Genomic DNA, 55,398 nt, shown 5'->3' with positions numbered 1-55,398 from the left:
TCACCCAGTACCTGCGGCCCTCGGTGCGTCATCATCCGGTGGAGCGCTGGGTGCGGCCCGAGGAGTTCGTCGAGCACGAGCAGTTCGCCAACGAACTCGGGTTCGCCGGGGTGCTGGCCGGGCCGCTGGTGCGGTCGTCGTACCGGGCCGGCCGGCTGTACGCACAGGTGGTCAATTCCCGGTCCACCGGAGCCGCGGCGACGGGCACATCCGACTCCGTATCCTGAGGGCATGGCGAAATCCCGCAATCCCGCGGCCGTGAAGGCTGCCAAGGCCGAAGCGAAGGCGGCGCGCAAGGAGGCCTCCCGGCAGCGCCGCACCCAGCTGTGGCAGGCGTTCCAGATCCAGCGCAAAGAGGACAAACGGCTGCTGCCCTACATGATCGGCGCGTTCGTGCTGATCGTCGCCGCCTCGGTGGCGCTGGGGTTGACCGCAGGCGGGTTCAGCACTTACATGATGATCCCGCTGGGCGTCGTGCTCGGCGCGCTGGTGGCGTTCATCATCTTCGGGCGGCGCGCGCAGAAGTCGGTCTACCGCAAGGCCGAGGGACAAACCGGGGCGGCGGCATGGGCGCTGGAGAACCTGCGCGGCAAGTGGCGCGTCACCCCGGGCGTCGCGGCCACCGGCCACTTCGACGCGGTGCACCGGGTGATCGGGCGACCGGGCGTGATCTTCGTCGGCGAGGGCTCCCCGACCCGGGTCAAGCCGCTGCTGGCCCAGGAGAAGAAGCGCACCGCCCGGCTGGTCGGCGACATCCCCATCTACGACATCGTCATCGGCAAGGGCGAGGACGAGGTCACGCTGGCCAAGCTCGAACGCCACCTCAACAAGCTGCCCGCCAACATCACCGTCAAGCAGATGGACTCGCTGGAGTCCCGGCTGGCCGCGCTGGGCACCAAGGTCGGGCCCGCCGCGATGCCCAAGGGTCCACTGCCCGCCCAGGCCAAGATGCGCGGCGTACAGCGCACCGTCCGGCGACGCTGACCCCGGGTCGCCGGCCAGATGTGTACAGCATGTGAATGGGCGCCGGCGTTCTCGGCCATCACCACCCGCCGCACCGTTTTGCGCACCGCGGGCGTGGTTCTCGCCGCAACGGCGCTGAGCGCCTGCACGCCACGCTCGGGCGCTCCGGCGCAGACCGCGGACTTCGTGTTCCGCAACGGGGCGATCTACACCGTGGCAGGCCCGGAACCGTGGGCCCAGGCCGTCGCCGTACGCGGCAACACCATCGTCCATGTCGGCGACGAGGACGGTGCGACGGCGCTCGTCGGCCCGAACACCCGGGTGATCGACCTGGGTGGCCGGATGTTGATGCCGGGCTTCGTCGAGGGCCACATCCACCCGTTCCTCGGCGCCTTCCTCACCTCGGGGGTCGACCTGCAGGTGCCGACGGGGGCCGACGCGCTGGCCGCCATCGAGTCCTACGCCAACGAGCACCCCACCGGTCCGGTGCGCGGATTCGGTTGGCGGGTGGACATGTTCGGCCCCGACGGCCCGACCCGCACCGATTTGGACCGTGTTCTGCCCGACCGTCCGGGCTTTTTCTTCGCGATCGACGGGCACAGCCTGTGGGCCAACAGCAAGGCGCTCGAGATGGCCGGTGTCAACCGCGACACCGAGGACCCGGTTCCCGGGTTCAGCTATTACGTCAGGGACGGCAACGGTGATCCGACCGGATACGTGCTGGAGGTCAACGCGGCGCTCAGCCTCGTCGACGCCATCGAGCCGATCTCGGCCGAAACCATGGGACGGCTGCTGGAGGAATGGTTGCCGAAAGCCTCCGCCGCGGGCATCACGTCGGTCTTCGACGCAGGCGTGCCACCCATCGGCGCCGATCAGGGCGCGTTGATCGGGCTGTACACCGACGTCGAACAGCGTGACCAGTTGCCGTTCCGCGTGGTGGCCTCCTACAGCGTGAAGTCGCCGCCGACCGCCGACGTCGTAGAGAAGATCACCGACATCAGGGACCGGTTCTCGACCGATCTGGTGCGCGCCGACATCGTCAAGATCGTCGGCGACGGCACCCAGGGCGGATACACGGCCTGGCTCATCGAGCCGTATGCGGACAAGCCGGACTCCACGGGCGGTTCGCCGTTCACCGAGGAGCAGTGGCATCAACTCATCGGTGAGGTCGACGCCGCGGGTTTCGACGTGCACGTGCATGCCTGCGGTGAGCGCACGGCGCGCGTCGCCCTGGATGCCATCGAGCGCGCCGCGGCCGTCAACCCACCGCGCGACCGCAGGCACGCCATCGCCCACCTGGTCTACGTCGAGGACCCCGACAGCCGGCGGTTCGGTGAACTCGGCGTCGTCGCCCAGTTTTCTGCGAACTGGATGTCCCCCGACCCCGACACCATGCAGAACATGGTGGCCCGCTACGGCCCGCCACGAGCCGACCTGCTCTACCGGCCCCAGGACGTGCTGAGGTCCGGCGGCCGCATCTCGTTGGGCACCGACTGGCCCGCGGCCGGATACTTCTCCACCTACAAGCCCTTGGATGCGATCCAGACCGGGGTCACCCGCCAGTTGATCGGCGAACAGGGTGATGCCGTGCTGGCACCCGCCGACCAGCGGCTGTCGGTCGCCGAGGCTCTGCACGCCAACACGTTGGGGGCGGCCTACCAGCTCCGGATGGACGACAAGGTGGGGTCACTGGAGGTCGGCAAGCTCGCGGACATGATCGTGCTCGACAGGAACCTGCTGGAGATCGAGCCGGGCGACATCTCGCAGGCCAAGGTGAGCATGACGATGATGAACGGTCAGATCCGCCACGAGGCCTGACGCCCAGTTTCGTCGAACGTGAGCTTGTGTTCGAGATCCAGCCAATTTTTCGAACAGAACTTCACGTTGGGCGGAACCGGCCGGGCTGTCGCGGCGTCCAATTGGCATGCAACCCTTCCTCGGCACCGAGGCGCTATCGGCGGGTGTGGTCACCCGGTACCAGCTCGCGACGCGGTACGACGCGCTCTTTCGCAACGTCTACGTGCCAAAGGACCACCCGGTGACGGCGCTGGACAAGGCGATCGGCGCCTGCCTGTGGTCGGGCCGGCGCGCGACGGCCGCTGGGCTTTCCGCGGCCGCGCTTCACGGGTCTCGCTGGATCGATGCGAGGCTGCCCGCCGAACTCAACCAATCCAGCAGACATAAGACGACCGGCATCCTGCTGCACAGCGACACCCTTCGCAACGACGAAGTCTGTGTCCTCAACGGTGTGCCCGCGACGACCGCCGCCCGCACCGCCTTCGACCTCGGTCGTCGTGGCCGGATCGAGACAGCCGTGCTCCGGATCGACGCGTTGATGCAGGCAACGGGCCTGAAGGCAGAAGCCGTCGGCGCCCTCGTCGAGTGCCACCGCGGCGCCCGCGGGCTCGTCAACCTGCGCAAAGCCCTCGAGCTTTCCGATCCGGGCGCAGAATCACCGCAGGAGACCCGCACCCGACTTGTACTGACCGCAGCGGGCCTGCGGCCCACGCACACCCAGATCGACGTCTACGACGGATACGACCACGTGGGGCGTATCGACATGGGGTATCTGAAGTGGAAGGTCGGCGTCGAGTACGACGGACTCCAACACTGGACCGACCCGCGGGTGCGCAATCGTGACATCGAACGCCCGTCTCGCGTACCCGCGCTGCGCTGCGGGCGGCAGGTGCGAACTAGCGGCGTACGACGGCGGTGTTGGTGAAGCGGTCCTGGTAACCGCGGAAATCGCCGTCGGTGAACAACGCCGGGACGATGAAGAACACCAACAGCCCGCGCACGGTGGCCCGCCCGAGGCCGACATGCATCCGGTTGTCGATCGACGCCACGCGCAACCCCAGGGCCAACTGGCCGGGGGTGAAGCCGAACAACCGGACCGAGATGATGCCGAGCACCACCCACACCGCCGCGATCGACGTCGACCCCAGCGGGGTGTACAGAAAGTCGTCCCTGCTGACCAGCCCGATGCCCACGGCAAGCCCCACCAGCCCGTAGGCGATGAACCAGTCGATGAGCAGCGCACCGATGCGCCTGCCGAACCGCGCGATCGACCCGGGGCCGGTCTCGGGCAGCCCGAGCCGCTGCCCGGGATAGTCGCTGGGTCCTAGATCACTGCTTGGTCCCGACAGCCAGGACCCCATTGCGCGGGCCATAGTGACAGGATATGTGGGAGGCCCTCCCGGGCCATCGGCCGCCAGCAGCAAGCCACCGAGGCGACATTGCGTAACTTCGGCGCAACATACGGTTGACGACCGTGCAACATCGTGTCCTTAGCGTCAACGCGCGGGTTACCGAATATAAGGAGAGAACTCAGTGGCAGAAAAGACCGCCGACGACATTCTCAAGCTGATCAAGGACGAAGACGTACAGTACGTCGACATTCGGTTCTGTGATCTGCCCGGCGTCGTTCAGCACTTCTCGATCCCGGCTACGGCCTTCACCCAGGATGTCTTCGAAGACGGCCTGGCCTTCGACGGCTCGTCGGTCCGCGGATTCCAGTCGATCCACGAATCCGACATGATGCTGCTGCCGGATCCGGAGACCGCGCGCATCGATCCTTTCCGCGCCGCGAAGACCCTGAACCTGAACTTCTTCGTGCACGATCCGTTCACCCGCGAGGCCTACTCCCGTGACCCGCGCAACGTGGCCCGCAAGGCGGAGAACTACTTGACCAGCACCGGCATCGCCGACACCGCCTATTTCGGCGCGGAGGCCGAGTTCTACATCTTCGACTCGGTCACGTTCGACTCGCAGATGAACGGCACGTTCTACGAGATCGACTCCGAGGCCGGATGGTGGAACACCGGCGAGCCGGTGGAGTCCAACGGCAGCGCCAACCGCGGCTACAAGGTGCGCCCGAAGGGCGGCTACTTCCCGGTCGCACCGTATGACCACTTCGTCGACCTGCGCGACGAGATGTGCACGAACCTGCAGAACGCCGGGTTCATCCTGGAGCGCGGCCACCATGAGGTCGGCACCGCCGGCCAGGCCGAGATCAACTACAAGTTCAACACGATGCTGCACGCGGCCGACGACCTGCTGCTGTTCAAGTACATCATCAAGAACACCGCCTGGCAGGCCGGCAAGACGGTGACGTTCATGCCCAAGCCGCTGTTCGGTGACAACGGCTCCGGTATGCACGCGCACCAGTCCCTGTGGAAGGACGGTCAGCCGTTGTTCCACGACGAGTCGGGCTACGCGGGCCTGTCCGACACCGCACGGCACTACATCGGCGGCATCTTGCACCACGCGCCGTCCCTGCTGGCGTTCACCAACCCGACGGTAAACTCCTACAAGCGGCTGGTTCCCGGCTACGAGGCCCCGATCAACCTGGTGTACAGCCAGCGCAACCGCAGCGCGTGTGTGCGCATCCCGATCACCGGCAACAACCCCAAGGCCAAGCGTCTGGAGTTCCGCTGCCCGGACAGCTCGGGCAACCCGTACCTGGCGTTCGCGGCGATGCTGATGGCCGGCCTCGACGGCGTCAAGAAGAAGATGGAGCCGCAGGCGCCGATCGACAAGGACCTCTACGAGCTGCCCCCGGACGAGGCGGCCAGCATCCCGCAGGCCCCCACGTCGCTGTCGGCGGTCATCGACAATCTCGAGGCAGACCACGAATACCTCACGGAGGGCGGGGTTTTCACCGAGGACCTGATCGAGACCTGGATCTCCTACAAGCGGGAGAACGAGATCATGCCGGTGCAGATCCGTCCGCACCCCTACGAGATCGCGTTGTACTACGACGTGTGATCACCGCTGACCAGTTCGGGCCGGGCGACTTCGACGCGCCCGGCCCGAGTTGGCGTTAGGGTCGGCCCATGACGACCCTGACCACTCGCCTCAACACGTACTCGCCGGCGGCGCTGACCGCCTTCCGCGTCATCTTCGGTCTGCTGTTCGCCATCCACGGCTCGTCCAAGCTGTTCGGCTGGCCGCTGGGCCCGTCGATCCCGGTCGGCAGCTGGCCGATGTGGTGGGCCGGGCTGATCGAACTGGTCACCGGCCTTGCGATCACCGTCGGACTGTTCACCCGCATCGCGGCGTTCATCGCCTCCGGCGAGATGGCCGTGGCGTACTTCTGGCAGCACTGGCCGCCGCTGGAAGGTGAGCCGCAGAGTTTCTGGCCGCTGGCCAACGGTGGCGAGGCGACGCTGTTGTTCTGCTTCGGTTTCCTGCTGTTGGCCACCATCGGCGCCGGGGCTTACTCGTTCGACGGCAGACGCCGCCCAGTTCCCACCGCCACCACCACGACCGCGGCGCCGCGCGCCGGCCTGCTCAGCCGGTTGCGCCGTCGCTAGTCCAGCGCGAGGTCCTTGCGGAACTTGCGCATGCCGTCGATCTTCTCGGCCAACGACGCTTGCGGCCCGCTGTAGAACATCCACGGCATCGTGATGATCCCGGTGATCCCGCCGGCCTGCGCCCGGTCGTAGTGCTCGGGGGTGAACGCATCGGTGAGCGGGGTCAGCACGGTGAAGTCGTCCATCGACAAGCCTTGCGCGGCACGCAGTTCGCGTAGCTTCTCGACGCGTTCGAGCGCGCGCTCGGTGGTGATCAGGTCGCCGATCCAGCCGTCGTGGCGCGCGGCGCGGCGCAGCGCGATGTCGGACAGCCCGCCGACGTAGATCGGGATGTGCGGCGGTGTCGGCTCCATCTCCAGGCGCGGGGCCTGATAGAACTCGCCGTCGAATTCGGTCCAGCCCGGCTTCCAGAGTTCCTTCATCAGCTCGAGCATCTCGTCGGTGCGCTTACCGCGGCGATCGAACCGCTGGCCCATCAGCGTGAACTCTTCCTCGCACCAGCCGACGCCGATACCGAGTTCCAGCCGCCCACCCGCCAGATAGGCAGCTGTCCCAATGGATTTCGCCGCCGAGTATGGATCGCGCATCGCAGGCAGATACACCGTGGTGACGAACCGCAGCCGGGTGGTCAACAACGCGATCGCGCCGATCATCACCCACGGATCGGGCCAGTCGGTGAACGCCTCCCAACGACGCTTGCCGTCCTTGGTGTACGGGTAGGGGGTCTCGAGAGTCTCGAGGTTCACCACATGGTCGGGAATGCCCATCCCGTCATAGCCGAGATCGTCTGCGGCCTTGGCGACTTCGACAGCCTCACCGGTGTCCAGGAAGGCGGTGCTGACATAAAACCTCATCCTGCATCCCTGGCCCACGCGGGCACGATGAAGACGCCTTCGGCCTCCACGGTGACGCCGTCGGCGTCGCTGAGGTAGCCGCGGGCATAGGTTTTGGCGCCCTCGCTGCGGTCGATGTAGGCCTCCGCGCGCAGCGGTCCCAGCGGGGTGCCGCGCAGATAGCGCAGCGTGATGGTGCCGGTGAACTTGGGTTCGAGCAGTCCGTCGGTGGCCGCTTCGCCGAGGATGTGGTCGAGCACCAACGCGCAGATTCCGCCGTGCACCCAGCCCGGCGGGCCCTCGTAGGCCGGGCCCAGCGTGAACTCACTCCAGCACCGCCCGTCGTCCTCGTACCGGACCTCCATCGGCGGAGCGATCGCATTACGAAGTCCGACAGCGGGGTTGGCCCACGGCAGCGGTCGACCCGTGCCCTCGTGCACCAACGTGGTGACGGTGCGCTGTTTGCGTTCGAGCATCTCGGTGACCGCGTCGATCGCCGCCTGCGCTTGTCGCACGGCGTCCTGGTCGACGTCGGTGTGCACGCCCGCAGAGACCAGCCTGCGTATTGAATCGGCCAGCGGGCCGTACAGCGAGCGCAGCCGGTCATACTCGTCCGCGGTCACCACGTCGTATCGGAAATCCATGCTCATCGGCGCTGCCTATCCATCAAAGACCTTTCGTACCACCGCTTTTGCCCGGCGGGTCACCCGCAGGTAGTTGTCGAGGAACTCTCCGCCGTCGTCGCTGTCCCAGCCTGCGGCCACCGCGACGGCGTTCAATTGTCTGCCGGGGCCCGGCAGCTGGTCGGTCGGCTTGCCGCGCACCAGCACCAGCGCGTTGCGGGCGCGAGTGGCCGTCAACCACGCCTGCCGCAGCAGGTCGACATCGCCCTCGGCGATCAGCTCGGCCGCGCCGATGGCGTTGAGCGCCTCCAGCGTCGACGTGGTGTGCAGCGCGGGAACCTCGTGCGCGTGTCGCAGCTGCAGAAGCTGCACCGTCCACTCGATGTCGGCCAGCCCGCCGCGGCCCAGCTTGGTGTGGGTGTTGGGGTCCGCGCCGCGCGGCAACCGCTCGGCGTCCACGCGCGCCTTGATCCGGCGGACCTCGCGGACGTCCTCGGTCGACATCCCGCCGGGCCGGTAGCGGATCTTGTCGACCATCAGCAGGAACCGCTCCCCCAGGTCCAGATCGCCTGCGACCCGATGCGCCCGCAGCAGCGCCTGCACCTCCCACGGCTGCACCCACTGGCTGTAGTACGCCTGGTAGGACGCGAGCGTGCGCACCAGCGCCCCGTTACGGCCCTCGGGGCGCAGGCTGGCGTCCACCTCCAGGGGCGGGTCGGAGCTGGGTGACCCCAGCAACGCGCGCAACTGTTCGGCGACGGTGGTCGCCCAGCGCACGGCGGCGGGCTCGTCGAACCCTTCTTCGACCTCGCATACGAACATCACGTCGGCATCGGAGCCGTAGCCCAATTCGGCACCGCCCAACCGGCCCATCCCGATCACCGCGATACGGGCCGGCACAGCGCCGTCGCGGGTGTTCGCCCGGATCACCGTGCCCAGCGCGGACTCCAGCACGGCGACCCACACCGACGTCAGCGCCGCGCATACGTCGGTCACCTCGAGCATGCCGAGTAGATCCGCCGATGCGATTCTGGCCAGTTCGCGGCGGCGCAGCGTACGTGCGGCGGCGATAGCCCGCTGCGGGTCGGGATGCCTTCCGGCAGAGGCGATCAGCGCGCGGGCCACCCCGTCGGGGTCGACGTCGCACAGCTTGGGTCCGTTCGGGCCGTCGGCGTACTGCTGGATGACCTCGGGCGCGCGCATCAGCAGTTCGGGGATGTAGGCCGACGTGCCCAGCACCTTCATCAGCCGCTTGGCGACGGCGCCCTCGTCGCGCAGCGTCGACAGATACCACCGCTGGTCGACGAGGGCCTCGCTGATCCGCCGGTACGCCAGCAGCCCGCCGTCGGGGTCCGGGGTGTCGGAAAGCCAGTCCAGCAGCGTCGGCAGCAGCACGCGCTGCACCTGGCTGCGCCGGTTGCTGCCTGCAGTCAGCGCTGCCAGGTGCGCCAATGCACTCTGCGGTCCTTCGTAACCCAGTGCCGCGAGCTGACGTTCGGCGGCCGCAGGAGTCATCCCCTCCGAAATACCAAGTGCGGCTTGACCGACCGACTCCAGCAGCGGTTGGTAGAACAGCTTGGCGTGCAACCGGGACACCCGCATGCTCTGGCGTTTGAGCTCTTCGCGCAGCACCCCCAACGCGTCGTGTCGGCCGTCGGGGCGGACGTGCGCGGCCCGCGCCAACCAGCGCAGCGACTCGTCGTCGTCCTCGTCGGGCAGCATGTGGGTGCGCTTGAGCCGCTGCAGCTGCAGCCGGTGCTCGAGCAGCCGGAGGAACTCGTATGACGCGGTGAGGTTGGCGGTGTCGTCACGGCCGACGTATCCGGCCGCCCCCAGCGCCGCCAGGGCGTCGACGGTCGAGGCCACCCGCAGCGACTCGTCGTTGCGGCCGTGTACCAGCTGCAGCAGCTGCACGGCGAACTCGACGTCACGCAGTCCCCCGGTGCCGAGCTTGATCTCGCGGCTGCGCACCCCGGCGGGCACCAGCTCCTCGACGCGTCGGCGCATGGCCTGCACTTCGGATACGAAATCCTCGCGCTCGCAGGCGGTCCACACCATCGGCATCAGCGCGTCGACGTAGGCCTGGCCCAGCTCGGGGTCGCCCGCGGCGGGTCTGGCCTTCATCAGCGCCTGGAACTCCCAGGTCTTGGCCCAGCGCTGGTAGTAGGCGACATGGGAGTCCAGCGTGCGCACCAACTGGCCGTGCTTACCCTCCGGGCGCAGTGCCGCGTCGACCTCGAAGAAGGCGTCGCCGGCGAACCGCATCATCTCGCCGGCCACCCGGGTCGCGGCCGCGAGATCGTCCTCGGCGTTGGCGGCCACGAAGATCACGTCGACGTCGCTGACGTAGTTGAGTTCGCGCGCACCGCATTTGCCCATCGCGATCACCGCGAGCCGCGGCGCCTCGTCGGGCTGCAGACCGGCCGAGGCGATGCCCACCGTCAACGCGGCGCCCAACGCGGCGTCGGCCAGGTCCGACAGGTGCGCTGCGACCGTCGTGAACGGGAGGACGGGTTCGTTCTCCACGGTGGACGCCAGGTCCAGCCCGGCCAGCACCATCAGCCGGTCCCGGTACAGGGTGCGCAGCGGATGCAGCGCAGCCGTTGCATCCGTTAGCTTTTCGGCCAGCGATCCGAACTGGTGGCGCACTTGCTCGGCCGTCGGCAACGTCACGTCGCCGGCCAGCAGCCGCCAGGAGTCCGGGTGGGCGACGAGGTGCTCGCCGAGCGCAAGCGACGACCCGAGGATGCTGAACAGCCGGCCGCGCAGGGCACGGTCGGACAACAGCTGCTCGTCGAGTTCCGCCCAGCCGACCCGCACCGCGTCGGCCAGCCGCACCATGGCCTTCAGCGCCGTGTCGGCGTCGGGTGCGCGCGACAGCGACCACAGCAGGTCGGTGTGCGCGTCGGTGTTCCAGCCCAGGCGATCCAGATCGGCCGGCGCGGACGGTTCGACCAGTCCTAGCCGGCCGACGCTGGGCAGCTTCGGACGCTGCGTCGCTGGTTTGGCCACGGCTTGACGTTAGCGCAAACGCTTTGAGCCGCTACAGGGACAGATACGACTTCAGCTCGTAGGGCGTGACGTGGCTGCGGTAGTTCTCCCACTCGGCGTGCTTGTTGCGCAGGAAGTAGTCGAAGACATGCTCGCCCAACGCTTCTGCGACCAGTTCGGAGTTCTCCATCTCGGTCAACGCCATCCCCAGGCTGGACGGCAGCTCCTTGTAGCCCATTGCGCTGCGTTCCTCGGACGTGAGGTTCCAGACGTTGTCCTCGGCCTCCGGGCCCAGCACGTAGTCCTTTTCGATACCGCGCAGGCCCGCGGCCAGCAGCACGGCGAAGGTCAGATACGGGTTGCACGCCGAGTCGGGGCTGCGCACCTCGACGCGGCGCGACGACGCCTTGCGCGGGGTGTACATCGGTACCCGAACCAGCGCCGAGCGGTTGGCCGCACCCCACGACGCCGCCGTCGGGGCTTCCCCGCCGTGCACCAGCCGCTTGTAGGAGTTCACCCACTGGTTGGTGACGGCGCTGATCTCGTTGGCGTGCTCGAGGATGCCTGCGATGAAGGACTTGGCGACGTTGGACAGCTGCAGCGGATCCTCGGGGCTGTGGAACGCGTTGGTGTCGCCCTCGAACAGGCTCATGTGGGTGTGCATGGCCGACCCGGGGTGTTCGGCGAACGGTTTGGGCATGAAGGTGGCGCGCACCCCCTCGCCCAGCGCGATTTCCTTGACGACGTAGCGGAACGTCATGACGTTGTCGGCCATCGACAACGCGTCGGCGTAGCGCAGGTCGATCTCCTGCTGGCCGGGCGCGCCTTCGTGGTGGCTGAACTCCACCGAGATGCCGACCTGCTCGAGCGCGTCGATGGCGTGGCGGCGGAAGTTGGGGGCGGCGTCGTGTACGGCCTGGTCGAAGTAGCCGCCGTTGTCGGCGGGCACAGGCGGGCTTCCGTCGTCCTCCCCCGGCTTGAGCAAGAAGAACTCGATCTCGGGATGCACGTAGCAGGAGAACCCCAGGTCACTGGCCTTGGACAGCTGCCTGCGCAGCACGTGGCGCGAATCCGCCCACGACGGGGAGCCGTCGGGCATGGTGATGTCGCAGAACATCCGCGCCGAATGGTGCTCGCCGGAGCTGGAGGTCCACGGCAGCACCTGGAATGTCGACGGGTCGGGCCGGGCGACCATGTCGGCCTCCGACGCGCGGGCGAAGCCCTCGATCGCCGAACCGTCGAAGCCGATGCCCTCCTCGAAGGCCCCTTCGAGTTCGGCGGGCGCGATCGCGACCGATTTGAGGTATCCGAGCACGTCGGTGAACCACAGCCGGACGAAGCGGATATCGCGTTCTTCCAGCGTGCGCAGCACGAATTCCTTCTGCCGATCCATGTCCGCAGCGTAGGTCCGAGCTGTTAACTCTGTGTTACACGCGGTTGATCACCAGATGCGACGCAGTTGCGCGCCGGTGCGGCGGTGTCGCAGCTGGGCGGCCCGCTGCGCCGCCGAGAGCACCGGGGTGCCTGCCGGGAGGTGGTCGAGCACGTCGTCGACCGGCACCTTCGTCACCGTCATCTCGGGGAAGTCGTCGGCCTTGTAGAAGCGCGCCTGCAGGATGCCCCACGGCCAGTCGGCCTTGTCCAGCCAGTTGTGCACGCCGGGGTCACGCTTGGCGACGACACCGCGGAACCAGCCGTCGGGGTCGAGCCGGGCCTGCACGTCGTTCAGGCTGGACTGCCGGTTCACCCAGTCCACGGTCGAGAACCGATCGTCGGCCACCAAGATCTGCCAGTAGTAGCAGTTCGCCGGGACCGGGAACTCGACGATGAGCGCCTCGTCGTCGGCGATCTGATGGATGCCGTCGTAATAGGCCTGCTTGGTGGCCAGGCCGCCGCCCTGCTGGATCCACTGCGAGCGCAGCAGCACGTTGAAGCCGTGGTGCTCGCGGTAGTACCGCACCAGCTCCATGTCGAAGTCGATCATCCCTTTGATCCAGTCGCCGAGTTCGGCGAACCGGCGCGCGATCTCCGCGGGCGTCATGTCCGCGCCGCCGTCGTCGAGGCGGTTGATCGCGACCTGGGCGTCGACCTCGGTGTTCCAGTCGCCGGCGCACTTGCGCATCAGGAGCTTGCCTGCCTCGGGGTTGAGCGGCCACCAATCCCCGGCATGGTCCTCGGGGCGTTCGGCGGACAGCACGACGCGGAAGGAGCCGTCCTCGCCGATCGTCAGATCGTCGAAGTCGTGGGTGATGGCGTCGAACTTCATCTGCCGCTCCACGCCCTTGAGGCTTCTCATCATCCCGGGCGCCGACTGGGTGACCTCGACGAAGCGCACCGTGCCGCGGCGGCCGACGAGTTCGTACACGCCGGTCCCGTCGACCTCGGCGCTCAGGTAGACGTAGTCCGGGTTGGGGCCGCCCTGGTTGCAGGCGTAGTTCCACAGCGGCATGAACACCGGGCGCCGCGAGTCGGTGTAGACATGGCACAGGTAACCGCACGCCAGGATCGACAAGGCCAGCTTGTTCATGTCCTGCACCTCGGCGTCGGTGGCCCCGTCGGGGCGCCAGGTGGCCAGGAGATGGTCGGCGACGCCCTTGAGCGCGTCCATCTGGTCGTCCCAGGTCGGTAGTGCGCTCATCGTGTCAGCCCCCCGCCGTCTCCGCGGCCACGTCGAAGCGGCGGATGTAGAAGTCGTAGTCGGATCTGATCTGCTCGACCGAGAGGCCGAATTGCTCTGCGGTGTAGCGGTGCGTCCCTTTCGCGCCGACGGCGTTGGCGTCCTGCCACGCGAAGATCTCCTCGGCGACATCGGGTTTCAGCTCCAGCCCGAGCCAGTCATAGACGCGTTCGACGGTGCCTCTGGGATCTGCGGCCAACTCGGTGTGGTGCACGTCGAAAAAGCGATCCTCACCGATGCGGGCCCGGTCGGCGATCGCGGACTCCATGCCCTCGCGCAGGTGCACGCTGACCTCGCGGCCCAGTGCGTGCAGGTCCCGTTCACCGTGCGCGGGCGGGAAGATCGTCGACACCAGGCTGGTGTAGGAGGGTACGACCTTGGCCGGGTCACGGTGCGTCATCACGAACCGCACGTCCGGATACGCTTCGGCCAGCGCACTCAGGTGGAACTTGTGGTGCGGCGCCTTGAACAGCCAACGCCGCGGCGGGCACCGTGACCCGAGCAGCTTGACCACCCGACGGTGGTAGGCGTAGGTATCGGTGAGATCGGCTCGCCGCCACCAGGTTCGGTAGCTTGGCACCGGCAGCGTCATCTGCTGGCCGTGAAAGGCCATCCCGAGGATCTCGGTGTCCTCCATGGTGGCGTCGACCTCGAAGATGTGCATGGCGGCCTGGGCGACCGGACGTTCCTCGTGCATGCGGAGAAACGCCTGCCTGCGCGGGTCGGCTGTTTCGGCGCCGGCAATCGGCGGCGGCACGGGCTGGTACTGCTCCCACCCGCGCAGGCAACGGAATTGCGGGTCGAGCGACAGCATGTCGGCCAGCGCGGTGGTCCCGGTGCGCGGCAGTCCGTTGATGTCGACCGGGCCTTCCACGACGACGTCGTCGACCTCGGGGTGGGCGCGATAGTGGGCCTCGACCTCGAGCCGGTTGACCAGCCGGCGGTGCAGGTCGCCGATGACCGCGGTGTCGGTACCGGGATCCAGGTCGCCGTCGCGCTCGAGGCTGTCGAGCAGGACCGCCAACCCCTCCCTGAAGTCGCCGGGCCCGAAATCGGTGTGTCCGCACTCTGCGACGGCTTCGTCCAGGAGCCGTTGCGGGCTGGGATAGCGCTTGGCCGTCATCGTGTGATGCGGTCGGGGTAGTGGTGAGCGGCCATGGCGCGGAACCCTTCTCGCCAGTCCACGGTGCACGGCCCGGTGATCGACACGCGTCTGGTGTGGTCGCCGACCGAGCCGACGGAGGCCCCGGGCACGGGTTGTACGTCTATCCGCGGCTCGACCCCGAGAAGTTCGCCGAAGTACGCACACCACTGCTGGACGCTGACCGGGGTGTCGCCGGCGAAGTTGACGATGGTGGCGGGGGTGGCGGCCGCGTGCAGCAGCGCCGGGATCTGGGCGTTGATGTCGTGGTAGGAAATCGGGCTGTACGGCAGCGGGTCCCAGCGGGCCACGACGGGGCGGCCCTCGGCGATGGCCTGCAGATGCCACAGCGCAAGCCCGCCCCGGTCCCCGTACGCGCTGCCCATCCGGGCGATCGTGGTCGGAATACCGAACTCGCGGGCGCAGTATCTGGCGACGGCCTCCTCGGCGATCTTGACGATGGAATACGGTTGCGGGCTGGGCAATCCGGCGTCGCCGATGGGATCGTCCTCGCGGAACGGATGCCAGGGATCGGGATGCGGTCTGTAGACGGTGACCGTCGACATCACCAGTGCCGCTTTGACGCCGCGACAGTGCGACAGCAGCAGCCCGGTCCCTTCGGCGTTGACCCGCAGACCACGCTCGTAGTCTTCGCCGAAGTCGGCGGCGATGTGCAGAAGATAGGTGAAATCCGCTGGCAGGTCGGAGAAGTCCGCGTCCCCGAGATCGATGCTGCGGGTGGTGACGCCGAGGGCCTCGACCTCCTCGCGCGCGGACGGATCGGAGAACCGGGCGATCCCCCACACCTCGTTGTCCCGGGCCAGGCTCTCGACGATGCCGTAGGCGATGCGCCCGGCCGGTCCGGTGACCAGAACCCGTTCCCCGCTCAGCATTGCGTGGCCGTGCCATGATCGTGCCCATGGACCTGTTTGAGCAGCCGTGGCCCGAGGGTGACTTTCGGTTCTTTCAGCTCGGCCACGTCGTCGACGACGTGCTGGTCGCGGCCGCCGGGTGGGCGCGCACGTTCGGGGTCGGACCGTTCCACGTGTTGCCCGTCGTCGAGCAGCAAGCCGATTACGGCGGTGAGATCCGCAGCGTCCGAATCCAAGTGGCGGTCGCGCAGGCCGGTCCGGTGCAGGTCGAGTTGATCCAGCAACACTGCGACACCCCGAGCATCTACTCCGAGTGGAGCCGGCGCGGAACGAGTTCTTTTCACCAGATCGCCACGATGACAACGGATTATGACGCCAAGACCGCGCATTTCACGTCGCTCGGCTATCCGCCTGCCGCGCAGAGCGTGGGTGGCGGCTTCCGGGTGGCCTATATCGACACCGTTGCCGATTTCGGGTTCTACACCGAGGTCGTCGAGGCCCCACCGGCTTTTCTCGACCAGTTGCGCGCCATCTCGGACACCTGCGCGAGTTGGGACGGCAGCGACCCGGTACGGATCATGACCCGTGACGGCTATCGACTGCCCGATTCCCGTGGCCACGCCGAAACTCTAAAGTCTTAGAGACACCGCTGGCAAGCATCTGGCAAGATCCACCCCGTGACGGCTGCCGGCGAAAGCGACCTGACGGGTCCACTGCGCGGGACCGCGCTGGAGAAGTCGGTGCTCGCGTCCCTCGACACACTCGAACATGCATTGAACCTGAAAGCGTTGGGCAACAATCGGTTTCAGGCGAGCAACGAACGCGACCGGTTCGGCCGGATCTTCGGTGGCCAGTTGCTGGCCCAAGCCGTATACGCCGCTTCGCGTACCGTCGACGCACACCTGCCGCACTCCCTGCACGCCTACTTCGTGCAGACCGGCACGTCTGACACACCGGTCGACATCAGCGTTGACAAGATCCGCGACGGTCGGTCGATGGCGACCCGGCAGGTCGTCATCGCGCAAGGTGACCGCACCCTGCTCACCGCGCTGGTGTCGTTCCACACCAACCCGACCGAACCCGAACTGGGCCACCAGCGGCCGGAGGTCCCGGCGCCCGAGGAGATGCCGCTGCTGCAGCACTGGGTGCACCGCGTCCCCCCGCAGCTGAGGACCAACGCGCAGAACTGGATCGACGTGCCGCCTGCACTGGAGATGCGCATCGCGGAGCCGACGAACTTCCTCGGCGGCCGGCAAACGCCGGGATCTCGGTCGCACTGGATGCGGCTGCCCCGTCCGGTCGCCGACGAACCCGCACTGCACACCGCGATGCTCGCCTATGCCAGCGATTACCTGCTGCTGGACATGGCGTTACGCAATCATCCGCAACCCACCGACTACGCCTCGATCGCCGCCGTCAGCCTCGACCACTCCCTCTGGCTGCACCGTCCCGTCCGCTTCGACCAGTGGCACCTCTACACGCAGGACGCGGTGGCGATCACCGGTCATCGTGCGCTGATTCGCGGGACCATCCGCGATGCGGCGGGCCACACGGTGGCCAGCACGTCGCAGGAAGTGCTGATCCGGCCGATCCCCGGGCGCATGCCCGACTGAGATGGCAACGCGGCGAACACCGGACGGCAGGCAGCGGCGTCGCGAACTGTGCGACGCGGGCATCCGGTTGCTCGCCGAGCATGGCGCCAAGGGGCTGAGCCATCCGCGGGTCGACCGCCAGGCCGGGGTGCCCGACGGGAGCGCCTCCTACTACTTCCGGACCCGCGCGGCCCTGATTCACGCCGTCGCCGAGCGGGTCGCCGAGCTCGACCTGGCCGATCTGCGGTCGGTCACCGAGGCCAGCGAAACCGAAGCCGACACCTCTCAACGGGATGCCGTCACGAAACTGGCTGCGGTCGTGATGAAGTCGCTGACCGGCGACGGGCTCATCCGCACCCGCGCGCGGATCGAGCTGCTGTTGCAGGCCGGTCGCGACCCGGCGATCTCCGATGTCTTCCGGGCCAGTTCGCAGACCTATCTGCGGTTGCACCGCGAGCTCGCCGAGCGGTCACAGCCGGCGAACGCCGACCCGTCGGCCGTCGACGACCGGGCACTGCTCACCGTGATGTTCATCAGCGGGCTGATGCTCAGCGCCGCGGGAAGCAGCCAACCGGTCATCACGCGGGATCGCCTGGAGCTGCTGCTCACTCAGATCGCCGACAGCGGTTCCTGAGGGGTCAGCACCGCAGCCCGTCGGGCGGCACGGCCAACTCGACGAGGAAGTTCACCACGGCGGTGTCCACGCAGGCGTCACCGTTGAAAACCACGGTGTGCTGGGTGCCCTCGAAGGTGATCAGCGAGGCCTGCATCTGGCGGGCCAGATCGACGCCGGCGGCATACGGCGTGGCCGGGTCGCCGGTGGTCGACACCACCACCACCTTGCCGGCCCCGGGTGAGGACGCGGGCCGCGGTGACGAGGTCGGCGGCGCCGGCCACATCGCGCACACGTCGCGCGGTGCGAACCCGGTGAAGCCGCCGTAGGAGATGAACGGCGCCACCTGACGGACCTGGGCGTCCGCCGCCACCCACGACGCGGTGTCGGTCGGGTACGGCGCGTCGACGCAACGGATGGCCAGAAACGCGTCCTGCTGGTTGGCGTAGTGCCCGGACTTGTCGCGGCGCTGGTAGTCGTCGGCCAGCAGCAGCAGGTCGCCGGCGTCGGTGCCGCGCGCCAGGCCCAGCAGCCCGCTGGTCAGGTACTTCCAGTAGCGCTGGGAGTAGAGCGCGTTGACCGTTCCGGTGATCGCGTCGGCGTAGCTCAGCCCCCGCGGATCGGAGGTGTAGGCCGGTCGCTGCACCAACGGGTCGACCAACTGGCGGTAGCGGGCGACGAACTGCGTCGGATCGGTGCCCAGCGGGCAACCCGTCGACTTCGCGCAGTCCGCCGCATAGTCCCCGAAAGCCCGCTGGAAACCGGCCATTTGGCGCATCCTGGCGGCGATGGGAGCCAATCCGGGGTTGATCGCGCCGTCGAGCACCATGGCCCGCACCCGGACACCGAAGAGGTCGGCGTACGCCGCGCCGAGTTGGGTGCCGTAGGAGAAGCCCAGATAGTTGATCTGGTCCTCGCCGAGCGCAGCGCGCACGACGTCCATATCGCGGGCCGCCGACGCGGTGCCGACGTTGGCCAGGAACTCCAAACCCATCTTGTCGACACACATCCGGGCGAAGTGCGCGTACACCTGCTCGATATGCGCGACGCCTGCCGGACTGTAGTCGGCCAACGGTTCGCGGCGGTAGGCGTCGAACTCGGCGTCGGTGCGGCAGCGCAACTGCGGGGTGGAATGCCCGACACCGCGCGGGTCGAAGCCCACCAGGTCGAAGCGACGGCCGATTTCGGTGTCGGCCAGCGCGGCGCCCATGCCCGCGACGGTGTTCACCGCCGAAGCGCCGGGGCCGCCGGGATTGACCATCAGCACCCCGATCCGGTCACCGCTGGCGGGCACCCGGATCACCGCCAATTCGGCTTGGGCGGTTTGTGGATCGGCGGCGTCGCTCCAGTCGACGGGCACCGCGACCGTGGCGCACTGCGCGGTGGGAATCCTGGCAGGGTCGGTGATCCACTGTTGGCAACCGCCCCAGACCGGCGGCGTGCCGTACCGCGCGGCGGTCTGCCCGTCAGGTGCGGCCGAGGCACTCGGCAGGGCCGTCGGCACGGCAAACGTCATCGCCAACACGACGATGCACAACAGCCGTCCCACCCGCCACATGGCAGCCATCGTGGCACGCGCGGGGGGCGCCGCCGGCACCCGCTATCCAACGGTGACCGGGATGTGATCTGGCGTCGCGCTGGGGTCAGCGGCAGCGGGTGCCCACCGGGGGCACCGTCACGTCGATCAGGTAGCGCGCCGCGATGTCGTCGACGCACTGATTGCCCTGGAACACCACGGTGTGCTGGGTGCCCTCGTAGGTGAGCAGGGTGCCGCCGAGCTGTTTGGCCAACTCTTCGCCGGCCTGATACGGCGTGGCCGGATCATTGGTCGTCGACACCACCAGCACCGGCGGCAGCCCGTCGACCGAGATCTCGTGGGGTTCGCTTGTCGGCGGCACCGGCCAGAACGCGCAGGTGCTCAACGGCGCGTGGCCGGTGAATTCGCCGTAGCTCAAGAACGGCGCCGCCTCGCGGACCCGCCTGTCCTCCTCGACGACCTTGGCGCGGTCGGTCACCGCGGGTTTGTCGACACAGTTGACCGCCACCCGCGCGTCGGTCGAGTTGTTGTAGTGCCCGTTCTGGTCGCGGCCCATGTAGAGATCGGCCAGCGCCAGCATGGTGTCGCCTGTGCCGTCCTTGAGTTCGCTCAGCGCCTGGGTGAGATGGCGCCACAGGTTCGGCGAGTACAGCGGCAGGATCGTGCCGACGATCGCGTCGGAGTAGCTCAGCCCGCGCGGGTCCCTGGTTTTCGCCGGCTTGTCCACCAGCGGGTCGACCAGGCTGTGGAACACGTCGTTGGCCTTGGCGGGGTCCTCGCCGAGCGGGCAGTCCGGTTGGGTGCGCGCGCAGTCGGCGGCGAAGTCGTTGAACGCGGTCTGGAAGGCCGCCGCCTGTCGGACGTTGGCCTCGACCGGGTCGGCGTTGGGGTCGACGGCGCCGTCGAGGATCATCGCCCGGACCTTGTCGGGATAGTTCTCGGCGTACGTCGAGCCGATCCGGGTGCCGTAGGAGTAGCCCAGATAGGTCAGCTTCTCGTCGCCGACGGCCTGGCGGATCGCGTCGAGGTCCTTGGCCACGTTGGCGGTCCCGATGTTGGCCAGGAACTCCTCGCCCATCTTGTCCACGCAGCGCTGGACGAACTCCTTGGTCTCCTCCTCGATCTCGGCGACGCCCTTTTCGGAGTAGTCGACCTGCGGTTCAGCGCGCAACCGGTCGTTGTCGGCGTCGGAGTTGCACCACAGCGCCGGGGTGGAGTTCGCGACCCCGCGGGGGTCGAACCCGACGACGTCGAAGCGCTCACGCACCGAATCCGGCAGCGACGGGGCAACGCTGGCGGCGGCCTCCACGCCGGACTCCCCTGGCCCGCCGGGGTTGATGATCAGCGAGCCGATCTTGTCGCCGGTCGCCGGAAAGCGGATCAGCGCGATGCGGGCGACGTCACCGTCGGGGTTGTCGTAGTCGACCGGAACCGACAGCAGCCCGCATTCGGCGCCTTTGGGGACACGCGACTCCGCGCCGCCCTCCAGCTGGCACGGTGCCCACTGCACCGGGGTACCGGGCCGGGGCACCGCGATGACGGCGCGCCCGTCGACCGTCGTGCTGCAGCCGGCGACGAGCAGCAGCGTTGCGGTCGCGAGGACCCCGATCCTGAGGTTCATGGCTCCACATGCTGCCATGACCCCGAAGATGTGCTGGCAGGGCGGTTATCGGGTGGCGGCGAGCAACTCGTCGAGCGCGGCCTGGAAATCGTCGGCCATATCCCACAGATCGGGCAGCAATTCGGGGCACGACACGATCCCGACGTCGAGCTTTCCGTTCAGCGACATCACGGTGATGTTCAACCCGGAGCCGTGGAAGATCGGCCCCAGCGGATACATGGCCTTGGCCTCACATCCCAGGTAGTACAGCGGCACCTGGGGGCCGGGCACGTTGGAGATGACGAGGTTGTGCACCGGCCTGGCCCCGCTCAACCGGCTCGCGGCGTACACCCGCATCGCGGCCCCGAACACCGCAGGCGCGGCGAACTGTGTCCAGTCCTGCAGCAGCGTCGCCCCGATTGCCGAACTATGCTGTTTGGCAACCGAATTGGCTTCGGAGATGGATTTCAGCCGTTCGGCCGGGTCCTTGATGTGGGTCTCCAACCGAGAGAACATGCCCGACACCTGGTTGCGGCCCGGCCGGTCGGATTTTTCGTGTACCGACACCGGAACCATCGCCACCAGCGAGTGCTCCGGCAGCGCGCCGCGGTCGTCGAGGAACTTGCGAAGCACACCGGAGACCAGCGCCATCACCACGTCGTTGACCTTCACCCCGAAGTGGTTCTTGACCGTCTTGATGTCCTCGAGGTCGAGCTCGGCGAACGCGATGTTGCGGTGCGCGGTGACGTTGGCGTTGAACACGGTCTGCGGGGCCGAAAACGGTGTCGCCATGGTGAGCCCGGAGCGCGCGCGGCGCACGGTGTCCACCACCGAGGTCACGGTGCCCGGCAACGCGTTGACGAGCTTGAGCGGTCGGGTGGCGAACTTGAGCGCGCCGCTGACCGCGATCTCGAGCGAGCTGGCGTCGCCGGAGCCGTCGACCGGATCGGGCGGGGGCGCGTCGGGTTCGGTGCTGCACAGCTGCGACATCATGCTGGCGCCGGTGACCCCGTCGACCCCGGCGTGGTGCACCTTGGTCATCACCACCAGGCGTCCGCCCTCGTAGGGGTTGGTGCCGTCGATGTTCTCGATCACCCACTTCTCCCACAGCGGACGGCTGCGGTCGAGCGGCAATGATGCGATGTGCCCGCAGATTTCGGCGAGCTCCCGGCTGCCCCCTGGCCCGGGCAGCCCGATGCGGTGCAGGTGATGGTCGACGACGAAATCCCGGTCTTCGACCCACACCGGATGGTCGAGGTTGAAGCGGCTGTCGGCCAGCTTCTCGCGGAACTGCGGCATCGCCTTGATCCGCTCGTTCAACGACGCGCGGAACCGGTCGAACGAGTACCCGCCGGGCATGGTCGACGTGTCGAGTTCCAGGATCGAGCACACATGCAGTGGCTGGGTGGCGGTTTCAAGGTATAGAAAGCTGGCGTCGAGTCCACTGAGCCGCTGCATTCCGCCGATGGTAGGCGGGTCGGGCGCGGGTGTGAGGAAATCCACTCAACCCGTCTTTTAACTTTCCGCGGCGCAGTGGCAGACTGACGGGGTCAGACGAACCCGGGGACCGTTTTCGGCCTCGAGGATTCGACCCGACCACCCATTAGGGGACAACGATGTCTGAGCAGACCGTGTACGGCGCTGCCTCCGCACCGCGGACCAAAACACGCATCCACCACCTTGCGAAGTGGAAGGCCGAGGGCCACAAGTGGGCCATGCTGACGGCCTACGACTACTCCACCGCAGCCATATTCGACGACGCAGGCATCCCGGTGCTGCTGGTCGGCGATTCGGCAGCCAACGTGGTCTACGGCTACGACACCACCGTGCCGGTGACCATCGACGAACTCATCCCGCTGGTGCGCGGTGTGGTGCGCGGCGCACCGCACGCTTTGGTGGTCGCCGACCTGCCGTTCGGCAGCTATGAGGAAAGCCCGGCACGTGCCCTGGCGACCGCCACCCGGTTCCTCAAAGAGACCGGGGCGCACGCGGTCAAGCTCGAAGGCGGCGAGCGCGTCGCCGATCAGATCGCCACGATCAGTGCCGCAGGCATCCCGGTGATGGCGCACATCGGCTTCACCCCGCAGAGCGTGAACGGGCTGGGCGGCTTCCGTGTCCAGGGCCGCGGCGACGGCGCCGAGCAGACCATCCACGATGCGATCGCGGTGCAGGAGGCCGGCGCGTTCAGCGTCGTCATGGAGATGGTGCCCGCCGAACTGGCCACCCAGATCACCGGCAAGCTGACCATCCCCACCATCGGGATCGGCGCCGGACCCAATTGCGACGCCCAGGTGCTGGTCTGGCAGGACATGGCCGGGCTCACCAACGGCAAAACGGCCAAATTTGTCAAGCGTTTCGGCGATGTGGGTGCCGAATTACGCCGTGCTGCAACGCAGTACGCCGATGAGGTCGCCAGCGGGGTGTTCCCCGCCGACGAGCACTCGTTCTAGGCGAACTCAGCTTTCCGTTTGGCGAGGAACGCGTCGACGCCTTCGCGGCCGTCGGCGGAGTTGGCGCGCTGGGCGATCAGCCGGCTCTCGTGTTCCATCTGCTCTTCCAGCCCGTTCTTGAAGGTGCCCAGCAGTAGCTGCTTGACGCCACCGTTGGATCCCGCGCAGCTGGCCGCCATTTGGTCCGCGAGTTGCGCGGTCCGGTCGGCCAGCTCGGCGTCGGCGACGACCTCGGTGACCAGCCCCCACTGCGACGCCTCCTGCGCCGGAAGGGTGCGGTTGGTCAGCATGAGTTCCTTGGCCTTGGTGACGCCGATCAGCCGCGGCAGGAAGTAGGACGCACTGCCGTCGGGGCTGAGCCCGACCCGGGTGTAGGCCATCGTGAACGACGCGGACTCGGCGGCCAGCACCAGGTCGCCGGTGACGGCGAGGGAGAAGCCGGCCCCCGCCGCGGTGCCGTTGACCGACGTGATCAGCACGGCGTTCATCCGCGCGAAGCTCGAGATGGCACGGTGCAGATCATCGGCGACGCCCTTGACGTGCTGACCGCGGTCAGGTGCCGTGGCGAAGTCCTTCAGATCGCCTCCGGCGCAGAAGAACCGTCCCGACCCGGTGATGACGACGACTTTGGTCGCGTCGGTGTCACATTGTTTTGCCGCGTCGGCCAGCTCGCGAGTCATGGTGGCGTTCATGCCGTTTGCCGCGTCGGGCCGGTTCAACGTGATCTGCGCGATGGCCCCGGACCGCTCGAACTTGATGGTGTCGTATTCGCTCACCCCTGGACCTTAACCGGCTACCGGACCCAACTTGCCTTCCAGGTATTCGGCCCGGCACGCACGGCGGGCCAGCTTGCCGCTGGTGGTCCGTGGGATAGTGCCCGCGGCAACCAGTTTCACGTCGGCGACGGGGAGCGCGTGATGGCGCGACACGGCGGCGCGGATCGCATCGGCCACCGGCTGCGGATCGGCCTTGCCTGCGCCGGGGGCACGCTCGGCCACGATCACCAGCCGTTCGCCGTTGCCGTCGGGGATCCCGAACGCGACGACGAAGCCGGCGCGCACCGCGGGCGAGACCCCGGCCGCAGTCGCCTCCAGGTCCTGCGGATAGTGGTTGCGGCCGTCGACGATGATCATGTCCTTGATCCGCCCGACGATGTAGAGCCCGCCGTCGTGGTACATGCCCAGGTCACCGGTGCGCAGCCAGTATCCGCCCGAGGGCGCGCCCTCGGCGTGGCTGTCGACGTCCAGCCGCGACTGCAGCTTGTTCTGGAAGACCGCCTCGGTCTGGTCGGCGCGGCCCCAGTAGCCCCGCCCGATGTTGGCGCCGTGCAGCCAGATCTCACCGACCTGGCCGTCGGGCAGTTCGGTGCCCGTGTTCGGGTCGACGATGACGGCCCACTGGCTGCGGGCCACCCGGCCGCACGACACCTGGGGCACCGCGTTTTCGGCGTCGGGTGGCACCTCGACGGCACGTCCGGCGCCCAGCTGCTCGCGGTCGAGGTAGACCGCCTTGGGTTCGGCGTCGGGTGCGATCGTGGAGACGAACAGGGTGGCCTCGGCCATCCCGTAGGACGGCTTGATCGTGGTCGGCGGCAGACCGTAGGGGCCGAAGGCCTCGTTGAACTTGTCGATCGAGCCGATGCTGACCGGCTCGGAGCCGTTGATCAGCCCGCCGACGTTGCTCAGGTCGAGATGTTCGCCCTTGGGCGGCAGGCCGCGCTGCGCGGCGAGCTCGAACGCGAAATTCGGTGCGGCGGCGAATGTCCGGCCGTATTTCGACTCGGCCGCGAGCTCACGGATCCACCGGTAGGGCCGGCGGACGAACGCCATCGGTGACATCAGGCTGAGCTGGCCCCCGCATAGCGCGGGGAACATCACCATCAGCAGACCCATGTCGTGGAACAGCGGTAACCAGCTGACGCTGCGGATGTCGTGGTCCAGACCGACCGAAAGGACCATCTGCGCGACGTTGGTGCAGACCGCCCGGTGGGTGACCTCCACACCCGCCGGTGTGCGGGTGGAACCGGAGGTGTACTGCAGGTACGCGATGTCGTCGGTACCGGCCTCGAACGGGGTGAACAACTCCCCCACGCTGTCGGGCAGGGCGTCGACCGCGATGACCCGCGGCCTGCGGCCCCGCGGAACGGCGACCAGAGACTCGTGCACGGCTTCGGCGCCCTCGGTGCTGGTCAACACCACCGTCGGTTCGGCGTCGCCGATCACCGCGCGCAGCCGTTCGGCGTGTCCGGGCAGTTCGGGGGCGAACAGCGGCACCGCGATATTGCCTGCGGCGATCGCGGCGAACAGGCCCACTATGTAGTCGATGCCCTGGGGCGCCAGGATGGCCACGCGGTCCCCTGGCGAGGTGACCTGCTGAAGCCGTGCCCCGACCGCGCGCAGGCGGACGTCAAGCTGGTGCCAGGTCAGCTCGACGGGGCTGCCGTCTGGGTCGGCCCGATAGTCCAGGAACCGAAAGGCGACCGAATCACGCAGCTCAGCGATGTTGCTCTCGAGATGCGACGTCAGCGTGACGCCCTCGGGAATGACAATATGGCCCTCGGAGTCCAGGTAGTCCTCGATCGATCCCCCAAGTTTCATAAGTACAGTTTAAGACTGTAAGCAAGCTCTAAGCCGCATATGCCTACTGAATGGCATCACGGGTACCCGCGCAGAAGCCGGCGCCCGGCTCACCCGAGATGTGGCACGCTGGCCGGTGTGGCTGCCAACACCAACCGATACACCGAGGTAGAGCGCAAATTCGACGTGCTCGAGTCCACGGTTTCGCCGTCGTTCGACGGCCTTGCGTTGGTCGCGCGGATAGAGCGCACCCCGTCACACACGCTGGATGCTGTGTATTACGACACGCCGGGACGTGATCTGGCGGGCCGCCGGATCACCCTGCGGCGGCGCACCGGGGGGTCCGACGAGGGTTGGCATCTCAAGCTCCCGGCCGGCCAGGGCGCCCGCACCGAGGTGCGTATGCCGCTGGGCACCGCCGCCGACGAGGTGCCCGACGAGTTGCGCGACGTTGTGCTGGCCATCGTGCGCGACCGCCCGCTGGTGCCCGTCGCGCGCATCACGACGAACCGTGCCGTCGACTATCTGTACGACGTCGACGGCGCGGTCATCGCCGAATTCTGCGACGACGCCGTGAACGCGTGGGCGCAGGGCGACGACGGCGAGCAACGCTGGCGCGAATGGGAGATCGAACTGGCCGAAGGCATCGGCGACGACGGTGCCGACCTGCTTGAGCGGCTCGGCAACCGCCTGCTGGACGCGGGCGCCGAACCGGCCGAGCACGGGTCGAAGCTGGCGCGGGTGCTGGCCGGCGCGCCGCAGACAGCCGACGAGTCGAAGGCCAAACCCCGCGCGCGCGATCCGCTGCACCGGGCGGTGGCCGAGCAGGTCGAGCAGCTTCTGGTGTGGGACCGCGCGGTGCGTGAGGATGCGCACGACTCGGTGCATCAGATGCGGGTGGCGACGCGCAAGATCCGCAGCCTGCTGCAGTCGGCCAAGGATGCGTTCGGTGTGTCGGACGGGTCGCCGAACGCGTGGATACTCGAGGAGCTCAGGGCGCTGGCCGCTGTGCTGGGTGGGGCCCGCGACGCCGAGGTGCTCGCGGAGCGCTACGAGCACGCACTGGATGGCCTGCCTGCCGAGTTGGTGCGCGGGCCGGTGCGCGAACGGCTGGTCGAGGGCGCCAGGCGGCAGTACGCGGCGGGCCTGCGGCGCGCTCTGCTGGCGATGCGCTCACCGCGCTACTTCCGGCTGCTCGACGGGCTGGACAGCCTGCTCGCCGCCGGACCGCCGGCGCACCGGGACACCGATGCGGTGACCGTCGACGCGGCCTACAAGCGGGTCCGCAAGGCGGCCAAGGTCGCCGCCAAGGCGGCCGCGGCCGACCGCAACGAGGCGCTGCACCGAATCCGCAAGGGTGCCAAGCGTCTTCGCTACACGGCAGCCGCCACGGGCGCCGACAAGGTGTCCGACCGCGCAAAGACCGTCCAGACCCTGCTGGGCGATCACCAGGACAGCGTCGTCAGCCGCAACCACCTGAGCCGGCAGGCCGCGGCCGCCCACGCCGCCGGCGAGGACACGTTCACCTACGGTCTGCTGTACCAGCTTGAGGACGATTTGGCGCGTCGCTCACACGAGCAGCTCGACGAGGCGCTGAAGAAGTTGCGCAAGGCGGTGCGCCGGAAACGGTGAGCCCCGAGGGGCGGATGAGTTGGCCTGTAAGCCGGATTCTGTCCCTCACCGCCGTGTATGACCACGACGGCGAAGCGGCGACCATCCATCTGGGCACACCGTCGCCGGGTGCCTCGAGCGGCCTACCCGCAGGCTCGGGCGAGCAACCCTCGGGCGCCTGCGCGGCCGCAACCAGGTTGCGGCCTTCTTGGCCTTGCTTCGGGTGGGGTTTGCCTAGCCACTCCGGTCACCCGGAGTGCTGGTGCGCTCTTACCGCACCGTTTCACCCTTACCACCGCGATGGTGGCGGTCTGTTTTCTGTGGCACTTTCCCGCGAGTCACCTCGGATTGCCGTTAACAATCACCCTGCTCTGTGAAGTCCGGACTTTCCTCGAAACCCAGGTCTCCCCGGATCCCGCGGCCGCCCGGCCAACTCATCCGCACCAACAACGTACTGTGCCGCGCGCAGATTCCGCGAACACGCATACTTGACCGCATGGCACAGGTGCCCCCAGCCCGTTACCTGATGCGAGCCAAGGACCTGGTCGACGCGCGCTACGCGGAGCCGATCACGGTCGATGACCTGGCCGCCGCGGCCGGCCTGTCGCGGGCCCATTTCAGCCGGATGTTCACCCGCACGTTCGGTGAATCGCCGCGGTCGTATCTGCAGACGCGGCGGCTGGAGCGCGCGGCCTCGCTGCTTCGTCACACCGACCGCTCCGTCGCCGATATCTGCGTGATGGTGGGCCTGCAGAGCGTGGGGTCGTTCACGACGAGTTTCGCGCGCGTCTACGGTCTGCCGCCCGCCGCGTATCGGGCCAGCATGCCGCCGGCGGCGGTCCATGCGCGGGTACCGAGTTGCATCCTGGCGCGCGATACCCGCCCGCCCGCCGACAGACGGGTTCGCAAGACAGCACACGGGGAGAAGACGCCCGGCGACGGCTGACCGTAGCGTCGTGGCCATGATCAGAATCGCAAGTGCCCATCTGTGGGTTCACGACCAGGAAGTCGCCCTTAAATTCTGGACCGAGAAGGTCGGAATGGAAGTGCGCCAGGACGTTTCGCTGCCCGATCTCGACGACACCTTCCGCTGGCTGACGGTCGGCCCGCCCGGCCAGGACGACGTGTCGATTGTGCTGATGGCGGTGCCCGGTGAGCCGGTGATGGACGACGCCACCCGCGCGCAGGTACTGGATCTGACCGCGAAAGGCTTCGCCGGCACCATCTTCCTCACCACCGAGGACTGCCAGGCCAGTTACGAGCAGTTGAAGGCCCGCGGCGTCGAGTTCACCGAAGAACCGCACCAGATGCCGTACGGCATCGACTGCGGGTTCCGCGACCCGTCGGGCAACAGTGTGCGACTGACCCAACTGGCAGACATTCCGGTCAATACCGGCTAGATGCGTAAGCGCACCGCTGCATTGGGTTCGGCGGCATTCTTTGCCGTCGCCCCCGGTACGTTCGTCGGCTTGGGCCCGTGGCTGATCACCCGCTGGGAGATCCCCGGGCCCAGCCCGACGCTACGGGTGATCATCGGTGCGGTGATGGTGGTGGTCGGTTTGATCCCGCCGATCCACGCCTTCATCGAGTTCGCGAAGGCCGGCGGCACACCGATGCCCGTCGCGCCGACCGAGCAGCTGGTGGTCACCGGCTTCAATCGCTTTGTGCGCAACCCGATGTACGTCGGGTTACTGGTTGCGATTCTCGGCCAGGCGGTACTGTTCGACAGCCTGTGGTTGGTGTTGTACGCCGTGCTCGGGTGGATCGCCACAGCGTCGTTCGTGCGCTGGTACGAGGAACCGACGCTGGTGCGCACCTACGGCGAACAGTACGAGGAGTATCGGCGCAACGTGCCTGCGTGGACGCCGCGGCTCACCCCGTGGACGCCGTCAAGCTAGCCGCGACTGTTCCGACGGCAATCCACTCTGCGAGTTGACTTTCCGATTGCAGGTGTTGCGGCTCGACGTGCAGCCAGCCCCGCATGGTGCGGCCCTTCATCTCCATGGGTTGTGCGGCGGTAGTCGCCAGTAACCGGTCCGCGTTCTCGGCGCCGACTCGAACCAGGAGCCCACCCTGCCCGCTGGCCGCGACCGCCATCCGCCCGGCGAGCAGGAAGGCCAACCCGCCGAACATCGGTTGTTCACGCACGGTGGGGTTATCTGCGAGCAGCGCCCGTACCCGGGCAGCCAGCGCGACGTCGTAGGCCATTACGTCGCGTACCAATCGCGGATCGCGGCAGCGAACCGTTCGGGCGCGTCGGACGGGACGAAGTGGCCTGCCCCTTCGACGATGACGGTGTGGTGATCGGTGAACGTCGATTCCCAGCGTCGCCGGTCGTTGTCGCCGAATGCGATGTCGGCGTCGCCCCAGATGATCAGGGTCGGCAGGGCGGCGAGGTCGGCAAGCCCGGCCTCGATGTCGGCGAGAAACGCACGGCTGCCGGTGATCTCGCGGGGAAAGACCGCTGAAGCATGTCGCCGTGCTGGGCTGTCGAGGGCGTTGCGGTAGTGGGCCATCTCCGCGTCGGTGGGCTTGGTCAGACGGTGGCCGGCGGGGATCATCACGTTGACGAACAGATTGAACCGACGGATCAGCAGGCGTCCGAGCGGGCCACCCATGGCACGGGACATCAGCGTTGCGGGCAGCGCGTCGGCCGGCCACCCCGCGGTGTTGGCCAGCACCAGTCGGGCGAATCGGTGCCGAAATCGCTGCACCGTGGCCAACCCGATGGGACCACCCCAGTCATGGGCCACCAGCGCGACGGCGGTGAGCCCGAGGGTTTCGACGAATTCGGCGGTCACTTTCGCGTGTTCGGCGGGCAGGAACCGATATCCGCGCGCCGCTGTCGACAGGCCGAATCCGGGGTAGTCCACAGCGATACAACGGAATTCGTCGCGCAGGGACGCGATCACGTCGCGATACAAGAACGACCATGTCGGGTTGCCGTGCAGGAACAGCAACGTCGGACCGGATCCTTCGTCGACGTAGTGGACGCGGTGTCCGGCGATGTCGAGGTATCGACTGTCGAACGGGAACAGTGTGTCGTCGACCCAGGCGGGTCGGTGCGTGACGGTCATTGCGTACCCCTTCGCAGGCACTTGATATAATCAAGTACGCTTTAGATAGCAAGTGAGAGGTTATGGGTCGAGACTACGGTCAGTACTGCGGACTTGCCCGGGCGCTCGATGTGGTGGGCGACCGGTGGAATCTGCTGATCGTGCGCCAACTCTTGGTGGGCCCGGCCCGCTACCGCGAGTTGCGCGCTGGCCTCGCCGGTATCGCGACCAACCTGCTGGCGGATCGACTCCGCGATCTCGAGTCGGCGGGGGTGGTCGAGCGGACGCTGGCCGACGATGGTGGCGCCATCACCTACGCGCTCACGCCATGGGGCGCCGAACTCCGCGAACCGATCGAAGGACTGATCCGCTGGTCGACGCCGCTGATGGTTCGCGGGCCCGAAGGCGACGAGTTTCGCGCCGAGTGGCTGCTGTTGGCGCTGCCTGCGCTGTTCGCCGGCCGGGCGTCGACTGCCTCGGTGACGGTCGGGATCGCCGTCGACGGTGACGAGAGCGCGATGGTTCAGGTGCGAACCACCCCGGCCGGCATCGACGTCGGTGTGCCCGACGGCCGCGACTTCGACGCGGTTCTGCGTGCCGAAGCGTCGATAGTCCTCGGGCTGTCGACGGGCCTCCTGACCCTCGACGATGTCGCCGAAGCCATCTCCTGCGAGGGCAACAAGGACGCCCTGCGCGCCATCTTCGAAGCGCCTTTGGTATCTCCGTCTTAACGACGGCCGCAAGAGTATTTTTCGGCCTATGCCGCTGCGATACGTCGACCCACACAAGAAGCGTGGACGCTGGTATGCGGCGCTGGACAACTTCGGCCGTTCGCGCGCCGGCCAGGAGACAGAGCCGATTGGCTGTCATATCCCCGTCTTTCGACTCAAACCGCGCTAGTGGCTTTCCGCCGCACAGTCGCTGCCGGCCGCAGGCATTCGATTGCGATCAGAAATCGGGCTGTGGGGCCGTCGCGTTGAGTTTGCGTTCGGCGGTGATGCGTGCTTCCTTCTCGGCGGCGCGGGTGCGTCGTCGTCGCGGCATCTTCAGGGCGCGCTGCGCCGAAGGTGGGGGTGCGTTGGCCGGCGGCGGTAGGTCGGCGGTGGCGGTATCCCAATGTGGGAAGTACAGCTTGCTGGTGGGATGAGTGCGGTAGGTGTGGCCGCTGGGCGCGGTCCAGATGATGGTGCCATCGGGGCCTTGTTGGTCAGACCAACCACAAAACGTCTTCAGTAAATGGTGAAAACGGCACACGCACTTGATGTTTGACGGATGGGTTGGTCCGTCCGGATACGGGGTGGTGTGGTCGAGATCGCAGTATTCGGCCGGGCGGTCACACCCGGGGAACCGACACGTCATATCGCGCAGGCGCACGAAGCGTTCACAGGCGCGCGAGGGCCGATACCGCGGCTCGGGGTCAGCCCCGTCGGGGCGATACACGCTCTGTACTTTGGCGCCGTTGGCGACCAACTCTGCCAACAACGCCGGTGGAATCACCCCACCGCCCACGATCACCGCCGCCGTCGCTGGCTTATCGGGCTGGTTGGGCGCCCACAGATTGGCCTTCGATTTGGCCTGCGGCGGTGTGGGCTCAACTTTCGGCGGGGGTTCCTCGGCCGCCGGCGCCTCCGCGGCTGCTGCGCCCCCCTCCGGTTCGGCGTCGGTGTGGGTGTCGCGGGACAGTCCGGCGGTGATCTCGGCCGGGGTTTCGGCGGTCGGGACGGTGTCGGCGAGCACGTGGATGACGAACCGGGCCGCACGCGGGTCGTCCTTATTGATCCAGGGGCATTGCGGGCTGCCGCATTGGCATGTGAGCCGATCGGCCCCCGCGGCTAATGCTCCTAGCGCTGCCGCTCGCCGCTGGCCCGCATTGCGCGGATCGCCATCACATATCCCGGCGACCATCTGCTCCAGACACTGCATCAACAACTTCGCATCAGTGGCGTCGAGCCGCCCATATAGCGAAGCGGTGCCGGTGGCGTCATCGGGCTTGCCCACCTGCACATCACAGTTTTGCGCGGCGTCGCGATAGCGCCGCCGCGCATCGGGGTCATGGGTTTCCACCACCGCATCAACGGCCAACTCCAACCGCTGCTGACCCAACGCTCCCCACGAGGACGCGCGCTCGGCGATCTCGGCATCCACCCGCGCCAGCGGCTCCCCGTCAAGGACCAAATGCGTGCGCCAGGTGATCGTCGAAATCACGTCGGCGCTGATCAAGCCCTCACTAAAAAGTGCCGCGACTTTGGGCAGCCGGTTACGCAGCGCCAGCCCGATCGCCATCTGTTGGCCGGCCCGATAGCGGCCGATGCCCATCGCCGCGGCGACCTCGGCGGCCGCGCAATTCCATCCATCGGCCACCCAGTGCTCGCGCTCCTCATAAGACTCCCTCGAGCGCGCGGCGAGCTCACCGGTCGCGGCCAACCGCCGCGCCGCCGTCATCGCCTCGGCGCGGGTGCACGCCTGGATCTCGGCGATCAGATCGGCCTCCTCGACCGACCGAAACTTCGAACCGAACATACGTTCGATCATGCCAGAGCGCACCGACAAGTCTGTCGACGCTGGTCACCCCGTACGCAACGGATCCGCGCGAGGTGTCACTCGTCGGGAGGCCACGTCGTGATGCGCGGCGCTGGACCGCCAGGAGGAGCGGGCTTGAGCGCTGCACCCGGGACAGCAGAGTTCTCCCAAGCCGCGATGCACAGCCCGATCCTGCCCGGCTTACACCAGCCGCCCGTACCGGTAACACCCAGCGAGCTTTGTGACTGCGGCCAGCAGGTCCCGGTGCGCTGATCCCAATGTTCTCCAGCCGTACACTGCGCGTCTGCCGCCGGCGCGGTCAGCAGAGAAGACGCCATCAGCACGGCACTGCACGCGGAGGCCAGCAGGAACCCTGCAGCCGTGGCTTGAATTTTCATATCGATGCTTCTCCGTCGTTAACGCCAAATGCGGGGGTTCGGTCGGTGTCGGCGGTCACTGCGGCAAGGTGATGGTCGTCTGTTCATCGATCACCTTCGCGGCATCGAGCATCACATTTTGTTCGCTTGCGAGGCTGTCGCCGTTCAGTTGCAGGACGAAAAGACCATCCGCCGCGGGCATGACGACCGTCTTCTGGGCGACGAATCGCTCCTGACCGTCGTTCACATACGTGCCGGAAAACGAAACCGCGTCAAAGCCACCCAACGTGGTTTTCTCCGGTTCTCCCAACGGCTTGAATTCGGCCATCTCCCGCAGTTGCTGCGGGGCGTATTCGAGAATCTTCGCGGCGTCGACGTCGCCGGTGAGTTTGGAGGCAATCGCGTACAAATCGGGCGGATTGTTGGTATCCGTCGGATTGTCGTAGAGGATGGCACCATAAGCCCAGTCGGGCGTCGCGTCGCCGGCGTACTGCCATTGCGGCGGAAGCGGGAAATCGACGTCCGGCGTTCCCGGCTCACCTGGTTTGATCGGCGTTTCGGCAATCCCGTTTTCGGAGATGTAGTCGTTGATCGTATCGGGCTCGTTGGCCTCTGGGGTCGGTGCGGCCGTCGTAGCAGTAGTAGTTTCGGCCGACGTCGGAGTCGTTGTGGACGCGGTGTCGGTGCCGGAACCACAGCCCACGAGCCCAAGGCTCAGAGTGACGGCGATGAGTCCGGCCGTCGTCCCTACCGGTGGCTTCTTCATCGGCTTGCTAACTCCTACGGTCGCTTGGCAAAACAGGGGAGCAAGATTCTCGAGACGAGAATAAGGGCTTGAGCGGTTTTCGGCGGCTACATCGGCAACAAGTGACGTCCCGGGTGCGGACGTTCACCCGGTGTTCTGAAGATCGACACGCGCGAGGCAGATTTCGGCGAGCTCGTCGAGTGACAGCGGAAGCACACGGGCCAGCGCCGCGATGGAGGTGAACGCCGGCGTCGGCAGCCGACCCGTCTCGATCTTGCGCAACGTCTCCGGTGAAATTGCCGCCGCTTCAGCCACTTCCGCGAGAGTGCGATCGCCGCGCGCCTGCCGGAGTCGCTCACCGATGCGCTTACCGGCGGCGAGTTGTTCTGTCGTCAACGGGACACGAACCATGGGCCCAGCGTACCGCGATTCGGTATGAAAATACCGCCCATCCGAGTTAGGCTGGTATTTTCATACCGCTTATGCGCAGAGGAGGGCCAGCCGATGGTCGAGTTGAAGACACCACGCGAGATCGCGGCGATGGCCGTCACCGGCGCGTTCCTCGCCGGGTTGCTCGACGATCTTTGCGAGCGTGCCCGCCCAGGTGTCAATTTGCTCGACCTCGAAGAGCGGGCGCGTGAGCTGATCGCCGAGCGCGGTGCCCAATCGTGTTACTGGGACTACGCACCATCGTTCGGACGTGGTCCGTTTCGCAACGTGATCTGCCTGTCGGTCAATGACGCTGTGCTGCACGGGCTGCCACACGATTATGTGCTGGCCGACGGCGACCTGCTCAGTATGGACATCGCGGTGTCCATCGACGGCTGGGTCGCCGACTGCGCCCGCAGCATCATTGTCGGCACACCCCGGCCCGAAGACCAACGCCTGATCGATGCCACCGAGCAGGCCCTCGCGGCGGGCATCGCGGCGGCCTTACCGGGAAATCGGTTGGGAGACATCTCCGCAGCGATCGGCGCCGTGGCAGCCGACTACGGGTATCGCGTGAACACCGACTTCGGCGGCCACGGGTTGGGCCGCACCATGCACGAAGATCCACATGTGCCCAACGTCGGTCGACCTGGCCGTGGGCTCAAGCTGCGTCCCGGGCTCACGCTCGCGCTCGAGCCGTGGTTCGCCGCGGGCACAGACAAGATCGTCTACGACCGCGACGGGTGGACCCTGCGCTCGGCGGACGGATCGCGCACCGCCCACAGTGAGCACACCATCGCGGTCACCGACGACCAGCCGCTTGTCCTCACGCGTCGGGAGCGCGTCGCCGCAGCAGGATGATGTTGTCGACCAGCGTGCCCACCGCACCGTTCGGTCCCGACGCCTCCCGCTCGGCCGCTTCCACCCGCAGCCGCTCCCACTGCGCCTCAGGCAGATTCAGCGATCCGACGACCTCTTGCGCGCTGGGGAACTCGTGGTCATGGTGCAGCTTCGAAGCCCAAGGCGGCGGCGCGCCGTGATCGACGATCAGGAGCAGCCCGCCGGGCCGGATCGCGTCGGCAGCCCGTCGGAAGATGCGGGTCCGATCCAGTGGCAGCGTGGAGTGCAGGAACTGTGCTGACACCAAATCGAATGTGCCCTCCGGAAACTTCTCCGGCAGGTCGGCTTGCTGGAACGTGATCCGATCGCGTACTCCACGCTCCCTGGCGTCGTCGGCGGCCCGTTGCAGCGCGGTATCGGAAATGTCGATGGCGACTACTTCCCACCCATGTTCGGCGAGCCACAACGCATCGCCACCCTCACCGCAGCCCAGATCCAGGGCCCGTCCGGGTCGCAGCGGTTCGGCGATCTCGACAAGGCGAGCGTTGACCCGGCCGCTCCAGACGCGGTTGCGCTCGCCGTAGTGCTCTTCCCAATGCTCTTTTGCGTCAGACGTTGACATGTTGGCTCCTCTCAGGAACGGCCAGACCGTATTCGTCGGCGACAAGGCTCTGCACCACTGCGGCCGCGGCCAGTGATCCACTCGCCACCGCCGCGGCCACTTGCGGCATTTGGACGCTCAGGTCCCCCGCCGCGAACACGCCGGGTGTGGTGGTGCGATACAACGCATCCACGGCCACCGGCTGCGCGGAAACCGGAGTCGGCCCGGCGAATTCGACGCCCAGGTGTTCGGCCAGCGGTGACCGCTGGTGAAGCGTGGTGGCGACGAGCAAGCCCCGGCGTCTCAGCCGGGATCCGTCGCTGAATACGACGGCCGTCAATTCACTGCTCTCCGAGTCGAGTTCGGTGACCTGTCGTTCGTCGATGCCGATGCCCGCCGAAGCAAGCCGGGCATGATCGGCGTCGTCGATGTCGCCTGGCCCGTCGGTCAGCACCACGACGTCGTCGCTCCAGCCACGCAGCAGCAGAGCCGAGTGCACGGCGCGCACGCCGCGCCCCAGGACGGCCAACGGCTGGTCGCGCACTTCCCAGCCGTGACAGAACGGGCAGTGAAAGACCGACCTGCCCCACAGCTCGGCCAGCCCGGGGATGTCGGGCGGGCGGTAATCCATCCCGCCGGCCAGAAGTATCCGGCGCGTCTGCTCACGACGGCCGTCGGCCAACTGCACGACGAACCCATCGTCGACGCGTTGGGCCGCAATGACCTTGCCGTCACGCACTTCGACGCTCGGATAGGCCGAGAGTTCATGGCGGCCCATGGCGTAGAGCTCCGCAGGTGCCCGCCCGTCGTGGCCGAGCAGCCCGCCGATTCCGTGCGCGGGCAGATTGCTCTGGGTTCCGGCGTCGACCAGCAGCGTGCCCCGCCGCGCCCGACCGAGCACCAGCCCCGCGCTCAGCCCGGCCGCACCGCCGCCCACGATCACGCAATCCCATGTCGTATCCATGACACCACCTTGCAGACCCGCGTTCGGAATGCCAAGCTCGTTTGCCATGGAGGCAAAACCAGAGGAAAGTGTCGACGTCCGGGTGCGACGCCGGCTGCGTGATCTGCGTACGCAACACGGGCTGACGCTCGAAGAAGTGGCGAACCGGTCCAACATCGACGTGTCCACGCTCAGCCGGTTGGAGTCCGGCAAGCGGCGGCTGGCCCTCGACCATCTCCCCCGCCTCGCGGCCGCGCTATCGGTGAGCACCGACGAGCTGCTGCGTGAGCCCGAGGCGCCAGATCCGCGCGTACGAGCCAACTCCCACACCCATCACTGCATCACCTACTGGCCGCTGACCAGGCAGGCCGCAGGCGGTCTGCACGCATACAAGATCCGGATCAGCGCGCGGCGGCGGACACCACCGAAGGAACTGCCGGTGCATGAGGGTCAGGACTGGATGTACGTGCTGTCCGGTCAGCTGCGGTTGATTCTGGGTGACCGCGACTTCACGGTCAAACCCGGTGAGGCCGTGGAGTTTTCGACGTGGACACCGCATTGGTTCGGCGCTGTCGACGGCCCTGTCGAGGCCATCACGATTTTCGGCCTGCACGGCGAGCGCGTGCACCTACATGCCTGACGCACAGTCGTTATCGACTCAATGCCGAATCGCTCGGATAGTCCTTGACGACCACCGAGTCGTGTAGCCGCACGGTGCGCGGGGTGACCTTGGTCAGCGCCCGCGTCACGAACACCGGAAGATGGCTGACCAACAGGCCGGCACCGATCACCGCCCACACCCCAGACCGGTTGGCAGGCAGTAGCCGCTTCGCCGCACCCACCGCGAACGCCCGACTGCGGGTGACATAGTCGGCCATGGCTTGCTCGTATGCGGCGAACGCACGCGAGTGGTCGCCGTTCGCGATCGCCAACTCGCCTGCGAGCACATAGGCGCCCACCACCGCGAGGCTCGTGCTACCCCCGACCGCAGGTCCCGGGCAGTACCCGGCGTCACCGACAAGGCTCACCCGACCGCGCGACCAACTGGGCATCTGCAGCTGGGTGATCGAATCGAGATAGAAGGACGCGGAACGGTCTGCTTCGTCGAGGAGCCGGGTCACCCGCGGGCCGAGCCCTTCGAAAGCCTCGCGCAAGAACCGCTTCTGCGCCGCAACGTCACGGTAGTCATAGTCGATCTGCCGTGGCGGCCGGAACAGGAATACCGCTCGCGCATCGGCCATCTGGGCAGCGCTGTACAGACCGGCCATCCGGTCGACGCCGTAGGTGACCACCATCCGGTCGCGCAGGTCCAGGTAATTGGGGACGCTGGCCACCGCCAGATACGCTCCGATCCAGGTGGCGTAGTCCGATTCCGGGCCGAAGACCAGGCGCCGGACATTCGAGTGCAGGCCGTCGGCTCCGATCACCAGGTCGAACCGTTGAGCCGAGCTGCGCTCGAAGGCGACGGAAACACCCTTGTCGTCCGCGGCGATCTCGGTGATCGACTCGCCGAACCGGTAATCGACCGTTTCGCGGCCGGCGTCATAGAGGATCTGCGAGAGGTCGTCGCGCATGATCTCGACGTGGCGGTCCGATACCGCGCTCATCAACCGGCCGACCTCGATCACGTGTGGCCGGTTCCGCCCTTCGCGGTAGGCCTCGATGACGTCGGTGCCGGTGGCTTTGGCCTCGATATCGTCGAGAATCCCCATCTTCTCGGCGATGGCCATCGCAGGTTTGAACAGGTCGACGGCATGCCCGCCGGCCTTGCGTAGCGCGGGGGCGCGCTCCACGACGGTCACGTCGAAGCCGTTGCGACTCAGCCAGTACGCCACCACCGGGCCCGCGACGCTAGCCCCGGACACAAGGACCCTCACCGGGGCAAACCTACAGGTCTGACGACAGATAATCCGTCTGGTTGACCAACCTCACCGATGCCACCCCGTCGGGATAGAACTCCGCCATCGACAACGACGCAAGATCCAGATGCAACCGGTAGAGGATGTTGGGCCCGGCGTCCAGCGCTATCCGCAGAAACGTTTTGATCGGCGTCACGTGCGACACCACCAGCACCGTCTGGCCGCCGTAGTCGGTGACGAGGCGGTTCTGTGCGCGCTGCACGCGTTGCGCGACGCTGTCGAAGCTCTCGCCGCCGGGCGGCAACACCGAGGTGTCGCGCAGCCATCGACGGTGAATCTCCGGATCGCGTTGGGACGCCTCGGTGAAGGTCAGCCCTTCCCACGCGCCGAAGTCCGTCTCGATCAGGTCCTCGTCCACGGTGACATCGAGGCCAAGCGCCTTGGCCGCCGCCGCGGCGGTCTCGTAGGCCCGCTGCAATGGTGAGGTGACGACCGCGTCGACGCCGCCCTTGTTCGCCATGTACTGCGCGGCCAGTTCGGCCTGCCGGCGCCCGACGTCAGTCAGCGCGGGGTTACCGCGTCCGGAATAACGTCGCTGCGTGGACAACTCGGTCTGACCGTGCCTAAGCAAGAGAAACCGCGTTGGCTCACCACGTGCACCGGTCCAGCCTGCCGGAGAAGTCTGGGGTGCGACGTTCGGTGTCGGTGCCTTGGTGGGGTTTTCGATTTCCGCAGCGGCATCCATCGCTTCGTTGGCCAACCGGTCGGCATAGGAGTTCTTCGCCCGCGGGATCCATTCGTAGGTGATCCTGTCGAAGCGTGTCGCCAGCGCCTTGGCCTGCTGATGCAGCGGCGCCAGATCCGGATGCTTGACCCGCCACCGATCCGACATCTGCTCCACCACGAGCTTGGAGTCCATGTGCACCGCGACCTCGGAGGCCCCCAGCTCCGCGGCCATTTCCAACCCGGCGATCAGACCGCGGTATTCGGCGACGTTGTTGGTGGCCTGGCCGATCGCCTCCTTGCCCTCGGCGAGCATCGTGGCACGGTCCTGCGACCAGACGACCGCCCCGTAGCCCGCCGGTCCGGGGTTGCCGCGTGATCCACCGTCGGCCTCGACGAGGACTTTCACGCGCTCGTTCCGTTGAGCCGCAACAGGATCGCTCCGCACTCCGGGCAGCGCAGCAGATCGTCGTCGGCTGCGGCCGAGATGCGCGCCAGTTCACCCTTGTCGATCTCGATCCGGCAGGCGCCGCAACGCCGGCCCTGCAGCAGGCCCGCGCCCGCGCCGCCGCGCTCACGTTGGCGCTCATACAGCGCGGCCAGATCGGGCGCCAGCCCTGAGATGAGTTCGTCTCGGCGCGAAACACTCTGGTGACGCTGCTGATCGATCTCGGCCCGGGCGTCGTCACACGCCTTCTGGGCATCACCGAGCGCGCTCTGCAGTTCGTCGATCCTCGCGAGCGCGGCGCCCTGGTCGCGCTGCAGTTCCTCGCGCCGCTCCATCACCTCCAGCAGGGCGTCCTCCAGCGCTGCCTGCCGACGCTCCAGCGTCTGCAGTTCGTGCTGCAGTTCGGTGAGCTGCTTGGCATCCACGCTGCCGTCGGCGAGCAGGCGCCGGTCGCGGTCCTCGCGCTGACGGACCCCGTCGATTTCGGTTTCGAACTTCGCGACCTCGTCGTCGAAACCGTCGATCGCGAGCTGCAGCGCGGCGAGTTTGTCGTTGGCCTCCTGCAGCGTGCCCTGGACCTCTTCGAGGTGCTGCTGCTCGGCCAGGTTCTTGGCCCGGTGCTCGATCCGGTTCAGCCCGGCGTCGAGCTCGGCCAGTTCGAGCAACGACCGTTGTTGGGCTACTTCAGCTTTCATGACCTGTTCTCTCAACATTCCACGGATCGGTTCGGATCGCCGACACTCGCACTGCGAGCGCGTCGCCGAATTGGTTCCGCAGCAGTTCTGCGGCCTGATGACACCACGGGTACTCACTGGCCCAGTGCGCCACGTCGACGAGCGCCACGTCAGAAGTGCGCCGGTGCTCGTCGACGGGGTGGTGCCGAAGATCGGAGGTGACGTAGGCCTGGACGTCGGCGCCGGCGACGACGTCCAGCAGCGAGTCGCCCGCTCCCCCGCACACCGCGACCCGCGACACTTGGCTGTCTGGCTCACCGCTGCCCCGCACGCCCCACGACGTGGCCGGCAGCGCATCGCACACCCGGGAAACGAACGCCGACAACGGTTCCGGGCTCGGCAGTACACCGATGCGGCCCAGGCCGACGTTGCCCGGCACGGGTGCCAGGGTGAAGATGTCGAACGCCGGTTCTTCATAGGGGTGCGCCGAGCGCAGCGCGGCCAGCACACGGGCGCGCCGCCGCGCGGGTGCGATCACCTCGATCCGGTCCTCGGAGACGCGTTCGACGGTGCCCACGCTGCCGATCGCGGGGTTCGCGCCGTCGTGGGGCAGGAACTGGCCGGTGCCGGTCGCGCTCCAACTGCAGTGCGAGTAGTCGCCCATCTGACCGGCGCCGGCGTCGAACATCGCCTGGCGCACCGCGTCGGCGTCCTCGACGGGGACGAACACCACCCACTTGTCGAGGTCAGGGCCGGCAGGGGTGGGCGCGAGCACCTCCTCGACGGTGAGGTCCAGCGCGCTCGCGAGCGCGTCGGACACCCCCGGCGACGCCGCGTCGGCGTTGGTGTGCGCGGTGAACAGGGCCTGTCGGGCCCGAATCATCTGGTGGATCAGGGCACCTTTGGCGGTGCTGGCGGCCACCGTGTCGACACCGCGCAGCAGCAGCGGGTGGTGCGCAAGCAGCAGACCGCGCTCGGGCACCTCGGCAACGACGGCGGCGGTTGCGTCGACTGCGACGGTGACCGCATCGACAGGCTCCACGGGATCACCGCACACCAGACCCACCGAATCCCAATCCTGCGCCAGCGCGGTCGGATACGCCGCCTCGAGCACGTCGATGATGTCGGCCAACCGGACACTCACCGCAGCACCTCCGCCATCGCCTCGACCAGCACCGGCCACTCCCGGCGCACCGCCACGCGCAGGTACTGACCTTCCAGACCGACGAACGTGTCACCGCGACGCACGGTAATTCCTTTGCTGTACAGATGTTTTCGCATCAAAGCTGCATCTCCGACCGAGATCAGGACAAACGGGGCGCATCCGCCGACGACGTCGACGCCGATGCTAGCCAAGCCGGCCACCATCTCGGCGCGCAGCCCGACGAGCCGGCGGGCGCCGCGCTCGGCCTCGGCGACCGCTTCGGGTGAGCTGCACGCGGTGATCGCCTCCAGCTGCAGCGTGCCCAGCGGCCAGTGCGGGCGTCGTGCCGTCATCTGCTCGAGCACACCGGCGGGGCCCAGCGCATAGCCGACCCGCAGCCCGGCCAACGCCCAGGTCTTGGTCAGGCTGCGCAGCACCACCACATCCGGTAACGACTGGCCGGCCAGCGACGCGGGCTCCCCCGGCACCGCATCGGCGAACGCCTCGTCGACAACGAGGATGCGCCCGGGCCGGCGCAGCGCCAGCACCTGCTCACGGGTGTGCAGCACCGACGTGGGATTGGTCGGGTTCGCGACGACGACCAGGTCGGCCTCGTCGGGCACCAAGCGGTCGTCGGACAGCGTGAACGGCGGGGCCAGCACGACGTGCTCGAACGGCACCCCCGCCGCGGCCAGCGCCGCCTCGGGTTCGGTGAACGACGGCTGGATCAGCGCCGCCAGCCGGGGCCGCAGGTTCGCCAACAGCGTAAATCCCTCGGCAGCGCCGCACAGCAGCGCAACCTCGTCGGCGCTGCGTGCGTGTCTGGCCGAAACCGCAGCGACCGCCCGCTGCTCGTCGGCGGCGCTGGGATAGTGGCCGAGATCGGTCAGCCGGGCCGCCAGACGGTCAACGAGCCAGGTAGGAGGCTCGTCGGCGCGGACGTTGACGGCGAAGTCCAGCATGCCGGGGACCGCGGCCTGATCGCCGTGGTAGCGGGCGGCCGCGCGCACCGCACCCGTAAAAGGACTCGCCACAACACGACCCTAGTGCGCCGGACAGCGGGGTTCTGCGATCGGGGAGAATGGTGCTGTGACCGACATGTTGGCCCACACCGCCGCGGGGACCCGCCCGCATCTGGTGATCTTCGACCTCGATGGCACGTTGACCGATTCGGCCGAGGGCATCGTCTCGAGTTTCCGCCATGCGCTGGGCTCGGTCGGCGCCGCCGTCCCCGCCGGGGACCTGGCCGGCATGGTGGTCGGCCCGCCGATGCACCACACGCTGCAGGAACTGGGGCTGGGCGAGCGCACCGACGCCGCGATCGCCGCCTACCGGTCGGACTACCGGGCCCGCGGTTGGGCGATCAACCGGCTGTTCGACGGCATCCCGGCGCTGCTGGCCGATCTACAGGCCGCCGGGGTGCGGCTCGCGGTGGCCACCTCCAAGGCCGAACCGACCGCGCAGCGCATCCTGGCCCACTTCGGCCTCGACGGCCACTTCGAGGTGATTGCCGGCGCCAGCGTCGACGGCACCCGGGCAACCAAGGCCGACGTGGTCGCGCACGCGGTGGCCCAGCTGGCGCCGCTGCCCGAACGCGTGCTGATGGTCGGTGACCGCTCCCACGACGTGGAGGGCGCCGCCGAACACGGCATCGGTACCGTGGTGGTCGGATGGGGCTACGGCCGTGGGGATTTCGACGACGCCGACAGCCCGGCCGCGCTGGCCCACGTCTCCACCGTCGACGAGCTGCGCGAGGTGCTGGGTGTCTGACATGCTGCACGTCACGTTCATCTGCTCCGGCAACATCTGCCGGTCGCCGATGGCGGAGAAGATGTTCGCCCACCAGATCAGCGAACGCGGTCTGGCCGAAGCGGTCCGGGTGACCAGCGCGGGCACCGGCGGCTGGCACGCGGGTGCACCTGCGGACCGCCGGGCCACCCACGTGCTGCGCGCGCACGGCTACCCCACGTCGCACCGCGCCGCCCAGGTCGACGACGACCATATGTCTGCCGATCTGGTTATCGCGTTGGGGCGCAACCATGTCCGGATCCTGGGCGAACTCGGCGTGCCCCAGGAGCGGATGCGGATGCTGCGGTCGTTCGATCCGCGCTCGGGCGCACATCCGCTGGACGTGGAAGACCCCTACTATGGCGATCACGACGACTTCGAAGAGGTGTTCCGCGTGATCGCGACCGCCCTGCCGGGTCTGCACGCCTGGTTGGACGAACAGCTGACCGCTCGGGGAATCGCAAGCTGATGCGACGCTGGGCGTTTCTGCTGCGGCCGTCATGGCTGGCGTTGATCGTCGTGGTGCTCGCGTTCGCTTACCTGTGCTTCACGGTGCTGGCGCCGTGGCAGCTCGGGAAGAACACCAAGACGTCGCGCGAAAACACTCAGATCGCGCAGTCGCTGCAGGCCGATCCGGTCCCGGTGACATCGGTTCTGCCGAAACAGGATTCGGCCGCACCGGATGCGCAATGGCGGCTGGTCACCGCCACCGGACATTATCTTTCCGAGGGTCAGGTGTTGGCTCGGCTGCGGGTGGTCGATGGGCAACCGGCGTTCGAAGTGTTGGTTCCGTTCGCTGTCGACGACGGTCCGACCGTGCTCGTCAACCGGGGGTATGTGCGGCCGATCCAGGCTTCTGGCGTACCGGAGATCGCGCCTGTCCCGGACAACGAGGTGACGATCGTGGCCCGACTGCGCGACTCCGAGGGCTTGGCCCGCGGTAAGGAGCCGCTGCGGCAGGACGGCACGCAGCAGGTGTACTCGATCAACATCGAGCAGATCTCCCAGCTCACCGGCATACCATTGACCGGCTCGTACCTGCAGCTCATCGGGGACCAGCCCGGCGGGTTGGGGGAACTGGCACTGCCGCACCTAGATGCGGGTCCGTTCCTGTCCTACGGCATCCAGTGGATCTCGTTCGGCATCATCGCGCCGCTCGGGCTGGGCTACTTCGCGTACGCCGAAATTCGCCAGCGTCGGCGGGAGAAGGCCGCCAAGGACGCCGCGGCAGCCGCACCGGATAAGCCGGTCAGCACGGAGGACAAACTCGCCGACCGTTACGGCCGACGGCACTGAGCGCAGGGCCGACCGCGACGGCGACCGCTGCGGCGGCCAACTGCACCGCCCGCGACAGCCGGACCGCTCGCGCGAGATCGCAGACCTGCGGGGCCGGTCCCGCCCCGAGCGTCGGGCGGATCTCCAACTCATAGGCGTACTGGGTGGGACCGCCCAAGCGCACCCCGAGCGCGCCGGCGAACGCGGCCTCGACGACGCCCGCGTTGGGGCTGGGGTGGCGGGCGGCGTCGCGCCGCCACGCACGCAGCGCCGCGCCCGGCGACCCGCCCACCACCGGCGCGCACACCGCGATCAGCACCGCCGTCACCCGTGCCGGGAGGTAGTTGACGAGATCGTCGAACCGCGCTGCCGCCCAACCGAATCGGACATACCGCACGGAACGGTTGCCGATCATCGCGTCGAGCGTGTTGGCCCCGCGGTAGACCAGCACCGCGGGCACCCCGCCGGCGGCGGCCCACAACAGTGGCGCGACGTGCGCATCGGAGGTGTTCTCCGCGACGGATTCCAACGACGCACGGGCCAGCCCCGCCGCGTCCAGAACCGCGGGGTCACGTCCACACAGCGACGGCAGCAGGCGCCGGGCCGCGTCCAGATCGCCGTTCCGCAGATGGTCCGTCATGCTGCTGCCGGTGCGGGCCAGCGACGTGCCCCCGAGCGCGACGAACACCGCGGCCGCCGTCACCACCGCGCGCCCGAGCGGGCCCCGGCGTGCACCCGCGCGCTCGGCCGTCAGGCCCACCGCGGAAAGGACGACCAGCAGCACGCCGGTGTGAAAGGCGCCCGGCGCGCGGGAGTCGGCATAGGTCCCGCGTTCCAAAGCCGCTGCGCCGCGCCCGAACCATGCCACCGGATGCCCACGGCGCGGATCACCCAGCAGCCAATCGGCCAGGCAGCCCGCCGCGAGGCCCGCGGCGCGCGCACAGGTTGTCGACGCAAACACTTCGGGAGCGTCTCACAAAGTGATCTACTCGAAGCCATGAGGCTGGGACCACCGCGGCGACCGACCCGGGTCATCGATCTGATCAACCCCGCGTCGACGTTGCTGCCCGCGGCCAACGTGATCATGCAATTGGCCCTGCCCGGCGTCGGTTACGGCGTGCTGGAGAGCCCGGTGGACAGCGGCAACGTCTACAAGCGTCCGTTCAAACGGGCCCGCACCACCGGTACCTATCTGGCCGTCGCGACGATGGGAACGCGGGCCGACCGCGAGCTGATCCGCCGCGAGATCGACCGCGTCCACGCGATGGTCCGGTCGACCAAATCAAGTCCGGTGTCATACAAAGCCTTTGACCCGCGGCTGCAGCTCTGGGTGGCCGCCTGCCTGTACCGCTACTACGTCGACCAGCACGAGTTCCTGTACGGGCCCCTCGACGACAGTGCCGCCGACGCGGTGTACCGCGACGCCAGGAAGCTGGGCACCACGCTGCAGGTCCGTGCGGACATGTGGCCACCGGACCGGGCCTCTTTCGACGAGTACTGGCAGCAGTCGTTGGAGCAACTGCAGATCGACGAGCCCGTGCGCCAGCACCTGCACGGCGTGGCCGCGATGGCAATGCTGCCCGCGCCGCTGCGGTTGCTGGCCGGGCGGTTCAACCTGTTCGCGACGACAGGGTTTCTGCCCGAGGAGTTCCGCGAGCACATGCGGCTGCGCTGGTCGGGGGGTCATCAGCGCCTGTTCGATCAGCTGCTGACGATGCTGCGCGTCGCCGATCGGGTGGTGCCCCGCGAGGTTTGGCTGCTCGGCTACCAGCTGTATCTATGGGACATGCGGATGCGGGCGCGCCGCGGTATGCGGGTGGTCTAGCCGGCGCGGAGATCCGCAAGGCGTACCTGCATCTCGACGCCGGATGGCAACGGACGCCACCAGATCGTCACCTGCCGTTCCGCGATGCAACCCTCGACAGGAGGACAAGGAGTAGCGTCGTGCCCACGGCGAGGTCCGAGAGGGAGCGCGATGGGCACGATCGGTGATGACTGGACCACGCCAGCCGCGATGGCGATCCCCAAGGAGGGATACTTCGCACTCGAGCGGGGCCGCTACGGACCTGTCTTTCCCCGCACACCCGCCTGTTACGGGTTTTCCATCATCGCCAAGGTGAAGGAAGGGCACGAGGAAGCCGTCAGGGCATACGGCAAGACCATCGAGGAAACGATCGCGGCGAGCCCGGACGCGCTGGCGCCGCTGCGGCTGCACTATCTGCGGTGGGTGCTCTTCGACGTCGGCTCGGGCCTGCACTTTCAGTACCAGGGCATCTTCGACACCGACTTCGACAAGTACACCGAGGATGCTGTGCAGTTGTTCAGTGCCACGGGTATCACCACCGTCTTCACCCATCTGGAGGGCTTCCCGGAAGACTGGCGGGAGAATCCCGAGGCCTTTGTGAAATTCGTTCGCGAGCACCACTTTCCGAGCTTCCTCGAGTACGGCGAGTACCCGTTCGTGACAGCTGACGAGATCAAGAAGGCGTTGCGGCTCAAGGCGGCGTTTTCCACGATGCTCGACCAGATGCAGTGACGCCGTGAGCACGGCGGAGCCACTTGCCGCGGTGCAGAAGTACATTGCGGCGTTCAACGACGGTGACGAGCCGGCGATGTCGGCGATGTTTGCGCCAGACGGTGTGATCGTGGACGGTATGGCACCCCACGTGTGGCTGGGTCCCGACGCCGCCGAGCAGTGGTACCGCGACGTGCTGGCCGAAGCCGAGCATCACGGGGCTACGGGATACTCCGTCACGCTCGATGAACCGCTCCACCACGACGTCACCGGCGACACCGCTTATCTCGTCCTACCCGCAACCATGCGGTTCAGCGTCAAGGCGGTGCAGGTCACGCAGACGGGTGCACACTTCACCGTCGCCCTGCGCCGTCTGACGGGCGGCTGGCGCATCGCGGCCTGGGCGTGGACCAAAGGGCAGCAGAGCCAATGACTTCGGCGCGAGCCGAGCTCGAACTCGACGACATTCAGCACATCCTGCTGACCCGCACGCCTGCGATCACCGGTCGCTACGAGTTCCTGACCTTCGACACGCCGGCCGGCGGGTGCGCCTGGCTGAGCGCCCTGCTCGACAAGGTCCAGTCCGCGGCAGAAGTCCACCAGACGATGGATGCCTCGGACCGCTGGGTGACACTCGCGTTCACCTGGCAGGGCCTGCGTGCGCTCGGCGTGCCGCAGGAGTCGCTTGCGACGTTTCCCGACGCCTTCCGCGAGGGCATGGCGGCTCGTGCCAGCATCCTCGGTGACACCGGCGCCGCCGCGCCCGAACACTGGCTGGGCGGCCTCGCCGGGGACGATCTGCATGCCATCGCGATCCTGTTCTCCCGCACCGACGAGCAGTACCGCCGGTCCGTCGCCAACCACGATGCCCTGCTTTCCCGCATCGACGGCGTGCGCAGCCTGTCACACCTCGATCTCAACGCGACGCCACCGTTCAACTACGCACACGACCACTTCGGCTTCCGGGACCGCTTGTCCCAACCGGTGATGAAGGGATCCGGTGAAGAATCCACACCGGGCTCCGGAGGCCCGCTGGAGCCCGGCGAGTTCATCCTCGGCTATCCCGACGAGAACGGGCCGGTCCTCGGCCTCCCCCAACCCGAGACCCTCTCCCGCAACGGCAGTTACATGGCCTACCGACGGCTCGAGGAACACGTCGGGCTGTTCCGCACCTACCTCAAAGACCATGCGGAGACCCCCGAAGGCGAAGAGCTGCTCGCCGCGAAGTTCATGGGGCGCTGGCGCAGTGGCGCGCCACTTGTCCTCGCGCCGGACTCCGACGATCCCGAACTCGGTGGCGACCCGATGCGCAACAACGACTTCGGCTACAAGCAGATGGATCCATTCGGGTACGCGTGTCCACTCGGTTCCCACGCCAGGCGGCTCAATCCGCGTGACACCGCGCACTACATGAACCGACGCCGAATGATCCGTCGCGGCGCGACGTACGGAGCCGCACTGCCGGAGGGTATGCCCGACGACGGCGTCGAACGCGGTATCGCCGCCTTCATCATCTGCGCCGACCTGGTGCGGCAATTCGAGTTCGCGCAGAACGTGTGGATCAACGACAGGACCTTCCACGAACTCGGCAACGAGCATGACCCGATCGCCGGAACCCAGGACGGCAGCCTCGACTTCACCGTGCCCAAGCGTCCGATTCGCAAGGTGCACAAGGGGATCCCGGCGTTCACCACGTTGCGCGGCGGCGCCTACTTCTTCCTGCCGGGCATCATCGGCCTGAGCTATCTGGCCACACTGGGAGAACCGTCATGAGCGAACCGGCACGCACGTACAACCAGAGCCACATCGCGCGCGCCCGCGACGGCCGCAGACGCATCAGCATCTACTGGACGTGGAGCTATCCCTGGGAAGCCCAGCGCAACCCCACCGAAATGTACAACCGGTTCTCCACCATGACCGAAGTCCGAAACGCATTGTGGCCCAGCTATGAAACCGCCGAATACGACCAAGCGCATTTCCTGCAGGGCATCGCCGGAACCCTCGAACTGTTCCACCGGTCGACCTTGGCCTTCCAGGGGCTTGCCGGGGAGGTGACCGGCCACCCGGTGGCGGTGTTCCAGCGCATCGACCAAGCCGGCTATCTGTTGCCGATCGACGAGCGGATCCTCGACGACACCGACACACTGATGGTCTTCGGCCTCGACCATCTGCCGTCCGATCAACAAGCCACCGCCGATGAGATCGCGGCGATCAAGCAGTGGCTGCAGCGCGAGGGCACCTGCCTCCTGTTGGCACCGCACCACGACGTCGGCTTCACCGACGACTTCGACCAACGAGCGATGGAGTATGCCCACCACGGCGATCCGCTGGTGCCACGCCAGCAGCGGTTCGGCCAGTACACCCGCTCGCTGATGGACGCCCTCGACGTCCCCGTCCACAACATCTGGGGTCTACGCCCGGCCGTCGTCCACGGCACCCGGGAGATCGCACCGCTGACCGGCTTGCACGATCTCGACGAGGTGGGGCTTCTCGCCGACGTCGCGACGTTCAATTTCCACCCCCACCTGCCCCACTACGAACTGACGGCCCCCGAGAGTGCCGGTCTGCGGGTGCTGGGCCGGCAGCGCGTCGATCCCGACCGACCGCACCCCTTCACGGCCGAGGGCAACACCGAATTCAACGCGCTGATCTGGATGCCACCCGATGGCGAGCGTGCCGCCGATATCGTGCTCATCGACTCGACACACTTCACCACCCTGTTCGGCGGCACCGATAGCCTGCGCAATCTCTGGCACAACCTGGCCACCATGCGCTGAGAGGCCAGACCGCCACCGGTGTTTCTGGTGGGCGCGGACGGTATCGAACCGCCGACCGCTGGTGTGTAAAACCAGAGCTCTACCACTGAGCTACGCGCCCCTGCGAAGGCAAGCTACACGCCGACCTCGCGCGACGCGAAATTCAGCCGGTCCGCAAAGCGGCCAGCGCCTCGGTCCATACCGACTGGTCGCGCGCCTCCCCCGGCTCCTTCATCTCGGCGAACCGGATGACCCCGGAGCGGTCCACCACGAACGTGCCGCGGTTGGCGAAGCCCGCGTCGTCGTTGAAGACGCCGTAGGCCTGCGCCACCGCGCCGTGCGGCCAGAAGTCCGACAGCACGGGGAACAGGAACCCGCTATGCGTCGCCCAGATCTTGTGGGTGGGCGGCGGCCCGACGGAGATGGCCAACGTCGCCGTGTCGTCGTTCTCGTAGGCGGGCAGGTTGTCGCGGATCTCGTCGAGTTCACCCTGGCAGATGCCGGTGAAGGCCAACGGGAAGAACACCAGCACCACGTTCTTCTCGCCCCGGAAGCCGCTCAGCGTGACCGGCTGCCCGTTCTGGTCCTTCAGGGTGAAGTCCGGCGCCTCGGTGCCAACCTCCAGCACTTAGCGCCTCCCTGCGGCTTTGGACTTCGGCTGCACCAACCGGGTCGCGATCCAGTCGCCGAGGTTCGCCGACGACGTCTGCATCAGGCCCGCGGTCGGGGCGGACTCGGCGATGTCGGCAGGCTGCACGTGTCCCGGCTTGCCGGTCTTGGGTGTGACCACCCAGATGACGCCGTCATCGCCCAACGGGGTGATGGCGTCCATCAACCGGTCGACGAGGTCGCCGTCATCGTTACGCCACCACAGCAGCACCACATCGATGACCTCGTCGGAGTCTTCGTCGAGCAGCTCACCACCGCACGCGTCTTCGATGTCGGCCCGGATGTCGTCGTCGGTGTCTTCGTCCCAGCCCAACTCCTGCACAACCTGATCTTTTTGGATGCCCAGTCTGCGGGCGTAGTTCGGGGCGTCATCCGCCGCGACCACCGTGGTCCTCCTTCAGCCAAGCTCGGGCGCACCTTGCGCATTCGGAACATATCGTCGCACGAGCGCCTGCGTTTGCAGATGCCTGGCGGCAAGTTCATCAAACTGGGCACCAAACTGCGTCAGTATGCGGCATCGCAGAGGTTCAGCGCCGTGGTCTTCGTATCGTTGAGCCGGGTGATCGCCGCGTTGAACTCCTCGGGGCCGTAATTGCCGGCAATTGCGGTGGCCAGGCCCCTGGATGCGGCCACCCACGCGTTCAGCGCGTCCTTCAACTCGGGGCTCAGCGGGTCGGAGACGCTGCGCGCGACGAGGTCGGCGCTGTGGTTGAGCGCGTCGATCGCCGGCCCGGTCTTGACGACCACGTCGGCGGCGTTCTTGTTGAACGCGTCGACGTAGTCGTTCACGGCGGTGATCGCGTCGACGCTGCTGGAGCTCAGCGCTTCGCACGAGGAGTGGATGGCCTGGGTGGTGAGCGACGACTGGCGCTCCGATTCCCGCGCACGCGAGCTGGAGACCGACTCCTCGATGGAGGCCGACACCGACGCCCGGTAGACCGGCGCCTCACCCGCGTCGACCTTGGCAGTGCCGTCCGTGACGCTGCTGCAGCCGACGATGATCATCGCCGCGGCAGCCAGGCTGCCCAATACCAGAGCGGCGATCCGCAGCCGCTTCCGCAACAGCCCACCGATCTGCACGGTCTGCAGACGTTACCGGTTCCCATCGGCGATCGCCGGTTCATTCGGTCTGCACCCCCAGCGGTGCGCCTGCGGCAGGATGGGACAAAGATAGACGTCGCGCAGAAAACATCTGTGCACATCGGTAAACACCTATACCGCCTAACAAGGAGCGGAAGTTGACCACCGAGTTCGCGCGCCAGGACCTGGCCCAAAACTCCAGCACCCCAGCAGAACCCGATCGGGTTCGAGTGATCCGCGAAGGGGTCGCGTCTTACCTGCCCGATATCGATCCCGAAGAGACCGGCGAATGGCTCGAGTCGTTCGATCAGCTGGTGGAACGCTCGGGGCCCGCGCGGGCCCGCTACCTGATGCTGCGCCTGCTGGAGCGCTCCCGCGAGAAGCGCGTTGCCATTCCGGCGCTGACGTCCACTGACTACGTCAACACGATCCCCACCGAATCCGAGCCCTGGTTCCCCGGTGACGAGGAAGTCGAACGCCGCTTCCGGACCTGGATCCGGTGGAACGCCGCGATCATGGTGCACCGCGCGCAACGTCCGGGAGTCGGTGTCGGAGGCCATATTTCGACGTATGCGTCCTCCGCGGCGCTGTACGAGGTGGGCTTCAACCACTTCTTCCGCGGCAAGGCCCACCCCGGCGGCGGGGACCAGGTGTTCGTCCAGGGGCACGCCTCGCCGGGGATCTACGCCCGGGCGTTCCTGGAGGGCCGGCTGACCGCCGACGACCTCGACGGGTTCCGCCAGGAACACAGCCATCCCGGCGGCGGGCTGCCGTCCTATCCGCACCCGCGGCTGATGCCGGACTTCTGGGAGTTCCCCACGGTGTCGATGGGGTTGGGCCCGATGAACGCCATCTACCAGGCCCGGTTCAACCATTACCTGCACAACCGCGGCATCAAGGACACCTCCGACCAGCACGTGTGGGCGTTTCTGGGCGACGGCGAGATGGACGAGCCCGAAAGCCGCGGGCTGGCCCACGTGGCGGCGTTGGAGGGTTTGGACAATCTGACCTTCGTCGTCAACTGCAACCTGCAGCGCCTGGACGGCCCGGTGCGCGGCAACGGCAAGATCATCCAGGAACTGGAGTCGTTCTTCCGCGGCGCGGGCTGGAACGTCATCAAGGTGGTGTGGGGCCGCGAGTGGGATGCGCTGCTGCAGGCCGACAAGGACGGCGCCCTGGTGAACCTGATGAACGTCACCCCCGACGGCGACTACCAGACCTACAAGGCCAACGACGGCGGCTACGTCCGTGAGCACTTCTTCAACCGCGACCCGCGCACCAAGCAACTGGTGCAGCACCTGTCCGATCAGGAGATCTGGAACCTCAAGCGCGGTGGGCACGACTACCGCAAGGTGTATGCCGCCTACCGCGCCGCGATGGAGCACAAGGGCCAGCCGACGGTCATATTGGCCAAGACCATCAAGGGCTATTCGCTGGGCGCCCACTTCCAGGGCCGCAACGCCACCCATCAGATGAAAAAGCTTGCGCTGGAAGACCTCAAGTACTTCCGCGACGCGATGCGGGTTCCGGTCAGCGACGCCCAACTCGACGAGGACCCGTACCTGCCGCCGTACTACCACCCGGGTCCGGAGGCCCCCGAGATCCGGTATCTGCTCGAACGCCGCCGGGCGCTGGGCGGCTGGGTGCCGGAGCGACGCAACAAGGGCAAGGTGCTGGCTCTGCCCGGGCGCGACACCTACAAGTCGCTCAAGAAGGGGTCGGGCAACCAAGAGGTGGCCACCACCATGGCCACCGTGCGCACGTTCAAAGAACTGTTGCGCGACAAGGAGATCGGCTGGCGCATCGTTCCGATCATTCCCGACGAGGCCCGCACGTTCGGGATGGACTCGTGGTTCCCGAACCTCAAGATCTACAACCCCAACGGGCAGCTGTACACCTCGGTGGACGCCGAGTTGATGTTGGCCTACAAGGAAAGCGAAGTGGGCCAGATCCTGCACGAGGGCATCAACGAAGCCGGCTCGTCGGGCAGCTTCATCGCCGTCGGCACGTCGTACTCGACGCACAACGAGCCGATGATCCCGGTCTACATCTTCTATTCGATGTTCGGGTTCCAGCGCACCGGCGACAACCTGTGGGCCGCCGGTGACCAGATGACGCGCGGTTTCTTGCTGGGCGCGACGGCCGGGCGCACCACCCTGGTCGGCGAGGGCCTGCAGCACGCCGACGGGCACTCGCCGCTGCTGGCCTCGACCAACCCGGCGGTGGTGGCCTACGACCCGGCGTTCGCCTACGAGATCGCCTACATCATCGAAAGCGGCCTGGACCGCATGTACGGCGAGAAGCAGGAGAACGTCTTCTTCTACATCACCATCTACAACGAGCCCTACAAGCAGCCCGCCGAGCCGGAGAACCTCGACGTCGAGGGCCTGCTGCACGGCATCTACCGGTACCGGCCCGCGCCGCAGCAGCGGGCCAACGTCGCGCAGATCCTGGCCTCGGGGGTGGCCATGCCCGAGGCCCTGCGCGCGGCCGAGCTGCTGGCCACCGACTGGGACGTCGCCGCCGACGTCTGGTCGGTCACCAGCTGGGGCGAGCTCAACCGCGACGGCGTGGCGATCGAGAAGCAACGGCTGCGCCATCCTGACCGTCCGGCCGAGACCGCCTACGTCACAAAGGCGCTCGCCGATGCGGCCGGGCCGGTGGTCGCGGTCAGCGACTGGATGCGCGCGGTGCCCGAACAGATCCGGCCCTGGGTGCCGGGCACCTACATCACGCTGGGCACCGACGGCTTCGGCTTCTCCGACACCCGCCCCGCCGCGCGCCGCTTCTACAACACCGACGCCGAGTCGATCGCCGTCGCGGTGCTCGAGGGGCTGGCCCGCGACGGCAACATCGACCAGTCGGTCGCCGTCGACGCCGCGAACCGGTACCAGATCGACGATGTCCTGGCCGCACCCGAGCAGACGTCGGACCCCGGAGTGGCGTAGTCCACGACATCGGACCCGGAGTGGCGTAGTCCACCGCAATACCTTGGAGGTTTCCTCCATAGGTTTCGCGTAGCCTTTATCGGTGGCCGACAATCGGTACGTTCCGCCGAAGTCCACCGTCGAAGTGCTGCAGACGGTGCCCGACACCGTGCTGCGCAGGTTGCAGCAGTACTCGGGCCGGCTGTCCACCCAGGCGGTACGTGCGCTGGAGGAACGGCTGCCGTTCTTCGCCGAGCTCGAGGCCTCGCAGCGGGCCAGCGTGCAGTTGGTGGTGCAGACCGCGATCGTGAACTTCGTCGAGTGGATGCGCAATCCGCAGAGCAATGTCAGCTACACCGCCGAGGCGTTCGAAGTGGTCCCCCAGGACCTGCGCCGGCGGATCGCGCTGCGTCAGTCGGTGGAGTTGGTCCGCACCACGATGGAGTTCTTCGAAGAGGTGGTGCCGCTGCTGGCCCGCGACGAGGAGCAGTTGACCGCGCTGACCGCCGGCATCCTGCGCTACAGCCGTGATCTCGCGTTCGCCGCTGCCACCGCCTACGCCGACCAGGCCGAGGCCCGCGGCGCATGGGACACCCGGATGGAGGCCAACGTCGTCGACGCCGTGGTGCGCGGCG

The 55,398-nt window shown here is 67.5% G+C and carries 56 protein-coding genes, 1 tRNA gene and 1 other RNA gene (2 of these 58 cut by a window edge); 27 read left to right on the top strand and 31 right to left on the bottom strand.

Annotated features, from left to right (window positions below):
- The 4 genes from lipA to K3U96_RS10935 all read left to right on the top strand — a co-directional run.
- Window positions 1-227 carry the 3' end of a lipoyl synthase gene (gene lipA, locus K3U96_RS10950; RefSeq protein WP_220693026.1) on the top strand. The gene continues 736 nt to the left of window position 1, outside the view, so the window shows 227 of its 963 coding nt (coding positions 737-963); its start codon lies off the left edge, out of view; the stop codon is at window positions 225-227.
- 4 nt (window positions 228-231) lie between these two features.
- Window positions 232-984 (top strand): DUF4191 domain-containing protein, encoded by a 753-nt coding sequence (locus tag K3U96_RS10945; RefSeq protein ID WP_220693025.1) that lies wholly within the window; start codon window positions 232-234, stop codon window positions 982-984.
- An 18-nt stretch (window positions 985-1,002) separates the two neighbouring features.
- On the top strand, window positions 1,003-2,781 hold the full coding sequence (locus K3U96_RS10940; protein ID WP_220693024.1) for an amidohydrolase: 1,779 nt from the start codon (window positions 1,003-1,005) through the stop codon (window positions 2,779-2,781).
- A 106-nt stretch (window positions 2,782-2,887) separates the two neighbouring features.
- Window positions 2,888-3,685: a putative endonuclease domain-containing protein gene (locus tag K3U96_RS10935; RefSeq protein ID WP_220693023.1), complete on the top strand. Its 798-nt coding sequence runs from the start codon at window positions 2,888-2,890 to the stop codon at window positions 3,683-3,685.
- On the opposite strand, the gene K3U96_RS10930 is transcribed toward K3U96_RS10935, so the two are convergent.
- Window positions 3,657-4,133 (bottom strand): RDD family protein, encoded by a 477-nt coding sequence (locus K3U96_RS10930; protein WP_220693022.1) that lies wholly within the window; start codon window positions 4,131-4,133, stop codon window positions 3,657-3,659. The genes K3U96_RS10935 and K3U96_RS10930 overlap by 29 nt on opposite strands.
- A gap of 160 nt (window positions 4,134-4,293) precedes the next feature.
- Between K3U96_RS10930 and glnA (K3U96_RS10925) the strand changes: the two genes are divergently transcribed.
- Together glnA (K3U96_RS10925) and K3U96_RS10920 are read left to right on the top strand one after the other, a co-directional pair.
- Window positions 4,294-5,730, top strand: coding sequence for a type I glutamate--ammonia ligase (glnA, locus tag K3U96_RS10925; RefSeq protein ID WP_069404342.1), 1,437 nt, complete (start codon window positions 4,294-4,296; stop codon window positions 5,728-5,730).
- Window positions 5,731-5,798: 68 nt separating this feature from the next.
- Window positions 5,799-6,278: a DoxX family protein gene (locus K3U96_RS10920; protein ID WP_220693021.1), complete on the top strand. Its 480-nt coding sequence runs from the start codon at window positions 5,799-5,801 to the stop codon at window positions 6,276-6,278.
- Here the strand turns inward: K3U96_RS10920 and K3U96_RS10915 are convergent.
- The 7 genes from K3U96_RS10915 to K3U96_RS10885 are packed head-to-tail and all read right to left on the bottom strand — an operon-like array spanning window position 6,275 to window position 15,436.
- Window positions 6,275-7,132: a TIGR03619 family F420-dependent LLM class oxidoreductase gene (locus K3U96_RS10915; protein WP_220693020.1), complete on the bottom strand. Its 858-nt coding sequence runs from the start codon at window positions 7,130-7,132 to the stop codon at window positions 6,275-6,277. The two genes, K3U96_RS10920 and K3U96_RS10915, sit on opposite strands and share 4 nt — an antisense overlap.
- Window positions 7,129-7,755 carry a PaaI family thioesterase gene (locus tag K3U96_RS10910; protein ID WP_220693485.1) on the bottom strand — a complete coding sequence of 209 codons (627 nt, stop codon included), beginning with the start codon at window positions 7,753-7,755 and terminating at the stop codon, window positions 7,129-7,131. The genes K3U96_RS10915 and K3U96_RS10910 overlap by 4 nt, the downstream gene beginning before the upstream one ends.
- Before the next feature lie 15 nt (window positions 7,756-7,770).
- Window positions 7,771-10,746 (bottom strand): bifunctional [glutamine synthetase] adenylyltransferase/[glutamine synthetase]-adenylyl-L-tyrosine phosphorylase, encoded by a 2,976-nt coding sequence (locus K3U96_RS10905; RefSeq protein WP_220693019.1) that lies wholly within the window; start codon window positions 10,744-10,746, stop codon window positions 7,771-7,773.
- 31 nt (window positions 10,747-10,777) lie between these two features.
- On the bottom strand, window positions 10,778-12,118 hold the full coding sequence (glnA, locus tag K3U96_RS10900; RefSeq protein WP_220693018.1) for a type I glutamate--ammonia ligase: 1,341 nt from the start codon (window positions 12,116-12,118) through the stop codon (window positions 10,778-10,780).
- Between the two features lie 48 nt (window positions 12,119-12,166).
- Entirely contained in the window at window positions 12,167-13,363 is a 1,197-nt protein-coding gene (locus K3U96_RS10895) for a DUF1214 domain-containing protein (protein ID WP_220693017.1), read from the bottom strand.
- 4 nt (window positions 13,364-13,367) lie between these two features.
- Complete coding sequence (locus K3U96_RS10890) at window positions 13,368-14,525, bottom strand: sulfotransferase family protein (protein ID WP_220693016.1); 1,158 nt, start codon at window positions 14,523-14,525, stop codon at window positions 13,368-13,370.
- Window positions 14,522-15,436: an NAD-dependent epimerase/dehydratase family protein gene (locus K3U96_RS10885; RefSeq protein WP_220693015.1), complete on the bottom strand. Its 915-nt coding sequence runs from the start codon at window positions 15,434-15,436 to the stop codon at window positions 14,522-14,524. Before K3U96_RS10885 ends, K3U96_RS10890 begins: the two co-directional genes overlap by 4 nt.
- Window positions 15,437-15,462: 26 nt before the next feature.
- Here K3U96_RS10885 and K3U96_RS10880 point away from each other — a divergent pair, with 26 nt between their 5' ends.
- Genes K3U96_RS10880 through K3U96_RS10870 form a run of 3 tightly spaced genes read left to right on the top strand, consistent with a single transcriptional unit; the run spans window position 15,463 to window position 17,641 of the window.
- Complete coding sequence (locus K3U96_RS10880; RefSeq protein ID WP_230982425.1) at window positions 15,463-16,056, top strand: VOC family protein; 594 nt, start codon at window positions 15,463-15,465, stop codon at window positions 16,054-16,056.
- 36 nt (window positions 16,057-16,092) lie between these two features.
- Entirely contained in the window at window positions 16,093-17,028 is a 936-nt protein-coding gene (locus K3U96_RS10875) for an acyl-CoA thioesterase (protein WP_220693013.1), read from the top strand.
- A gap of 1 nt (window position 17,029) precedes the next feature.
- On the top strand, window positions 17,030-17,641 hold the full coding sequence (locus K3U96_RS10870; protein WP_220693012.1) for a TetR/AcrR family transcriptional regulator: 612 nt from the start codon (window positions 17,030-17,032) through the stop codon (window positions 17,639-17,641).
- A 4-nt stretch (window positions 17,642-17,645) separates the two neighbouring features.
- On the opposite strand, the gene K3U96_RS10865 is transcribed toward K3U96_RS10870, so the two are convergent.
- From K3U96_RS10865 to K3U96_RS10855, 3 genes are all read right to left on the bottom strand, one after another.
- Window positions 17,646-19,187, bottom strand: coding sequence for an alpha/beta hydrolase (locus tag K3U96_RS10865; protein ID WP_220693011.1), 1,542 nt, complete (start codon window positions 19,185-19,187; stop codon window positions 17,646-17,648).
- A gap of 76 nt (window positions 19,188-19,263) precedes the next feature.
- Window positions 19,264-20,778 carry an alpha/beta hydrolase gene (locus tag K3U96_RS10860; protein WP_220693010.1) on the bottom strand — a complete coding sequence of 505 codons (1,515 nt, stop codon included), beginning with the start codon at window positions 20,776-20,778 and terminating at the stop codon, window positions 19,264-19,266.
- Between the two features lie 45 nt (window positions 20,779-20,823).
- The gene (locus K3U96_RS10855; RefSeq protein ID WP_220693009.1) at window positions 20,824-22,215 is read right to left on the bottom strand and encodes a WS/DGAT/MGAT family O-acyltransferase; all 1,392 of its coding nucleotides are present in this window, start codon (window positions 22,213-22,215) and stop codon (window positions 20,824-20,826) included.
- A 158-nt stretch (window positions 22,216-22,373) separates the two neighbouring features.
- On the opposite strand from K3U96_RS10855, the gene panB reads away from it, so the two are divergent.
- The gene (panB, locus tag K3U96_RS10850; RefSeq protein WP_220693008.1) at window positions 22,374-23,207 is read left to right on the top strand and encodes a 3-methyl-2-oxobutanoate hydroxymethyltransferase; all 834 of its coding nucleotides are present in this window, start codon (window positions 22,374-22,376) and stop codon (window positions 23,205-23,207) included.
- Here panB and K3U96_RS10845 read toward each other — a convergent pair.
- Together K3U96_RS10845 and K3U96_RS10840 are read right to left on the bottom strand one after the other, a co-directional pair.
- On the bottom strand, window positions 23,204-23,983 hold the full coding sequence (locus tag K3U96_RS10845; protein WP_220693007.1) for an enoyl-CoA hydratase/isomerase family protein: 780 nt from the start codon (window positions 23,981-23,983) through the stop codon (window positions 23,204-23,206). The two genes, panB and K3U96_RS10845, sit on opposite strands and share 4 nt — an antisense overlap.
- A 9-nt stretch (window positions 23,984-23,992) precedes the next feature.
- Window positions 23,993-25,804, bottom strand: a complete 1,812-nt coding sequence (locus K3U96_RS10840; RefSeq protein WP_069404328.1) for a fatty acyl-AMP ligase — start codon at window positions 25,802-25,804, stop codon at window positions 23,993-23,995.
- A 108-nt stretch (window positions 25,805-25,912) separates the two neighbouring features.
- Here K3U96_RS10840 and K3U96_RS10835 point away from each other — a divergent pair, with 108 nt between their 5' ends.
- Complete coding sequence (locus K3U96_RS10835; protein ID WP_275085633.1) at window positions 25,913-27,415, top strand: CYTH and CHAD domain-containing protein; 1,503 nt, start codon at window positions 25,913-25,915, stop codon at window positions 27,413-27,415.
- An 11-nt stretch (window positions 27,416-27,426) separates the two neighbouring features.
- Here K3U96_RS10835 and rnpB read toward each other — a convergent pair.
- Window positions 27,427-27,831, bottom strand: an RNA gene (gene rnpB, locus K3U96_RS10830) — RNase P RNA component class A.
- Window positions 27,832-27,890: 59 nt separating this feature from the next.
- Between rnpB and K3U96_RS10825 the strand changes: the two genes are divergently transcribed.
- The 3 genes from K3U96_RS10825 to K3U96_RS10815 are packed head-to-tail and all read left to right on the top strand — an operon-like array spanning window position 27,891 to window position 29,292.
- Window positions 27,891-28,340, top strand: coding sequence for a helix-turn-helix transcriptional regulator (locus K3U96_RS10825; protein WP_220693005.1), 450 nt, complete (start codon window positions 27,891-27,893; stop codon window positions 28,338-28,340).
- A gap of 16 nt (window positions 28,341-28,356) precedes the next feature.
- A complete protein-coding gene (locus K3U96_RS10820; protein WP_069404327.1) occupies window positions 28,357-28,794 on the top strand; it encodes a VOC family protein in 438 nt (145 codons plus the stop codon).
- Complete coding sequence (locus K3U96_RS10815; RefSeq protein WP_069404326.1) at window positions 28,795-29,292, top strand: methyltransferase family protein; 498 nt, start codon at window positions 28,795-28,797, stop codon at window positions 29,290-29,292.
- Here K3U96_RS10815 and K3U96_RS10810 read toward each other — a convergent pair.
- Window positions 29,267-29,602, bottom strand: a complete 336-nt coding sequence (locus K3U96_RS10810) for a TfoX/Sxy family protein (protein WP_069404325.1) — start codon at window positions 29,600-29,602, stop codon at window positions 29,267-29,269. The two genes, K3U96_RS10815 and K3U96_RS10810, sit on opposite strands and share 26 nt — an antisense overlap.
- On the bottom strand, window positions 29,602-30,471 hold the full coding sequence (locus tag K3U96_RS10805; protein ID WP_220693004.1) for an alpha/beta fold hydrolase: 870 nt from the start codon (window positions 30,469-30,471) through the stop codon (window positions 29,602-29,604). The genes K3U96_RS10810 and K3U96_RS10805 overlap by 1 nt, the downstream gene beginning before the upstream one ends.
- A gap of 62 nt (window positions 30,472-30,533) precedes the next feature.
- On the opposite strand from K3U96_RS10805, the gene K3U96_RS10800 reads away from it, so the two are divergent.
- A complete protein-coding gene (locus tag K3U96_RS10800; protein WP_069404323.1) occupies window positions 30,534-31,181 on the top strand; it encodes a winged helix-turn-helix transcriptional regulator in 648 nt (215 codons plus the stop codon).
- 217 nt (window positions 31,182-31,398) lie between these two features.
- Here the strand turns inward: K3U96_RS10800 and K3U96_RS10795 are convergent, their stop codons facing one another.
- The 3 genes from K3U96_RS10795 to K3U96_RS10785 form a co-directional block, all read right to left on the bottom strand.
- On the bottom strand, window positions 31,399-32,970 hold the full coding sequence (locus K3U96_RS10795) for an HNH endonuclease signature motif containing protein (protein ID WP_220693003.1): 1,572 nt from the start codon (window positions 32,968-32,970) through the stop codon (window positions 31,399-31,401).
- A 453-nt stretch (window positions 32,971-33,423) separates the two neighbouring features.
- Window positions 33,424-34,113 carry an envelope biogenesis lipoprotein LpqN gene (lpqN, locus tag K3U96_RS10790; RefSeq protein ID WP_220693002.1) on the bottom strand — a complete coding sequence of 230 codons (690 nt, stop codon included), beginning with the start codon at window positions 34,111-34,113 and terminating at the stop codon, window positions 33,424-33,426.
- Between the two features lie 123 nt (window positions 34,114-34,236).
- Window positions 34,237-34,503: a helix-turn-helix domain-containing protein gene (locus K3U96_RS10785; protein WP_069404321.1), complete on the bottom strand. Its 267-nt coding sequence runs from the start codon at window positions 34,501-34,503 to the stop codon at window positions 34,237-34,239.
- A gap of 93 nt (window positions 34,504-34,596) precedes the next feature.
- Between K3U96_RS10785 and map the strand changes: the two genes are divergently transcribed.
- On the top strand, window positions 34,597-35,382 hold the full coding sequence (map, locus tag K3U96_RS10780) for a type I methionyl aminopeptidase (RefSeq protein ID WP_069404320.1): 786 nt from the start codon (window positions 34,597-34,599) through the stop codon (window positions 35,380-35,382).
- Here map and K3U96_RS10775 read toward each other — a convergent pair.
- The gene (locus tag K3U96_RS10775) at window positions 35,348-35,983 is read right to left on the bottom strand and encodes an SAM-dependent methyltransferase (protein ID WP_220693001.1); all 636 of its coding nucleotides are present in this window, start codon (window positions 35,981-35,983) and stop codon (window positions 35,348-35,350) included. The two genes, map and K3U96_RS10775, sit on opposite strands and share 35 nt — an antisense overlap.
- Window positions 35,970-36,926, bottom strand: a complete 957-nt coding sequence (locus tag K3U96_RS10770) for an NAD(P)/FAD-dependent oxidoreductase (RefSeq protein WP_220693000.1) — start codon at window positions 36,924-36,926, stop codon at window positions 35,970-35,972. The genes K3U96_RS10775 and K3U96_RS10770 overlap by 14 nt, the downstream gene beginning before the upstream one ends.
- Window positions 36,927-36,972: 46 nt before the next feature.
- On the opposite strand from K3U96_RS10770, the gene K3U96_RS10765 reads away from it, so the two are divergent.
- Complete coding sequence (locus tag K3U96_RS10765; protein ID WP_069404318.1) at window positions 36,973-37,545, top strand: type II toxin-antitoxin system RelB family anti-toxin; 573 nt, start codon at window positions 36,973-36,975, stop codon at window positions 37,543-37,545.
- A 10-nt stretch (window positions 37,546-37,555) separates the two neighbouring features.
- On the opposite strand, the gene K3U96_RS10760 is transcribed toward K3U96_RS10765, so the two are convergent.
- From K3U96_RS10760 to cobC, 5 genes are read right to left on the bottom strand one after another with little or no spacing between them, the layout of a single operon-like run.
- Window positions 37,556-38,782, bottom strand: a complete 1,227-nt coding sequence (locus tag K3U96_RS10760; protein ID WP_220692999.1) for an FAD-dependent monooxygenase — start codon at window positions 38,780-38,782, stop codon at window positions 37,556-37,558.
- A 10-nt stretch (window positions 38,783-38,792) separates the two neighbouring features.
- Window positions 38,793-39,896, bottom strand: a complete 1,104-nt coding sequence (locus K3U96_RS10755) for a bifunctional RNase H/acid phosphatase (protein ID WP_220692998.1) — start codon at window positions 39,894-39,896, stop codon at window positions 38,793-38,795.
- Window positions 39,893-40,630: a zinc ribbon domain-containing protein gene (locus K3U96_RS10750; protein WP_220692997.1), complete on the bottom strand. Its 738-nt coding sequence runs from the start codon at window positions 40,628-40,630 to the stop codon at window positions 39,893-39,895. Before K3U96_RS10750 ends, K3U96_RS10755 begins: the two co-directional genes overlap by 4 nt.
- Complete coding sequence (locus K3U96_RS10745) at window positions 40,620-41,753, bottom strand: Nif3-like dinuclear metal center hexameric protein (protein ID WP_220692996.1); 1,134 nt, start codon at window positions 41,751-41,753, stop codon at window positions 40,620-40,622. Before K3U96_RS10745 ends, K3U96_RS10750 begins: the two co-directional genes overlap by 11 nt.
- Window positions 41,750-42,787 (bottom strand): Rv2231c family histidinol phosphate aminotransferase CobC, encoded by a 1,038-nt coding sequence (gene cobC / locus K3U96_RS10740; protein ID WP_268928479.1) that lies wholly within the window; start codon window positions 42,785-42,787, stop codon window positions 41,750-41,752. The genes K3U96_RS10745 and cobC overlap by 4 nt, the downstream gene beginning before the upstream one ends.
- A gap of 64 nt (window positions 42,788-42,851) precedes the next feature.
- Between cobC and K3U96_RS10735 the strand changes: the two genes are divergently transcribed.
- From K3U96_RS10735 to K3U96_RS10725, 3 genes are read left to right on the top strand one after another with little or no spacing between them, the layout of a single operon-like run.
- Window positions 42,852-43,523 carry an HAD-IA family hydrolase gene (locus K3U96_RS10735; RefSeq protein ID WP_069404345.1) on the top strand — a complete coding sequence of 224 codons (672 nt, stop codon included), beginning with the start codon at window positions 42,852-42,854 and terminating at the stop codon, window positions 43,521-43,523.
- On the top strand, window positions 43,516-44,010 hold the full coding sequence (locus K3U96_RS10730) for a low molecular weight protein-tyrosine-phosphatase (RefSeq protein WP_220692995.1): 495 nt from the start codon (window positions 43,516-43,518) through the stop codon (window positions 44,008-44,010). Before K3U96_RS10735 ends, K3U96_RS10730 begins: the two co-directional genes overlap by 8 nt.
- Window positions 44,010-44,837: an SURF1 family cytochrome oxidase biogenesis protein gene (locus K3U96_RS10725; protein ID WP_220692994.1), complete on the top strand. Its 828-nt coding sequence runs from the start codon at window positions 44,010-44,012 to the stop codon at window positions 44,835-44,837. The genes K3U96_RS10730 and K3U96_RS10725 overlap by 1 nt, the downstream gene beginning before the upstream one ends.
- On the opposite strand, the gene K3U96_RS10720 is transcribed toward K3U96_RS10725, so the two are convergent.
- Window positions 44,791-45,777 (bottom strand): cobalamin biosynthesis protein, encoded by a 987-nt coding sequence (locus K3U96_RS10720; protein ID WP_220692993.1) that lies wholly within the window; start codon window positions 45,775-45,777, stop codon window positions 44,791-44,793. The genes K3U96_RS10725 and K3U96_RS10720 overlap by 47 nt on opposite strands.
- Window positions 45,778-45,813: 36 nt before the next feature.
- Here K3U96_RS10720 and K3U96_RS10715 point away from each other — a divergent pair, with 36 nt between their 5' ends.
- From K3U96_RS10715 to K3U96_RS10695, 5 genes are all read left to right on the top strand, one after another.
- Window positions 45,814-46,641, top strand: coding sequence for an oxygenase MpaB family protein (locus K3U96_RS10715; protein ID WP_220692992.1), 828 nt, complete (start codon window positions 45,814-45,816; stop codon window positions 46,639-46,641).
- A gap of 150 nt (window positions 46,642-46,791) precedes the next feature.
- Window positions 46,792-47,352, top strand: a complete 561-nt coding sequence (locus tag K3U96_RS10710; RefSeq protein ID WP_069404913.1) for a hypothetical protein — start codon at window positions 46,792-46,794, stop codon at window positions 47,350-47,352.
- 4 nt (window positions 47,353-47,356) lie between these two features.
- Complete coding sequence (locus K3U96_RS10705) at window positions 47,357-47,764, top strand: YybH family protein (RefSeq protein ID WP_220692991.1); 408 nt, start codon at window positions 47,357-47,359, stop codon at window positions 47,762-47,764.
- On the top strand, window positions 47,761-49,104 hold the full coding sequence (locus K3U96_RS10700; protein ID WP_220692990.1) for a Dyp-type peroxidase: 1,344 nt from the start codon (window positions 47,761-47,763) through the stop codon (window positions 49,102-49,104). The genes K3U96_RS10705 and K3U96_RS10700 overlap by 4 nt, the downstream gene beginning before the upstream one ends.
- A complete protein-coding gene (locus K3U96_RS10695; protein WP_220692989.1) occupies window positions 49,101-50,108 on the top strand; it encodes a hypothetical protein in 1,008 nt (335 codons plus the stop codon). The genes K3U96_RS10700 and K3U96_RS10695 overlap by 4 nt, the downstream gene beginning before the upstream one ends.
- A gap of 25 nt (window positions 50,109-50,133) precedes the next feature.
- Here the strand turns inward: K3U96_RS10695 and K3U96_RS10690 are convergent.
- The 4 genes from K3U96_RS10690 to K3U96_RS10675 all read right to left on the bottom strand — a co-directional run bounded on the left by K3U96_RS10690 (window position 50,134) and on the right by K3U96_RS10675 (window position 51,761).
- Window positions 50,134-50,208 (bottom strand) — tRNA-Val (locus K3U96_RS10690).
- A gap of 42 nt (window positions 50,209-50,250) precedes the next feature.
- Window positions 50,251-50,715 carry a peroxiredoxin gene (locus K3U96_RS10685; RefSeq protein WP_220692988.1) on the bottom strand — a complete coding sequence of 155 codons (465 nt, stop codon included), beginning with the start codon at window positions 50,713-50,715 and terminating at the stop codon, window positions 50,251-50,253.
- Window positions 50,716-51,141 (bottom strand): DUF3052 domain-containing protein, encoded by a 426-nt coding sequence (locus K3U96_RS10680; RefSeq protein WP_069404908.1) that lies wholly within the window; start codon window positions 51,139-51,141, stop codon window positions 50,716-50,718.
- Between the two features lie 119 nt (window positions 51,142-51,260).
- Window positions 51,261-51,761 carry an Rv2240c family protein gene (locus K3U96_RS10675; protein ID WP_069404920.1) on the bottom strand — a complete coding sequence of 167 codons (501 nt, stop codon included), beginning with the start codon at window positions 51,759-51,761 and terminating at the stop codon, window positions 51,261-51,263.
- Window positions 51,762-51,994: 233 nt separating this feature from the next.
- Between K3U96_RS10675 and aceE the strand changes: the two genes are divergently transcribed.
- Together aceE and K3U96_RS10665 are read left to right on the top strand one after the other, a co-directional pair.
- Window positions 51,995-54,784 (top strand): pyruvate dehydrogenase (acetyl-transferring), homodimeric type, encoded by a 2,790-nt coding sequence (aceE, locus tag K3U96_RS10670; protein WP_220692987.1) that lies wholly within the window; start codon window positions 51,995-51,997, stop codon window positions 54,782-54,784.
- An 82-nt stretch (window positions 54,785-54,866) separates the two neighbouring features.
- On the top strand, window positions 54,867-55,398 hold the beginning of the coding sequence (locus K3U96_RS10665; RefSeq protein ID WP_069404906.1) for a PucR family transcriptional regulator. 746 nt of this gene lie beyond the right edge of the window; 532 of the gene's 1,278 nt are visible here — the first part of the coding sequence; its start codon is at window positions 54,867-54,869; its stop codon lies beyond the right edge, outside the window.

Source organism: Mycolicibacterium holsaticum DSM 44478 = JCM 12374 (genome assembly GCF_019645835.1).
Classification (GTDB): Bacteria; Actinomycetota; Actinomycetes; order Mycobacteriales; family Mycobacteriaceae; genus Mycobacterium; species Mycobacterium holsaticum.
This window is presented reverse-complemented; position numbering and strand designations above follow the sequence as displayed.

What these genes read in the sequence shown, in the direction of transcription:
- K3U96_RS10765 (WP_069404318.1), top strand. Translation starts at nt 36,973, where the DNA reads ATGGAGGCAAAACCAGAGGAAAGTGTCGACGTCCGGGTGCGACGCCGG.
- K3U96_RS10920 (WP_220693021.1), top strand. Translation starts at nt 5,799, where the DNA reads ATGACGACCCTGACCACTCGCCTCAACACGTACTCGCCGGCGGCGCTG.
- K3U96_RS10915 (WP_220693020.1), bottom strand. Translation starts at nt 7,132, where the DNA reads ATGAGGTTTTATGTCAGCACCGCCTTCCTGGACACCGGTGAGGCTGTC.
- K3U96_RS10725 (WP_220692994.1), top strand. Translation starts at nt 44,010, where the DNA reads ATGCGACGCTGGGCGTTTCTGCTGCGGCCGTCATGGCTGGCGTTGATC.
- K3U96_RS10775 (WP_220693001.1), bottom strand. Translation starts at nt 35,983, where the DNA reads ATGTCAACGTCTGACGCAAAAGAGCATTGGGAAGAGCACTACGGCGAG.
- K3U96_RS10865 (WP_220693011.1), bottom strand. Translation starts at nt 19,187, where the DNA reads ATGGCTGCCATGTGGCGGGTGGGACGGCTGTTGTGCATCGTCGTGTTG.
- K3U96_RS10855 (WP_220693009.1), bottom strand. Translation starts at nt 22,215, where the DNA reads ATGCAGCGGCTCAGTGGACTCGACGCCAGCTTTCTATACCTTGAAACC.
- K3U96_RS10710 (WP_069404913.1), top strand. Translation starts at nt 46,792, where the DNA reads ATGGGCACGATCGGTGATGACTGGACCACGCCAGCCGCGATGGCGATC.
- K3U96_RS10675 (WP_069404920.1), bottom strand. Translation starts at nt 51,761, where the DNA reads ATGATCATCGTCGGCTGCAGCAGCGTCACGGACGGCACTGCCAAGGTC.
- lpqN (WP_220693002.1), bottom strand. Translation starts at nt 34,113, where the DNA reads ATGAAGAAGCCACCGGTAGGGACGACGGCCGGACTCATCGCCGTCACT.
- K3U96_RS10700 (WP_220692990.1), top strand. Translation starts at nt 47,761, where the DNA reads ATGACTTCGGCGCGAGCCGAGCTCGAACTCGACGACATTCAGCACATC.
- K3U96_RS10895 (WP_220693017.1), bottom strand. Translation starts at nt 13,363, where the DNA reads ATGAGCGCACTACCGACCTGGGACGACCAGATGGACGCGCTCAAGGGC.
- K3U96_RS10800 (WP_069404323.1), top strand. Translation starts at nt 30,534, where the DNA reads ATGGGTCGAGACTACGGTCAGTACTGCGGACTTGCCCGGGCGCTCGAT.
- K3U96_RS10870 (WP_220693012.1), top strand. Translation starts at nt 17,030, where the DNA reads ATGGCAACGCGGCGAACACCGGACGGCAGGCAGCGGCGTCGCGAACTG.
- K3U96_RS10860 (WP_220693010.1), bottom strand. Translation starts at nt 20,778, where the DNA reads ATGAACCTCAGGATCGGGGTCCTCGCGACCGCAACGCTGCTGCTCGTC.
- K3U96_RS10940 (WP_220693024.1), top strand. Translation starts at nt 1,003, where the DNA reads ATGTGTACAGCATGTGAATGGGCGCCGGCGTTCTCGGCCATCACCACC.
- K3U96_RS10785 (WP_069404321.1), bottom strand. Translation starts at nt 34,503, where the DNA reads ATGGTTCGTGTCCCGTTGACGACAGAACAACTCGCCGCCGGTAAGCGC.
- K3U96_RS10935 (WP_220693023.1), top strand. Translation starts at nt 2,888, where the DNA reads ATGCAACCCTTCCTCGGCACCGAGGCGCTATCGGCGGGTGTGGTCACC.
- K3U96_RS10750 (WP_220692997.1), bottom strand. Translation starts at nt 40,630, where the DNA reads ATGAAAGCTGAAGTAGCCCAACAACGGTCGTTGCTCGAACTGGCCGAG.
- K3U96_RS10810 (WP_069404325.1), bottom strand. Translation starts at nt 29,602, where the DNA reads ATGGCCTACGACGTCGCGCTGGCTGCCCGGGTACGGGCGCTGCTCGCA.
- K3U96_RS10840 (WP_069404328.1), bottom strand. Translation starts at nt 25,804, where the DNA reads ATGAAACTTGGGGGATCGATCGAGGACTACCTGGACTCCGAGGGCCAT.
- K3U96_RS10820 (WP_069404327.1), top strand. Translation starts at nt 28,357, where the DNA reads ATGATCAGAATCGCAAGTGCCCATCTGTGGGTTCACGACCAGGAAGTC.
- K3U96_RS10890 (WP_220693016.1), bottom strand. Translation starts at nt 14,525, where the DNA reads ATGACGGCCAAGCGCTATCCCAGCCCGCAACGGCTCCTGGACGAAGCC.
- map (WP_069404320.1), top strand. Translation starts at nt 34,597, where the DNA reads ATGGTCGAGTTGAAGACACCACGCGAGATCGCGGCGATGGCCGTCACC.
- K3U96_RS10715 (WP_220692992.1), top strand. Translation starts at nt 45,814, where the DNA reads ATGAGGCTGGGACCACCGCGGCGACCGACCCGGGTCATCGATCTGATC.
- K3U96_RS10825 (WP_220693005.1), top strand. Translation starts at nt 27,891, where the DNA reads ATGGCACAGGTGCCCCCAGCCCGTTACCTGATGCGAGCCAAGGACCTG.
- K3U96_RS10880 (WP_230982425.1), top strand. Translation starts at nt 15,463, where the DNA reads ATGGACCTGTTTGAGCAGCCGTGGCCCGAGGGTGACTTTCGGTTCTTT.
- K3U96_RS10735 (WP_069404345.1), top strand. Translation starts at nt 42,852, where the DNA reads ATGTTGGCCCACACCGCCGCGGGGACCCGCCCGCATCTGGTGATCTTC.
- K3U96_RS10945 (WP_220693025.1), top strand. Translation starts at nt 232, where the DNA reads ATGGCGAAATCCCGCAATCCCGCGGCCGTGAAGGCTGCCAAGGCCGAA.
- K3U96_RS10930 (WP_220693022.1), bottom strand. Translation starts at nt 4,133, where the DNA reads ATGGCCCGCGCAATGGGGTCCTGGCTGTCGGGACCAAGCAGTGATCTA.
- K3U96_RS10695 (WP_220692989.1), top strand. Translation starts at nt 49,101, where the DNA reads ATGAGCGAACCGGCACGCACGTACAACCAGAGCCACATCGCGCGCGCC.
- K3U96_RS10910 (WP_220693485.1), bottom strand. Translation starts at nt 7,755, where the DNA reads ATGGATTTCCGATACGACGTGGTGACCGCGGACGAGTATGACCGGCTG.
- K3U96_RS10770 (WP_220693000.1), bottom strand. Translation starts at nt 36,926, where the DNA reads ATGGATACGACATGGGATTGCGTGATCGTGGGCGGCGGTGCGGCCGGG.
- K3U96_RS10805 (WP_220693004.1), bottom strand. Translation starts at nt 30,471, where the DNA reads ATGACCGTCACGCACCGACCCGCCTGGGTCGACGACACACTGTTCCCG.
- K3U96_RS10795 (WP_220693003.1), bottom strand. Translation starts at nt 32,970, where the DNA reads ATGTTCGGTTCGAAGTTTCGGTCGGTCGAGGAGGCCGATCTGATCGCC.
- panB (WP_220693008.1), top strand. Translation starts at nt 22,374, where the DNA reads ATGTCTGAGCAGACCGTGTACGGCGCTGCCTCCGCACCGCGGACCAAA.
- K3U96_RS10815 (WP_069404326.1), top strand. Translation starts at nt 28,795, where the DNA reads ATGCGTAAGCGCACCGCTGCATTGGGTTCGGCGGCATTCTTTGCCGTC.
- K3U96_RS10885 (WP_220693015.1), bottom strand. Translation starts at nt 15,436, where the DNA reads ATGCTGAGCGGGGAACGGGTTCTGGTCACCGGACCGGCCGGGCGCATC.
- glnA (WP_220693018.1), bottom strand. Translation starts at nt 12,118, where the DNA reads ATGGATCGGCAGAAGGAATTCGTGCTGCGCACGCTGGAAGAACGCGAT.